Genomic DNA, 56,378 nt, shown 5'->3' with positions numbered 1-56,378 from the left:
TGGGCGACGCGCCGGATACCTGGAACGAGCGCCAGCAGTGGCTGGCCCGGCAGATCCTCGGCGGCTGGTACCTGGGCCAGATCGGCGATGACAGCGGTGCGACGGTGGTCACCTACGAGCAGGCGCTGATGTTCCGCGCCGTGGATGACGTCCTGGTGATCCGCAGCTATTGCCCGAACAAGCCCGGCTTCTGGGCGGCGCAACCGACCGAGCGGGGGGCCTGAGCATGGCCGATACGCAACGCGCGGATTTCGTGGTGGTGGGCTCCGGCGTCGCCGGCGCACTGGTCGCACACCAGTTGGCGCTGGCCGGCAAGGACGTGCTGATCCTCGAGGCAGGCCCGCGCATGGGTCGCTGGGAGATCGTCGAGCGCTTCCGCAACCAGGCGGACAAGTCCGACAACCAGGCACCCTACCCGTCCAGCCCGTACGCCCCCCACCCGCAGTTCAAGCCGGACAACCACTACCTGATCCAGAAGGGCGAACACCCCTACGACGTGCAGTACATCCGCGCCGTGGGCGGCACCACCTGGCACTGGGCGGCCTCGGCCTGGCGTTTCCTGCCCAACGATTTCAAGCTGCTCAGCCTCTACGGCGTAGGCCGCGATTGGCCCATCGAGTACGCCGAACTGGAGCCCTGGTACCAGCGCGCCGAGGAAGAACTGGGGGTCTGGGGCCCTGGCGACGAGGAACTCGACTCGCCGCGCAGCCAGTCTTACCCGATGCCGCCGTTGCCGCTGTCGTGGAACGAGCAGCGCATCAAGACCCTGCTCAACGCCAACGGCTATCGCGTGGTCACCGAGCCGGTGGCGCGCAACAGCCGCCCCTACGACGGCCGGCCGACCTGCTGCGGCAACAACAACTGCATGCCGATCTGCCCGATTGGCGCCATGTACAACGGCATCGTCCACGTCGACAAGGCAGAGGCCGCCGGCGCGCGGCTGATCGACAACGCCGTGGTGTTCAAACTGGAGAAGGGCGACGGCGGCAAGATAGTCGCAGCGCTGTACAAGGACCCGCAGGGCAACGAAGTGCGCGTCGAGGGCGACACCTTCATCCTCGCCGCCAATGGCATCGAGACGCCCAAGCTGATGCTGATGTCCGAGGTCGGCAACAGTTCGGACATGGTCGGCCGCAACCTCATGGACCACCCCGGCACCGCCGTGCAGTTCTATGCCGACGAGAAGCTCTGGCCGGGCCGCGGGCCGCAGGAAATGACCTCGATGGTGGGCTTCCGCGACGGCGCCTTCCGCAGCGAATACGCCTCGAAGAAGATCCACCTGTCCAACCTCTCGCGCACCGACCAGGTGGCCGCCGAGCTGATCCGCCACGGACCACTGCTGCTGGGCCACGACCTGGAGGCGAAGATCCGCGACCGCGCCGCGCGTTTCGTGCGCTTCGACAGCTTTCACGAAATCCTTCCGCACCCGGAGAACCGCATCGTACCCAGCGCCACCGAGCGCGACGCGGCGGGTATCCCCAAGCCCGAATTCACCTACGCGATGGACGACTACGTGCGCAAGAGCGCGGTCCACACCCGCGAGGTTTACGCCCATGCGGCGAAACTGCTGGGTGGCGAGGAGGTGAAGTTCGACGACAGCTTCGCCAACAACAACCACATCACCGGCACCGTGCTGATGGGCGCCGACCCGAAAGATTCGGTGGTGGACGCCCAATGCCGGGCGCACGACCACCCCAACCTGTTCATCGCCAGCAGCGGCGTGATGCCCACCGTCGGCTCGGTGAACTGCACCCTGACCATCGCCGCCCTGGCCTTGCGCCTGGCCGAGCACCTGAAGCGGGAGGCCAAGGCATGAAACGCCTTCTGCTCCTCGTCCTGCTGGCCACGCCATTGGCCACCTACGCTGCCAAGGCGCTCGACCCGGCCCCGGCGGAGCTGCTGCAACGTGGCGAATATCTGGCCCGCGCCGGCGACTGCGCAGCGTGCCACACCTCGCCGGGCGGCAAGCCCTTCGCTGGCGGCCTGCCACTGGCCACGCCGCTGGGCGCAGTGTATTCCACCAACATCACCCCCGATCCGAAGACCGGCATTGGCAGCTACAGCTACGACGACTTCGCCCGTGCCGTGCGCGAAGGCGTGGCCAAGGGCGGCACCCGGCTCTATCCGGCGATGCCCTACACCGCCTACGCAAAGATCACCGACGAAGACATGCAGGCGCTCTACGCCTGGTTCCTCGAAGGCGGCGTGCAGGCCGTGGCGCAGCCCAACCAGGATTCCGACATCGCCTGGCCGCTGGACATGCGCTGGCCGCTGGCGATCTGGAACCTGCTGTTCCACAACGACGCGGTCTACCAGAACAAGCCGAAGCAGAGCGCGACCTGGAACCGTGGCGCCTATCTGGTCCAGGGCCTGGCGCACTGCGGCACCTGCCACACCCCGCGCGGCATGGCGTTCCAGGAGAAGGCCATGGACGAACGCAGCACCGGCTTCCTCTCCGGCGCCGCGCTGGGCGGCTGGTACGCCTTCAACATCACTCCCGACACCCACAGCGGTATCGGCGGCTGGAGCGACGCGGAGATCGTCCAGTACCTCAAGACCGGCCGCGTGCCCGGCAAGGCACAGGCCGCCGGGCCGATGGCCGAAGCGGTGCAGCACAGCTTCCAGTACATGACCGATACCGACCTGCAGGCCATCGCCAGCTACCTGCGCAGCGTCCCGGCGGTCAGCGATGGCGAGCGCAAGGCACGCTTCGCCTGGGGTGAGCCGGCGGATGACGTGGTGACTCTGCGCGGCCAGGACTTCGCCGCGCAGAAGCACGACGACGGCGCCCGCCTCTACCTGGGCAACTGCGCCAGCTGCCACTCCTGGACCGGTGAGGGGGTGAAGGACGGCTACTACCCGATGCTGCTGAAGAACACTGCGGTCGGCGCGCTGCAGCCGGACAACCTGGTGCAGGTCGTACTCGGCGGCGTGCACCGCAAGGTGGGCGACGACGATGTGTTCATGCCCGGTTTCGCCGGGACGCTGAACGACGAACAGATCGCCACGCTGGTGAACTACCTCAGCGCACAGTTCGGCAACCCCGAGGTGAAGGTCGACAGCGCCCGGGTCGCCGAGATTCGCCAACCCTGAGGCGCATGCCGTGGCGGGCCGGTTCCCGAGGAAGGCCCCGGCCCACGTTGACAGTCCCAGCCCGCTCACGGAAGCTCCGTTACCCACGGAGTCGCCGCGGAACAATGGATGTCCATGCCCCACAAGACCAAGAAGCCCCGCCCCGCCGCCCCCGCCGCCGTGCAGCCCAACGGTTATCGTCGCGCCTGGCTCGCGGCCATCGCCGGGATATTGCTTCTGGCCACCATCGGGGCCTGGATCTGGGTCGAGCAGGACAGCGGCATCCAGCTGCCCAGCGGCCATCCACCGATCACCACCAGCGCACCCAAGGCTTCTGCAACGCCCCCGGCGGTGCAGCCCGCGCAACTGGTCGACGAATCCACCTGCGCCGGCTGCCACCCGGCGCAACTCAAGGACTGGCAGGGCTCCCATCACCAGCAGGCGATGAAGCCGGCGAGCGAAGGCAACGTGCTGGGCGACTTCGCCGATGTCACCTTCAAGGGCGACACCGAGACCACCCGCTTCTTCCGCAAGGGCGACGAGTACTGGGTCAATACCCCTGGTGCCGACGGCAAGCCGGCGGACTTCAAGGTCGCCTACACCTTCGGCTTCGAACCGCTGCAGCAATACCTGCTGGACTTTCCCGACGAACAAGGCCGGCCCGGCGGCCGCCTGCAGGCCCTCGGCGTCGCCTGGGATAGCCGCAAGCACCAGTGGTTCCAGCTGATGCCCGGGCAGCGCATCGACTTCAGGGACGAACTGCACTGGACCCGCCCCGCGCAGAACGCCAACTTCATGTGCATCGAGTGCCACACCACCGGCTTCAAGCGTAACTACGATGCGAAGAGCGACAGCTTCGCCAGCCACTGGAACAGCCTCGGCGTCGGCTGCCAGGCCTGTCACGGGCCCGCATCGAAGCACCTGGAGTGGGCGCAGAAACCCGATCGCAACACCGCCAAGGGCTTCGATGTGCCGCTGCAGAACGCCAGCCAGAGCACCATCGTCGAGACCTGCGCACGCTGCCACGCCCGTCGCGCGCCGCTGGGTGACGGCTACCAGAACCAGCACCGGTTCATGGACGACTACCTGCCCAGCACCCTGACCCGCGAACTCTACGAGATCGACGGCAAGATCAAGGACGAAGTCTTCGAGTGGGGTTCCTTCACCCAGAGCAAGATGTTCGCCAAGGGCGTGCAGTGCACCGATTGCCACAATCCGCACAGCGGCGAGCTGAAGGCACCGGGCAACGGTGTCTGCCTGCAATGCCACAACACCGCCGGCAAGCCGGTGCGCCCGCAGATCGACGGCAAGGGTTTGCAGGCGAAGAACTACGACTCCCCCGAGCACACCCATCACCAACCCGGCACGCCGGGTGCGCAATGCACGTCGTGCCACATGCCGGGGCGTTACTACATGGTCAACGACTACCGCCACGACCACGGCTTCACCCTGCCCAATCCGCAGCACGCCCGCCGCATCGGCGCCCCGGATGCCTGCCAGGCCTGTCACCGCGACATGCCGGCGAAGCAGCTCGGCTCGGCATTCCGCGAGTGGTTCGCCAGCGAAATACCAGCCAAACCGAATGCCTCCAGCAACCCGCCGCCACGCTACGACGACACCCTGTGGAAGGCGCGTAATGGCAAGCCAGGCGCCTCGCGCGCCCTGCACCTGCTGCTCGCCGACGCAAACCTGCCGTCGATCCGTCGCGCCACCCTGCTCGCCGAGCTGCCCAGCTACCCCAGCCCGCGTTCGGCGGAGCTGGTTGCACTGGGTCTGAAGGACACCGATCCGCAGGTCCGCCACAGCGCCATCCAGGCTCTGCCCGCGCTGGCTGCGCCGCAGCAGCAAGTGCTGCTGCTCGCGCCGCTGCTCGCCGATCCGATCCGCGCCGTGCGCAGCGCCGCTGCCTGGCAACTGGCGCAACTGCCACCGCAACTGCTGGCCGGTATCGGGCCCGAGCTGAACAACGGCCTGAAGGAATACGAAACGATCCAGAACGACCTCGCCGAGCGCGCCGAGGCCAACTTCAACCTCGCCATGCTTTACGAGCGCAGCGGTCGCTCGGAACAGGTCGAGCCAGCCCTGCGTGCCGCGCTGGCGCGCAACGAAGAATACCTGCCGGCGCGTGTCACGCTGTTCCAGTGGCTGGAGGCCAACGGCCGCGACGCCGAGGCCCGCCAGGTGCTCACTGACGGCCTGCGCCGGCAGCCCACGTCGGGCCTGCTGCACCACGTCAACGGCCTGGCCCTGGTGCGCCAGGGCCAGCACGCCCAGGCCCTGAAGGAGCTGCGCGAGGCTGTGCGGCTGGCCCCGGATGATGACCAGTTCCGCTTCGTGCTGGCAGTCGCCCTGCATGACGGCGGCGATGTCGACGGCGCCTGCCACGAGCTGGAAACCCTGCTGCAGAAGCACCCGGCCAACCGATCCGCGCGCCTGGTGCTGATCGACTACCTGCGCGAGGCCGGGCAGTTCCAGAAGGTGCAGCAGTTCACGGCAGAGCTGGAGCAACAGAATCCAGACGATCCAGCGCTCAAGCGGGAGTGACCTCTCCAACGACAGGCATTTCCGACGACAGACATTTCCGACGACAGGAAGGAACCGCGGAGTTTTCCGACGCTCTGAGAGGCGCAAAATCACTCAAGGAAACATCATGCGTCGCCGTTCTGCCTCTGTTGTCGTAGCCCTCACCCTGCTCCCCCTTGCCTCCGCCATGGCCGAAGATCGCAGTTTCTGGCGCGGAGTCCTGACCTCCGGCGCCACCACCGCCTCGAGCTACCTGACCAGCCGTGACGATCACAAGCTGATCGGTCCGGCCCAGGACGACGCTGCCAGTTTCATTGCCACCGATGGCGCCATCCGCGGCCCCTACCTGGAAGCCACGCTGCAGCAGATGCGCAGCGCCGACCCGGGCCTGGCGCAAGCCAGCGACGCCGAGCTGGCCTCGGCGATCCTTGCCGCCCAGCATTGAGCAAGGCCGATGTGCGCGACGACCGCTCGCGCACATCGCTGCCGGAAAGTTGGAACTCCAGCCAGCCGCCACGCCTCTCACCTGTACACGGACCTTCCGGAGGTGTAACCGATGCGTACCGCGAAACTGGCCACTGCCTTTGCCCTGATCGCCCTGCCCGTTGCCTCGGCCATGGCCGACGGCGACTTCTGGCGCGACGTGATCTCGTCCGGCGCCACCACCGCGTCGACCTATCTGACCTTCAAGCACGACAAGCTGATCGTCGCCGCCCAGGACGACGCGAGCGCCTTCGTAGCCAGCGACGGCGCCATTCGCGGCCCCTACCTGGAAGCCGCCCTCACCCGGCTGCGCAGCGACGACGCGACCCTGCAGAGTCGCAGCGACATGGAGCTGGCCAACGCCATCCTGACCCGCCCCGATGACGCACCCGCCCAGTGACACCCACCGGCGTGGCCCGTGGCGCGTGTCACGGGCCACACCGGCGGATGCCCCACGCAACCGCCCTTGTGATCTACTGACACTCCCGATTCGACACGGAGTGTCCCATGAACGATCCCATCCAGCCGTTGAAGATCACCCTGATCCTGCTGATCGTCAGTGAAGGCTTCTGGCTGCTCAGCCGCCTGCTCAGCGTGGTCGGCATAGAGGTCTATTCGCTGCTGCCCCAGTCGCTCTACAACCTGATCGGCATGCTCAGCAATGTGCTGATGATCCTGCTGTTCGTGTTCCTGATCCGCCTGATCGGCCGTTTGCAGCTCAAGCCCTGAAGCCCTCTGCCGCGCCAAGCCGATCGCGGACGGTGCCCGCTCCCACACCGGGCATTCCGCTCCTACGCCGGAATGAACCTGTAGGAGCGAGCTTGCTCGCGAACCCTCCCAGCTTCAGCGCCGCCAGGAAATCCGTTCGCGAGCCAACTCGCACCGGCGAAAAACAAAAAAGCCGCCCGAAGGCGGCTTTTTCAGTTCAACTTTCAGTTCAACGCACCGCTCACTCGCGGTAGTCGTCCACCGGCACGCAGGCGCAGAACAGGTTGCGGTCGCCGTAAACGTTGTCCACGCGGTTCACCGCCGGCCAGTACTTGAAGGCCCGGGTGTGCTCGGTCGGGGTCACTGCCTCGGCGATCTGGTAGGGGCGATCCCACAGTCCGGTGACATCGGCCAGGGTGTGCGGCGCGCGCTTGAGCGGGTTGTCCTCGGCGGGCCACTCACCGGTCTCGACCTTGGCGATTTCCGCACGGATCGACAGCATCGCCTCGATAAAGCGATCCAGCTCGTGCTTGGACTCGCTCTCGGTGGGCTCGACCATCAGCGTGCCGGGCACCGGGAAGGACATGGTCGGCGCGTGGAAACCGTAGTCCATCAGGCGCTTGGCCACGTCTTCCTCGCTGATCCCGGTCTGCGCCTTGAGCGGACGCAGGTCGAGGATGCACTCGTGGGCGACACGCTCGTTGCGCCCGCGGTAGAGCACCGGGAAGGCGCCATCGAGCTGCTGGGCCAGGTAGTTGGCGTTGAGGATCGCCACCTCGGTGGCGTCGGCCAGTTGCGGGCCCATCATGGCGATGTACATCCAGCTGATCGGCAGGATGCTCGCGCTACCCCAGGGCGCGGCGCTCACCGCGCCGTTCAGCGGGTTCGGGCCTTCGATGCGGATCACCGGGTGGTTGGCGACGAAGGGCGCCAGGTGCTTCTTCACGCCGATCGGGCCCATGCCCGGGCCGCCACCACCGTGGGGGATGCAGAAGGTCTTGTGCAGGTTCATGTGCGACACGTCGGCGCCGATGTCCGCCGGGCGCGCCAGGCCAACCTGGGCGTTGAGGTTGGCGCCGTCCATGTAGACCTGGCCGCCATGGCCGTGGATGACCTCGCAGATCTCGCGAATGCCTTCCTCATAGACGCCGTGGGTGGACGGGTAGGTAATCATCAGGCAGGACAGCTGCTCGCCGGCTTCCGCCGCCTTGCGCTTCAAGTCCTCCATGTCGACGTTGCCGCCCTTGTCGCACTCGACGATGACCACGCGCATGCTCGCCATGATCGCCGAAGCCGGGTTGGTGCCGTGGGCTGAGGACGGGATCAGGCAGATGTTGCGGTGCGCATCGCCACGGCTCTCGTGGTACTTGCGGATCGCCAGCAGGCCGGCGTACTCGCCCTGGGCGCCGGAGTTGGGCTGCATGCAGATGGCGTCAAAACCGGTGATCGCGCAGAGCCAGCTTTCCAGCTCCTCGATCATCAACCGGTAGCCTTCGGCCTGCTCGCGCGGGACAAAGGGGTGCAGGGTGGCGAATTCCGGCCAGGTGATCGGGATCATCTCGCTGGTGGCGTTGAGCTTCATGGTGCAGGAGCCCAGCGGGATCATCGACTGGTTCAGCGCCAGGTCCTTGCCTTCGAGCTGGCGCAGGTAGCGCAGCATCTCGGTTTCGCTGTGGTGGCGGTTGAACACCGGGTGGCTCAGGTAGCCGCTGCTGCGCTGCAGGGCGGCAGGGACGCCGTCGGCGATCTTGCCGGCATCGAGCTGGGCGACGTCCAGGCCGTGGCCGGCACCCAGCAGGATGTCGAACAGCGTGGCGAGGGTCTCGGCGCTGGTGGTTTCGTCCAGGCTCACGCCCAGGCGGTCTTCACCGACAATACGCAGGTTGACGCGGGCGGCACGGGCACGCTCGACGATGACCTGTTGCTGCGCGCCGACATCCAGGGTCAGGGTGTCGAAGAAATGCTGGTTGACCGGCTTGAGCCCCTTGGCGGTGAGGCCGGCGGCCAGCACGCAAGTCAGGCGGTGCACGCGCTGGGCGATGCGCTTGAGGCCCTGCGGGCCGTGATACACGGCGTACAGGCTGGCGATGTTGGCCAGCAGTACCTGCGAGGTGCAGACGTTGGAGTTGGCCTTCTCGCGGCGGATGTGCTGTTCGCGGGTCTGCAGCGCCATGCGCAGCGCGGTATTGCCACGGGCGTCCTTGGACACGCCGATGATGCGCCCTGGCATGGCGCGCTTGTAGTCGTCGCGGCAGGCGAAGAAGGCTGCGTGCGGGCCGCCGTAGCCCATCGGCACGCCGAAGCGCTGGGCGCTGCCCAGGACCACGTCGGCGCCCAGTTCGCCCGGCGGAGTGAGCAGCAGCAGCGCGAGCAGGTCGCTGGCGACGCAGGCAATGGCCTGCTGGGCGTGCAGCGCGTCGATCAGCGGGCGCAGATCACGCACCTCGCCACGGGTATCCGGGTATTGCAGCAGCGCGCCGAACACCTGGTGCTGGCCAAGGTTGTCCACCTCGTCGACCACCACGTCGAAGCCGAAGGCTTCGGCGCGGGTCTGCACCACGGAGATGGTCTGCGGATGGCAATGCGCATCGACGAAGAACAGGTTGCTCTTGGCCTTGGCCACGCGCTTGGCCAGGGCCATGGCTTCGGCAGCGGCGGTGGCTTCGTCGAGCAGCGAGGCGCTGGCGAGATCGAGTCCGGTGAGGTCGATGGTCATCTGCTGGAAGTTCAGCAGGGACTCGAGACGGCCCTGGGCGATCTCCGGCTGGTAGGGCGTGTAGGCGGTGTACCAGCCCGGGTTCTCCAGCACGTTGCGCAGGATGACGGTCGGCGTCAGGGTGCCGTAGTAGCCGGTGCCGATCAGGCTGGTCCATAGCTCGTTCTTCTGCGCGTAGCCCTTCAGCTTCGCCAGTGCGCCCTGCTCGTCGAGGGCGACGGGCAGGTCCAGCGGCCGGTTCAGGCGGATGGCCGGCGGCACCGTCTGCACGATCAGATCGTCGCGATTCTTGAGCCCCAGGGTGTCGAGCATCGCCTGTTGTTCGGCGGCGTCGGGGCCCAGGTGACGGGCGAGGAAGGCATCAGGCTGGTGCAGCTGGGAAAGCGAAGGGGTGTTCGACATGGCCACGGTCTCGAAAGGTCGCTCCGTAAAAAGAACAGGCCCCGACGAGTCGAGGCCTGTGTATACAGCGGTGTCTTACGCGTTGGCGTCGCAGGAAGCGCGATAGCCGGCGGCGTCGAGCAGCTTCTCCAGCTCCGCCGGGTTGCTCGGCTTGAGCTTGAAGAACCAGGAGCCGTAGGGGTCGTTGTTCACTTCCTCGGGGGTGTCGGCCAGCACGTCGTTGACGGCGATGACTTCACCGCCCACCGGGGCGTAGATGTCCGAGGCGGCCTTCACCGACTCGACCACACCGGCTTCCTGGCCGGCGGCGAGGGTCTTGCCCACTTCCGGCAGTTCGACGAAGACCACGTCACCCAGGGCTTCCTGGGCATGGTCGGAGATACCCACGGTGACGGTACCGTCGGCTTCCAGGCGCGCCCACTCATGGCTGGCGGCATAACGCAGGTCGGCGGGGATATTGCTCATCTTGTTTTCCTCGAGGACGTAGGCGACGGGCGGCGATGCCACACCATGCAAGTTAGTTCATGCAATTTAGATCAGGGCTTTGCCATGACGCACGAAATTCGGCTGAACGACGCGAACCGGGTACCACTTACCACGGATCTCCACCTCGGCGCGATCGCCGGTGCCCGCTGGCACGCGCGCCAGGGCGATGGACTTGCCAAGCGTCGGGGAGAAGCTGCCGCTGGTGATCTCGCCTTCGCCGACACCGGCGACGCGGACCACCTGGTGGGCGCGCAGCACGCCACGCTCTTCCAGCACCAGGCCGACCAGCTTCGGCGCATCGCCGGCGGCCTTCTGCGCTTCCAGGGCCTTGCGGCCGATGAAGTCGCGGCCTTCGGGCTCCCAGGCGATGGTCCAGGCCATGTTGGCGGCCAGCGGGGTGACGTCTTCGTCCATGTCCTGGCCGTAGAGGTTCATCCCGGCCTCCAGACGCAGGGTATCGCGCGCGCCCAGGCCTGCCGGGGAAATACCGGCGCCAACCAGGTCGTTGAGGAAGCCTTGCGCCTCGACGGCCGGCAGCATGATTTCCAGGCCGTCCTCACCGGTGTAGCCGGTACGGGCGATGAACCAGTCACCATCGGCCTTGCCCTGGAAGGGCTTGAGCTCGCGGATCAGCGCGGCACGCGAGGGGGTGACCAGTTCGGCGGTCTTCTCGCGGGCGTTCGGGCCCTGTACGGCGAGCATCGCGAGGTCCGCGCGCTCGTTCAGGGTGACGTCGAAACCTTCGGTGTGGGCCTGCATCCAGGCCATGTCCTTGTCGCGGGTCGAGGCGTTGACCACCACGCGGTAGCCGTACACGCCGAGATAGACGATCAGGTCGTCGACCACCCCGCCGCGCTCGTTGAGCATGCCGCTGTACAGCGCCTTGCCCGGAACCTGCAGTCGTTCGACATCGTTGGCCAGGAGTCGCTGCAGGTATTCCTTGGCCTGCGGACCGGTGACGTCGACCACGGTCATGTGGGAAACGTCGAACACGCCGCAATCGCGACGTACCTGGTGGTGCTCTTCGACTTGCGAACCGTAGTGCAACGGCATGTCCCAACCGCCGAAATCGACGATCTTGGCGCCGAGGGCGACGTGCAAATCATAGAGCGGCGTGCGCTGTCCCATGGGTGTTCTCCTTCCGGGCGAGGCGGGTGCGGAGCGCGAGTACGGCCCGCACGAAACGCGCGCATTGTAGTCGCATGACCGGACTCTGGACAGCTTGTCCGACGGCCGATTCTCAGGGCCGCACAGAACCGGTCGGTCGCGCCGAGCGACGGATCAGGCCGATCACCGGGAACAGTCCCACCAGCACCAGCGTCAGCGCCGGTAGCGCGGCGCGCGCCCACTCGCCCTCGCTGGTCATCTCGAAGACGCGCACGGCCAGGGTGTCCCAGCCGAACGGGCGCATCAGCAGAGTCGCGGGCATCTCCTTGAGCACGTCGACGAATACCAGCAGCGCGGCGCTCAAGGCTCCCGGCAGCAGCAGCGGCAGGTAGACGCGGAAGAACAGGCCGGCCCCGCCGACGCCAAGGCTGCGGGAGGCTTCCGGCAGCGAAGGTCGGATTCTCGCCAGCGCACCTTCCAACGGGTTGTAGGCCACTGCCATGAAGCGGATCAGGTAGGCCACCAGCAACGCCCCGAGGCTGCCCAGCAACAAGGGCTTGCCGGCGCCGCCGAGGGCGCTGGACAGCGGAATCACCGCCTGGTTATCCAGCCAGCTGAAGGCCAGCATGATCGCCACCGCCAGCACCGAGCCGGGCAGCGCGTAGCCAAGGTTGGAAATCCCTACCGCCGAGTGCACCGCGGGTGTTGGCGACAGCCGTCGGGCAAAGACCAGCAGCAGCGCCACGGCCACCGTGATCAGCGCCGCGAAGCCACCCAGGTACAGGCTGTGCAGGATCAGCCCCCAGTAGCGCTCATCGAGGTCGAAACGCCCCTTCTGCCAGACCCAGACCAGCAGTTGCAGCACCGGAATGACAAAGGCGCAGGCAAACACCAGCAGGCACCAGGCGCTGGCGGCGAAGGCCTTCCAGCCGTGCAGCCGGTACAACGCGGCGCCACGCGGACGTTCGTTGGGCACGCCGCTGCGGCCACGGCTGTAGCGCTCGCCCAGCAGCACCAGCATGACGAACAGCAACAGCAGGCTGGCCAGCTGGGTGGCGCTGGAGAGGCTGTAGAAGCCGTACCAGGTCTTGTAGACGGCGGTGGTAAAGGTATCGAAGTTGAACACCGAGACGGTGCCAAAGTCCGCCAGCGTCTCCATGATCGCCAGCGCCAGCCCGGCGCCGATGGCCGGCCGCGCCATGGGCAGGGCAACGCGCCAGAAGGCGTCCAGGGGCGAGAGGCCGAGCACCCGCGCCGCTTCGGTCAGGCCACGCCCCTGGGCAAGGAATGCGCTGCGCGCGAGCAGGTAGACGTAGGGGTAGAAGACCAGCACCAGCACCGTGATCACCCCACCGGTGGAGCGTACCCGCGGCAGCCGCAGGCCGCTGCCGAACCACTCGCGCAGCAGCGTCTGCACGGGGCCGGAGAAATCCAGCAGGCCGACGAAGACGAACGCCAGCACATAGGCCGGCACCGCGAAGGGCAGCATCAGCGCCCAGTCCAGCCAGCGTCGGCCGGGGAATTCGCAGAGGCTGGTGAGCCAGGCGAGGCTGACGCCCAGCACGGTGACGCCCACCCCTACGCCAGCCACCAGCACCAGGGTGTTGCCCAGCAGGCGCGTCATCTGGGTTTCCCACAGGTGCGACCAGATTTCGCGGTCGATTTCCGCCCAGCTCAGCAGCAGGACGCTGATGGGCAGCAACACCAGGGCGGCGACGGCGAAAGTGATGGGGTACCAGCGGTTGGCGCGCATGCGTCGGTGCATCCAGACTTCAAGTGGCGTTCACGGCGGAGGCGTCCGACTCGCAGACGGAATCTTCCAACGTTGAACTCGAATTCGCCTGATCCTCAGGAGACAGGGATAAAGCGCAAGGTACTGCGGTCGAATCCGCCACTTTGCCACTCCCCCAACAAAGGAAAAAGCCCATGCCAGCGCTCCGCGCCCTGCCTGCCCTGTTCCTCGCCGCCCTCTGCGGACCGGCTTTCGCTGACGACACGCCCACGCCGATCGAAGACTGCCTGGATCTCGCCTCGCGCACCTTCGCCGCGGATTCGACGATGCAGGAGCGCTGGCAGCAGTCCTGGCTGGACCATGACTCGCTGCGCGAGGAAGCCTACGACGGGGAAGTCGAGGGGCAGCATGCGAGCAAGGCGCTGAAGGCGCAGATGCGCGAGGGCGAAAGGGTCGCCGGGCAGTTCACCTGCTTGCTGACCGGGAGCGGCAAGCCGCTCTCGGTGCAGTACCAGGTGCAACCGTCAGAGGCGGGCGACGCTACCGAGCAACCGCAAGCGGAGCCGGCAGTACCGTCCACCTGATCAGTTCCAGCCGGCGCGGTCCATCAGCTTGATCGCTTCGGCCTGGCGCTTGCCGGCGATCTCCACCGGAATGCTGTCGGCCTTGAACTCACCCCAGGCCGCCACTTCCTGCGACGGTGCCACCTTCGGGTTGGCCGGGAATTCCTGGTTGATGCCGGCGAACAGCGCCTGGGCGTCCGCACCGGTCATCCACTCCACCAGCTTCTTGGCCTGTTCCGGGTGCGGCGCGTACCTGGTCAGGCCGATGCCCGACAGGTTGACGTGCACGCCCCGGTCGCCCTGGTTCGGCCAGAACAGCTTCACCGGCAGCTGCGGATTGTCCTTGTGCATGCGCCCGTAGTAGTAGGTGTTGACGATACCGACATCGCACTGCCCGGCGGCGATGGCCTGGAGCAGCGCGTTGTCGTCGGAGAACACGTCGGTGGCCAGGTTGTTCACCCAGCCCTGGAGGATCTGCTCGGTCTTCTCGGCGCCGTGGGTTTCGATCAGCGTGGCGGTCAGCGACTGGTTGTAGACCTTCTTCGCGGTGCGCAGGCACAGGCGGCCTTCCCATTTCGCATCGGCCAGATCCTCGTAGGTCGACAGCTCCTCGGGCTTCACCCGCTGGGTCGAATAGGCAATGGTACGCGCGCGCAGCGACAGGCCGGTCCAGCTGTCAGTGCCGGAGCGGTACTGCGGCGGGATGTTGGCGTCCAGGGTCGGCGAATCGAAGGGCTGCAGAATGCCCATCTTCTCGGCCTGCCAGAGGTTGCCGGCGTCGACGGTCAGCAGCAGGTCGGCCGGGGTATTGGCGCCCTCGGCCTTGATCCGCGCCATCAGCGGCGCTTCCTTGTCGGTGATGAACTTGATCTTCACCCCGGTGGCCTGGGTGTAGGCGTCGAACACCGGCTTGATCAGCTCGTCGATACGCGAGGAATAGACCACCACTTCGTCGGCGGCCTGGGCGGTGCTACCGAAGGCGGCCAGCAGGAGGGTGGCGAGAAGACCTTTGCGCACGAGCATGAGCGTGTCCTTTGCAGGGAAAATATCCCGCAAATGATAAGGAACCTCATTTGCTACTGAGCCGTGCGTTTGTGTCGGGGTGTTTCGGGAGGGTGTGGCCTGGAGTCACAGGTGGGTTCGGCGCTCGTGCAAAAGCACCTCACCCCAGCCCTCTCCCAAAGGGAGAGGGAGCCGCCCGACGTCTGCGGGTATCACGGAGTCCGCCGGCAATCTCTGAACGCCCAGCTCGCGCCGATCAGTCCCCTCTTCCGGGAGAGGGTTAGGGTGAGGGGGCCGCAGGCTGCCTTGGCTAGACCCGCGCCAGCCCCGGCAGATCCCCGGAAAGCCCCAGCGCCTGGCGCACGAACACGCCCTTGGCCTCATGGTGCTTGTCCACCAGCCGCAGCCCGGCATTACGCAGCCAGCGCACGGCCAAGGGGTCGGCCTGGAACAGGCGCTGGAAGCCTTCCATCGCCGCCATCATGGCCAGGTTGTGCGGCATGCGCCGACGTTCGAAGCGGCTCAGCACCCGCTCCTCGGCGATGTTCTCGCCACGGGCGTGGGCGTGCTCGATCACTTCGGCCAGCACCGCGGCATCCAGGAAGCCCAGGTTCACGCCCTGCCCGGCGAGCGGGTGAATGGTGTGTGCGGCATCGCCGATCAGCACCAGCCCCGGCTCCACGTAGCGCTTGGCGTGGCGCTGGCGCAGCGGGATGCACAGGCGACGGTCGGCATGCTCGATAGCACCCAGGCGATGTTCGAAGGCCAGGCCCAGGGCCTTGCGGAAGCCCTCGTCGTCCAGCGCCATGAGCTTTTCCGCCTGCTCCGGGGTGGTCGACCAGACGATCGAACACCAGTGCCCGTCGCCCTCCTTCGCCAGCGGCAGGAAGGCCAGCGGGCCGTCGTCGGTGAAGCGCTGCCAGGCAGTAGCCTGGTGCGGCTTCTCGCAGCGCACGCTGGTGACGATGGCGTGGTGCAGGTAATCCCATTCGCGGGTGGCGCAACCGGCCAGGCGGCGTACGGCGGAATTCGCGCCGTCGGCCGCGACGACCAGCGGCGTGCGGATTTCGCGGCCATCGGAGAGCGTCAGCAGCCAGTCGTCGCCGGAATGGCGCAACTGTTCCAGGCGCGCATTGGGCAACAGGCCGAGGGCGGAGTCGTGCAGGCGCTCCAGCAGGGCATCCTGCACCACGCGGTTCTCGACGATATGGCCGAGCATCTCGGCATGCACGCTGGCAGCGCTGAAGTGGATCTGCCCGGTGCCGGAACCATCCCACACCTGCATCTCGCGATACGGCTCGGCACGCCGTGCAGCGATGCCGTCCCAGGCGTGCAGGCGCTGGAGAATCCGCCGGCTGGCTTCGGACAGCGCGCTGACGCGCGGTTCGAAGGGCGCTTCGCGGTCGAACGGCTTGACGCTCAGCGGCGAGCCGTCCAGCAGCAGGATATCCAGCCCGCTGCCTTCCAGGGCCAGGGCCAGCGCACTGCCGACCATTCCCGCCCCGACGATTACCAGATCCGCGTGCATGTGCGTTCCTTCTTCAGCGGCCCGCACAGCGTCGGCGCGGGCATCGAAATTCAAGCGGCCTGCCGCGCGCGCGGCTTCAACCGGACGTACAGGGTCTTCTGCACCCGCGCCACCAGGGTGCCTTGAGCGTCACGCACTTCGGCGTGCAGGCGCGGCAGGTACTTCGCGCCGCCGGCGGTGTGCTCGCGGATTTCATCGAGCAGGTGCTGGTCGATACGGAACTCGGCGTACACCGGGCCCTTGCCGGGGCTGACGAATTCGATGTTGGCGGCCTTGTCCCAGACGATGTATTCGCGCCCCAGGTTCTCCATCAGCATCAGCATGAAGAACGGGTCGGTCATGCTGTACAGGCTGCCGCCGAACTGGGTACCGACGTAATTGCGGTTGAACAGGTTCAGGCCCATCTTCACGCGGACCTCGCGGAAGTCCGCGCTGATGTGGCGCACCCGTACCCCGGCGCCGAGATACGGCGGATAGAGGTTCAGGCCGAAACGCAGCAGGCGGGCGCGGCGGGAGCTTTTGCGCAGTTCCATCCTCTCACACCGGGCGTGCGCCCAGGCCCATGGCCTGGCGGGCGAACCAGCGCTTGGCCGGCGGCAGCAGATCGAGGCCGAGCAGGCCGATGTTGCGACCGGTGGCCAGCAGCGGCTGGGCATTGGAGAACAGCCGGGTAACCCGGTCGGAGAAGCCGACGGTCATCTGCTGGTCGAGGCGCTGGCCGTCGAGGTAGCGCTGCAACACGGAGAAATCGCCCGGCGCAGCGGCTTCCTGCAACAGGCGATCGCCCAGCGCCTTGGCATCGCGCAGCGACAGGTTGAAGCCCTGCCCGGCAATCGGGTGCAGGCTGTGGGCGGCATTGCCCAGCACCACCAGGTGCGGGCGAATCTGCTCGTCGGCCTCGGTGAGGCTCAGCGGGTAGCCGTGACGTGCACCGACCTGGCGCAGGGTACCCAGGCGATAGCCGAAAGCATCCTGCAGCTCGGCGAGGAAGGCCGCATCGGGCAGCTCACGCAGGCGCTCGGCGTCATGACCGTTGCGGGTCCAGACCAGCGCGCAGCGATTTTCCGGCAGCGGCAACAGGGCCAGCGGGCCGTTCTCGGTGAAGCGCTCGAAGGCCTGTCCGCGATGGGCTTCGGACGGGCTGATGTTGGCGATCAGCGCGGTCTGCCCGTAGGACGAGGAACGTACGTTGATCCCCAGTTGCTCGCGCAGGCCGGAGCGGCCGCCGTCAGCCAGCACGGCGAGGTCGCAGTCCAGCTGCGAGTCGTCGTCCAGGGTCAGGCGGTAGCCATCGCCGAGCGTGTCCATCCGCCGCACTTCGGCCGGGCAGCGCCAGCTCACCACGTCCGGGTCCAGCGCGCGCCACAGGCACTGGCCGAGCCAGGCGTTTTCCACCACGTAGCCGAGAGCGGGAACGCCCTCTTCCACCGCCGTCAGCCGCGCAGCGCCGAAGCGCCCGCGATCGGAAACGTGGATCTGCGTGATCGGTTCGGCGCGCTGCGCTATCTGCTGCCAGAGCCCGAGGCGCTCGTAGATCTGCCGGCTGCCGAAGGACAGCGCCGAGGAGCGCGCGTCATAGCTGGGCTGGTAGGCATCGCCGGGGGCGAAGGGCTCGACCAGCACGATCTGCCAGCCGCGCGCGCGGGCGCCGGCCTGGAGAATCAGCGCAAGGCTTGCGCCAACGAGTCCGCCACCGATGATGGCCAGTTGCGTACGTTGCATGTCAGGCGGCCTGGGCCCTGGCCTCGGCCATCAGCGCTTCGATCTCGGCGACGGTCTTCGGCACTCCATTGGTCAGCACTTCGCAGCCGGTCCTGGTCACCACCACGTCGTCTTCGATGCGCACGCCGATGCCGCGCCACTTCTTAGGCACGTCGGTGTTGTCCGGGGCAATGTAGATACCCGGCTCGACGGTCATCGCCATGCCCGGCTCGAGCACGCGCCATTCGCCGCCGACGCGGTACTCGCCGACGTCGTGCACGTCCATGCCCAGCCAGTGGCCGGCGCGGTGCATGTAGAAGGCCTTGTAGGCTTCGCGCTCGATCAGTTCGTCGACGTCGCCCTTGAGCAGACCCAGTTCTACCAGCCCGGCAGTGATGACCCGCACGGTGGCCTCGTGGGCTTCGTTCCAGTGGCGGCCCGGAGCGATGTAGTCGAAGGCCGCCATGTTGGCGTCCAGCACCAACTGGTAGATGGCCTTCTGCTCGGGGCTGAAGGTACCGCTGGCGGGGAAGGTGCGGGTGATATCGCTGGCGTAGCAGTCGATCTCGCAGCCGGCGTCGATCAGGATCAGGTCGCCGTCCTTGATCTGCGCGTCGTTCTCCCGATAGTGCAGGATGCAGGCGTTGCGGCCGGTGGCGACGATCGAGCCATAGGCCGGCATCTTTGCGCCGCCCAGGCGGAAGGCGTATTCCAGCTCGGCTTCCAGGTGGTACTCGTATAGGCCCGGACGGCAAGCCTGCATGGCGCGGATGTGGGCGCCGGCGGAAATTTCCGCGGCGTAGCGCATCACCTTCACCTCGCCGGCGCTCTTGTACAGGCGCTGGTCGTGCAGCAGGTGGTCGAGGGCGACGAACTCGTTCGGCGGCTGCGCACCCTGGCGCGCCTTGGAGCGAATGACGTTGATCCACTCCATCAGCCGGCGGTCGAACTCCTGGTTGGCGCCCAGCGCGTAGTACACGCGGTCGCGGCCTTCGATCAGGCCCGGGAGGATGTCGTCGATATCGCCGATGGGGAAGGCATCGTCGGCGCCGAAAGCGCTGATGGCACCGTCCTGGCCAGCGCGCAGGCCGTCCCAGAGTTCACGCTCCGGATCGCGCTCGCGACAGAAGAGTACGTACTCGCCGTGCTCGCGGCCGGGGATCAGCGCCATCACCGCTTCCGGCTCGGGGAAGCCGGTGAGGTACTGGAAGTCGCTGTCCTGGCGGTAGACGTGCTCGACGTCGCGATTGCGGATGTACATCGGCGCCGCCGGGAGAATGGCGATGCTGTTGGGTTCCATCTGCGCCATCAGCGCCTTGCGACGACGGGCGTATTCCGACTTGGCGATACGGATCATGCGCGACCTCAATGCAGGGAGGGTTTCTCGGCCGGTGCCGGGACCTTGCCGAACTCGGAAAACAGCAGCAGCGGGGCGACGCGCAGGTACTCCTGCACTTCCATGTAGTCGGCCTCGCCATCTTCGGATTCTTCCAGCTGGCCGCCGACCTGGGCGATGGCGGCGATGTCCTGCAGCACTTCGTCGGCTTCATCCGACAGGCTGGGGGCGCGCAGCGCCAGGCCGAAGCCGGCGAGGAAGCCCTGGCACCACTGGCCCAGGGCGGTGGCACGCTCCAGCAGCGGCTCGTCGTCGTTGGGCAGCATCAGCACCACGGCCATCTCGCCCTGGCTGAAGTCCTGCTGGACCATGCCCAGCAGGCCGCCCAGCGCTGCACCCAGGCGCTCGCCCGGCTCGCCGCCGAGCAGCTCACCGGCGGCCTGCAGCCACTCGCCCTGGTCAAAGCCGGACCCGGCGCAGACGCGGCCGAGCAGGTGGCCGTGCAGTTCGGCGGGGGAAATCGGCAGGGCAGCCTCGGCGAGCAGGGCGGCGAAAGCGGTGTAGGCGGAGCTGGAAGTGGACATGATCGAACCCGGATGACGGCTAGGCGCCATCAGGCGCCGCGCATAGAATATGGTCCGTTATCCTAGCACCGGCGCACACCGCAAGACCATGTGACGACGCGTCGGGCAGCCGTGCGTTGACCCACCCCCACGGCAGTCCTATATAGTTCTCGATTACTTAAGCAACTCCCAAGCGAGAGCCCATGGAAGACGCCGACCTGCACGCGCTGATCGCCAAGTTCGACCTGCTGCTCCAACGCCTGGAACAGCTCAAGGCCGAGAACCGGCTGCTGCGGGCGAACGAGAAAAGCTGGCGGGAAGAACGCGCCCATCTGATCGAGAAGAACGATTTGGCTCGGCAGAAGGTCGAAGCGATGATTTTGCGTCTTAAAGCCCTGGAGCAGGACTCATGAGCCAGTCGAACACCCTGAACGTCCAAATCCTCGACAAGGAGTACTGCATCGCCTGCCCTCCGGACGAGCGCGTCAACCTGGAAAGCGCCGCGCGCTACCTGGACAGCAAGATGCGCGAGATCCGTTCCAGCGGCAAGGTCATCGGTGCCGACCGTGTCGCCGTGATGGCCGCCCTGAACATTACCCACGACCTGCTGCACAAGCAGGAGCGCGTGGAGCAGGACAGCGGCTCGACCCGCGAGCGCGTGCGCGAACTGCTCGAGCGCGTGGACCGCGCCCTGACGACCGATCCCCTTACCACCGATAAGGAACAGGGTGAAGTCTGACCAGGGAAATTTCCTTGGGGTATAATCCGTCTCGCTCCCTGGTGTGTTTGCCAGTCGGTGATGTCCCTGAGCCGATAATTGCAACAACGGGGGTTGCCAGTTGGGCTGGTGTGCATGTCCGCACGACGGAAAGCCTTAAAGCCTACTGCAACCACCACCTTGAACTCTCGGGTTCAAGGGCTAACCCGACAGCGGCATGTCCGGGGAGCTTTACCCTTCCATGATCCACGCAGATTCTCTCTCCCGCCCTGCCCTGCGCCGCCAGCTGCGCCAGGCCAGACGCGCACTCAGCCCCCTCCAGCAACGCCGAGCCGCCCAGGCTCTGTATCGCCAGCTCGCACAGCATCCGCTGTTTCGCCGGGCGAAGCATATTGCGTTGTATTTGCCGGCTGACGGCGAAATCGACCCGCGCCCGTTGATGCAGGCGGCGCAGAAACGCGGCAAGGCAACCTACCTGCCGGTGCTCTCGGACTGGCCGCGCACGCACATGACCTTCCAGCAGGTAGGGATCGGCGAGCGCTGGGTGCGCAACCGTTTCAACATTGCCGAACCGCAGGCCGACCGTCGGCGCCAGCGCCCAGCCTGGGCACTGGACCTGCTGCTGCTGCCGCTGGTGGGCTTCGATCCACAGGGCGGGCGCCTGGGGATGGGCAAGGGGTTCTACGACCGGACCCTGGCATACCTGGGAATGCGCAAAAATTGGCAGAAACCGACGCTATTGGGCCTGGCGCATGAATGCCAGAAGGTCGATAGGCTGGAGCTGGCGAGCTGGGATGTGCCGCTGATGGGCATAGTGACGGACGGCGGCTGGTATGGCCGTCTCGCGACGGAATCGCGTTCCTTGCGATAGCCGTGGCGATGGCAGCGCGGATTCCAGGCGACTGGATCAGGGCTGCTGGGTGACCTGCACCGGGGCATTGCCCTGGCGTTGTTCCCACAGACTCTGGGTGTAACCGGTAGTGACGACACCCAGACCGAAAAGTATTACCAACACCCACAAAAGATCAGGCTTGCGTTTCATCGATTGCCTCCCCCTTCCAGGCAAACTGTCAACGATGGCCGGCGGTGGTTTTTTTATCCGTCCGGCAGGCCAAGCTAAAAACGGCGGCATTCTCCGACAATGAAAAGCTTCTCGCAATTCTGACGCCAACCGATCGTCGGAGGAGCAGCCGTCCCCAAAACTTCCGGCACTTTCAGGCAATCTTCATGCCGGCATTCCTACATCTTCTTCCTACAATTTGTTTCCAGCGAGCCGGCAGCTTGTCGCAGGGAACCGCCTACCCTTGGTAAAAACATCACGACCCGCCACGCACAAGGAGACCCTCGCGGATGGCACGCGCTTACTGGCTGATGAAATCCGAGCCCGATGAACTCTCGATCCACGACCTGCAGCGCCTGAAAACAGCGCGCTGGGATGGCGTGCGCAACTACCAGGCACGCAACTTCATGCGCAGCATGCAGCCGGGCGACCTGTTCTTCTTCTACCACTCCAGTTGCCCGGAGCCGGGCATTGCCGGCATTGCCGAGATTCAAGGCGAGGCCTACCCGGACCCGACCGCCCTTGACCCGAAAAGCCACTACCACGACCCCAAGGCCAGCGACCAGAAGAACCCCTGGACAGCCCGTGACGTCGGCTTCGTCGAAGCCTTCCGCTCGGTGCTGCCGCTGGGCACGCTCAAGGCACAGGCCGGACTGGAGGAAATGCCGCTGGTGCAGAAAGGCAGCCGTCTGTCGGTCATGCCGGTCACTGCCGAACAGTGGGCGATCGTCGTCGGCCTGGCGCACAAGTAGAGGCACTGTGCTATTAGGTTACTGAAGCCCCCGGAACTCGCCCCATGCACCGCCTTCAGTCCTCACTAGCTACCTACCTCGGGCTTGGCGGTCTGCTCTGCGTGCTGCTGCTTTCCAGCGCCTGGCTCGGCAGGGAGCTGGCGAGCAGCGAACGGCAGCGCGTCCAGGAGCGCCTGACCTACCAGGGTCGCAGCCTGGCGCACCAGCTCGAGGCCAACCTCCACGAGCAGGTGCAGGGCCTGGACCTGCTCGCCCAGTTGTGGACCCACCACGGCCGCATGCCCCGTGCCGAATGGGAGCTGGACGCGCGCTTCTATGTACGCAGCTTCCCCGGCTACCAGTCGATCCAGTGGTCCGATCCGGACTTGCGCATCCGCTGGCTGGAGCCGCTGCAGGGCAACGAGGCGGCGCTGAACTTCCACCTCACCGAGCAACACCCGAACTACGCCACCGCCATGGCCGCGCGCGACAGCGGCAAGTCACGCCTGAGCGATAGCGTGGAGCTGCTCCAGGGTGGACGTGGCTTCGTGCTCTACACCCCGGTGTTCATTCGCGATGCCAGTCATCAACTGCGCTTCGACGGCTTCATGCAGGGCGTCTTCCGCGTTGGCAACCTGATGGACCACCTGATCCAGCAGGCCGACAACCACCTGTTCAGCGTACGCCTGCTGGAGCATGGACAACCGATCTACGTGCGCGAGCAACCCGACAGCAATGCCGGGCAGACCTTGCGGGTGCCGCTGCGGCTGCTCAACAACCGCAGCTTCGAACTGGAGCTCAGCCCCACTTCGGCGCTCGTGCAGTCACTCTCCACCCCCTTGCCGATGGTGGTGTTCAGTGGCGGCGTGGCCATCAGCCTGCTGCTGGTGGCGGCGTTGTTCCTCGCCCGCGAGAACGCCCGCCGCGCCACCGCACTGAGCGCCAGCAACCAGTTGCTCAACCAGGAAGCGGAGCAACGCCAGTCGGTGGAGGCGCACCTGCGTGACAGCCGCGAACGCCTGCAACTGGCGCTCGACCTCACCGACTCCAGCCGCGACGCGCTGTTCATCTTCGACCTGCAGCAACGCGAGTTGCTGCACATGAACCGCGCCACCTACAGCGGCCTGGGCTACAGCGCCGAGGACTTCCGCCACCTGCTGCGCGACGATCCGGAGCGGCTGATCCCCGGCTTCCACGCCTGGATCCAGCTGGTGCAGCAGGCGCACCGGCTGAACCTGTCGATGATCTTCCAGCGCGAGATGCAGGGCCGCGACGGCAGCCTGCAACCGGCGGAAATCAACACCCAGCTGATCCACCAGGGCGACCGCGACTACCTGATCGCCGTGGCCCGCGACAACAGCGAACGCCTGCAACTGGAGGCGCAGTTGCACAAGCTCTCGCAGCAGGACGGCCTCACCGGCCTGTTCAACCGCCGCTACTTCGACCGCCAGCTGCAGAGCGAGTGGCGCCGCCTGCGCCGGGCCGACGCGCCGCTGGCGGTGCTGATGCTCGACGTCGACCACTTCAAGCGCTTCAACGACTGCCTCGGCCACCTGGCCGGCGACGACGCCTTGCGGCGGGTTGCCAGTTGCCTGCAGGACTGCTTGCAGCGCGAGGGCGACGTAGCCTGCCGCTATGGCGGCGAAGAGTTCGTGATCATCCTCACCGACACCGGCGCAGAGGGCGCCGGGCATGTCGCGGCCCGCATCCACCAGCATGTGGCGGAACTCGCCATCGCCCATCCGGCGGCAGAGCTCGGGCGACTGACCGTGAGTATCGGCCTGGCCATCGCCACGCCGGGCCAGGACGCCGAGCCGGACCAGTTGATCGCCCAGGCCGACCGGGCGCTCTACGCGGCCAAGCACAAGGGACGGAATCAGACCTGCGTGTGGCCGGTGGAGTGAATGACTTCGTAGTAGCGAGCAAGCTCGCTCCTACGAAGTGCAGCAGGAGTCAGGCCATCTGCCCGATGGTCCGACGGAAGCGCCACAGCGCGCCGCTGAAGAACGCCGCACCAATCCCGACAATGGCCAGCAGCTGCGGCCAGACGATGGACAGGTCGGCCCCACGATAAAGAATCGCCTGGGCCAGGCTGACGAAGTGCGTGGTCGGCGCCGCCAGCATGATGTACTGCACCAGCTCCGGCATGCTCTCGCGCGGCGTGGTACCACCGGAAAGAATCTGCAGCGGCATCAGTGTGAGGATCACCAGCAGGCCCAGCTGCGGCATCGAGCGCGCCACGGTGCCGAGGAAGATGCCCATCGAAGTGGTGGCGAACAGGTGTAATGCCGCGCCCAGCAGGAACAGCCCCACCGAGCCGCTGATCGGCACGTCCAGCCAGCCGCGTACCACCAGCTGCAACGAGATCGCCGCGGCCACCAGCACCACGGCGCCCATGGACCAGACCTTGGCCATCATGATCTCGAAGGCGGTCAGCGGCATTACCAGCAGGTGCTCCACCGTACCGTGCTCGCGCTCGCGGATCAGCGCGGCGCCGGTGAGGATGATCGACAGCATGGTGATCTGGTTGATCACCTCCATCACCGCGCCGAACCAGGCCTGGGTCAGGTTCGGGTTGAACTCCATGCGCACCGCCAGCTCCGCCGGCATCGCCGACTCGGCGCGGTAGCGGCTGACGAACTCGCGCACCTCGGTGCCGACGATGTTCTGGATGTAGCCGGCGCCGGAGAAGGCCTGGCCGGTCTGCGTCGCATCGACGTTGACCTGGATCGCCGGCTGCCGCCCGGCCAGCACGTCGCGCTGGAAGTCCGGCGGGATGTCCAGGGTAAAGGTGTACAGGCCGACATCCATGCCCCGGTCCATCTCCGCGTGGCCGATCATCTCCGGGGGGCGGAAATACGGCGGCTGGAAGGCGTTGACGATGCGCGAGGAGAGTTGCGACTGGTCCTCGTCGACAATCGCGATGGGCGCGTGGTGCAGGGTTTCCGGCACGCCGGTGGCGGAGCTGTAGACGCCCAGGGTGAAGGCCCAGGCGATCAGGATCAGCATCGCGTAGTCGCGGCCCAGGCTGCGGAATTCCTTGATGCCGAGGTTGAAGATGTTCGCCAGCTTGTTCATGGCTCAGTCCTCCTGCTTCTTCAGGCAGGCCACGCTGAGCAGCGTCAGCACCACGATCATCGCCGCCAGCGGCAGGTAGTAGATCCACAGGTCGGGGAAGCCCAGTGCCTTGGAGAAGGCGCCACGACTGATGACCAGGAAGTGCGAGGTCGGGTAGAGCTGGCCGATGAAGGCCGCCGCGCCTTCCAGCGACGACACCGGATGGATCAGCCCGGAGAACTGGATCGCCGGGATCATGGTGGCGATCGCGGTGCCGAAGACTGCCGCGATCTGGCTCTTCATGAAGGTCGAGAGCAGCAGGCCCAGCCCCGTGCTGGTCACCACGTAGAGGAAGGCGCCGACCAGCAGCGCGGGGAAGCTGCCCTTGAGCGGCACCTGGAACAGCAGCACGGCCATCGCCAGCATCAGCACGAAGTTGATCATGCCCATACCGATGTAGGGCAACTGCTTGCCCAGCAGGAACTCCAGGCGCGTGACCGGCGTGACGTAGAGGTTGGTGATCGAGCCCAGCTCTTTCTCGCGGACCACGCCCAGGGCGGTGAGCATCGCCGGGATCATGATCAGCAGCAGCGGGATCACCGCCGGCACCATGGCTTTCAGGCTCTCGACGTCCGGGTTGTAGCGGTAGCGCACCTCGGTGCTTGCGGCCGCGCTGGCGGCGGCGCTGCCATTCTGGCGCGCCAGGTCGGCGAGGTAGCTGGCGTGCAGCCCCTGCACGTAGCCGAGCACAGTATTGGCACGGGTCGGCATGGCGCCGTCGATCCACACGCCGATGGCCGGGTCGGCGCCACGCTTGAGGTCGCGACCGAAGTTCGGCGGGATCTCCACCGCCAGGCTGATGTCGCCGCTGCGCAGGCGTCTCTCCAGATCATCCGGGTCCTGGATCGCCTGCTTCTCGATGAAGTAGCGCGAGCCGGCGATATTCAGCGCATAGGCCTGGCTGGTGGTGGTCTGGTCGCGGTCGAGCACGGCGTAGGTGAGGTCCTCGACATCCATGTTGATGCCGTAGCCGATGATGAACATCAGCAGCGCGGTTCCCACCAGCGCCAGGGTCAGGCGGATCGGGTCGCGGCGCAGCTCCATGGCCTCGCGCCGGGCGTAACTGAACAGGCGCAGCCAGCTGAAGCGATCGGAGCCCTTGTAGCGCGTGGATTCAGTGGTCGGCTCCGGCGCAGGGACCGTTTCCGGCACTGGCGCGCTGCCAGCGGCTTCTTCCAGATACGCGATGAAGGTGGCTTCCAATGTGGGCAGGCCGCGCTTGTCGATCAGCCCCTGCGGTGTGTCGCTGTCGAGCACCTTGCCGGCGTGCATCAGCGAGATGCGGTCGCAGCGCTCGGCCTCGTTCATGAAGTGGGTGGAGATGAAGATGGTCACGCCATCGTTGCGCGACAGCTCCACCATCAGCTCCCAGAAGCCATCGCGGGCCACCGGGTCAACGCCCGAGGTGGGCTCGTCGAGGATCAGGATTTCCGGCTTGTGGATCACCGCCACGGCCAGCGACAGGCGCTGGCGAATGCCCAGCGGCAGGCTGTCGGGCAGTTCGTTGCGGACCTTGCCGAGGTCGAAGCGCTGGAGCATTTCCTCCACGCGCGGGCCGATCTGTTCAGGCGGCAGGTGGAAGAGTTTCGCATGCAGTTCGAGGTTCTGCAGCACCGTCAGCTCGGCGTACAGCGAGAACGCCTGGGACATGTAGCCCACGCGCCGGCGAGTCTCCATGTCGTTGGCGTTGACCGGCTGGCCGAACAGTGCGCAGGTGCCTTCGCTGGCCGGCAACAGGCCGGTGAGCATCTTCATGGTGGTGGACTTGCCGCAGCCGTTGGAACCGAGGAAGCCGAAGATTTCCCCGCGCTCGATGCGGAAGCTCACGTGATCCACCGCGACGAAGTCGCCGAAGCGGCAGGTCAGCCCCTCGGCTTCGATGGCTATCTGCGGTGCACCGTCATGCTGCTGGCGAGGCGGAATGACCAGCTTGTGGTGGCCGGCGCGCTTGCTCTCGGGCAGCAGCGCGATAAAGGCTTCCTCAAGGTTCTGCGTCGATGTCTGTTCGCGCAGCTCGGCGGGCGTCCCGGTGGCGAGCACCTTGCCCTCGTCCATCGCCACCAGCCAGTCGAAGCGCTCGGCCTCCTCCATGTAGGCGGTGGCCACCAGCACGCTCATGCCTTCGCGACCGGCGCGGATACGGCCGATCAGTTCCCAGAACTGGTTGCGCGACAGCGGATCGACGCCGGTGGTGGGCTCGTCGAGGATCAGCAGGTCAGGATCATGGATCAGCGCGCAGCACAGCCCGAGCTTCTGCTTCATGCCGCCGGACAGTTTGCCCGCCGGCCGCTCGGCAAAAGGCGCCAGCCCGGTGCTCTGCAGCAGGTCGGCGATGCGCCGCTCGCGCTCAGCCTTGTCGTGGCCGAACAGGCGACCGAAGAAATCGACGTTCTCGAACACCGAGAGCGTCGGGTAGAGGTTCTTGCCCAGGCCCTGGGGCATGTAGGCAATCCGCGGGCACACGGCGCGGCGGTGGCGTACATCGCGCATGTCGCCGCCGAGCACCTGGATTTCACCGTCCTGCATTTTCCGCGCACCGGCCAGCAGCGCCAGCAGGCTGGACTTGCCGACGCCGTCCGGGCCGATCAGGCCGACCATGCGATTGGCCGGGATCTCCAGGGTCACGTCGTCCACTGCGCGGGTCTCGCCATAGCGCAGCGAGACGCCAGCCAGACGGGCCACGCAGGCGGCGGCGTTCATTGCGGGACCTTGATCTGCAGGTCAGCCGGCCATTCCACCTGCGGGTCGAGGCGCATGTAGGCCATGCCCGGCACGCCGGTCTTCACGTAGGTGATGTACTTCTCCAGCAGGCCCGGATCGAGGCGCGCCTTGACCCGGAACATCAGCTTCTCGCGCTCGTTGGCGGTCTCCACGGTCTTGGGTGTGAACTGCGCGACGCTGGCGACATAGGACACTTTCGCCGGGATCACGTACTCCGGCACCGCATCGATCACCAGGTGCACTTCCTGGCCCAGCTCGACCTTGCCGGCCTGGCCCGAGGGCAGGAAGAAGGTCATGTAGACATCGGCCAGGTCGACCATATTGAGCAGCTTGCCGCCAGCCGGCAGGACTTCGCCCGGCTGCGCCACGCGGTACTGCACGCGGCCGTTGCGCGGGGCCTTGAGGTCGCTGTCGTCGATATCCGCCTGCAGGCGCACGGTGCTCGCGGTGGCGGCCTCGATGGCCGACTGCGCCTCGATCACCTGGGAGCTGGCGGCAGCGATACTGGCCTGCGCCGAAATGACCTGGGAGCGCGACGCGGCCAGCGCCGCCTGGGAACTCTGCAGGGCAGCGCGGTCATCGTCGAGTTGCTGTTGCGGCAGGGCGTTGCGCTTGACCAGTTGCTCGGTGCGGGTGAAGCGCTTCTGCGCGGCGGTCAGTTCGGCCTGGCGCTGGGCGACCATGGCTTCGGCGGTGGCCTTCTCGCTGTGCCGCTGGGCCACCAGCGATTGCGCGGTGAGCTTGGCGTTCTGCGCCCGCCGCACTTCGGCCTCGGCCTGCGCCAGCTGGGCCTTGAGTACCTGGGTATCCATGCGCGCGACGACCTGCCCGGCCGTCACGAAATCGCCTTCGTCCACCAGGATTTCGGCCACGCGACCGGGAAGCTTGGTGGCCACATCCACCTCGGTGGCCTCGATGCGCCCATTACCGCTGGCGAAACCTTCGGGGAGGCCCGTCGGCTTGAACGTCTGCCAGGCCAGCGCGGCGAGCACGGCCACCACCAGCACCGCGAGACCGCGGGTGCGCCAGCTTTTTGCGTTTCCTGTCATCCGATTTCCCCTTGCTCAAACGCTCGAATTCGAGCGGATCATGAGGGGATGTTCGGCGACCAGCAGCAAACGGGGTTTGATTCAGGTCAGGCACGCGCCGGAAATTTCCTACGCGCCTTGTGAGACGGGGCTTTCAGCCCGGCATTGCGGCGAGCAGCCGCAGCCGGAACAACAGAGCGCCTGCCGTATGCAGATGAGCCGCGCTCATGCAGGCGCCGTTTGGGCGATCAGGGCTGGACGATCAGGTTGTTGAACAGCAGGTCGTCCACCAGCGGCTTGCCCTCTTCCTGCTGGAGTACGCCCTGCACTTGCTTGAGGGCTTCCTGGCGCAGCTTCTCCTTGCCATCGACGCTACCGAGGGAGTCGTCGGTCTGCTGGGCGAAAAGCATCACCAGTTGGTTGCGAATCAGCGGCTCGTGGTGCTCGACCTTCTCCGAGGCCTCCTTGCCGGTGACCTTCAGCGCGATATCGGCCTTGAAGTACTTCAGGCGCGGGCCACTTCCGTAATTGCCCACCAGCGCGGGGGTGAGGTCAATGAACACGGGCTTGTTGGCGTCCTCCGGCTTGGCCTCTTCTTCGGCGGCAAGGAAAGGGCTGAAGGAAATGACCAGCAACAGGGCAAGGAAAGCTCTCAAGGCGATGTCTCCGGATTCGATGGGCAAAGGATAGCCACTGTCGCGCCGCCGCCCAAGCTATATCGGGGCATAAGCCCAGGCCATGGTGATTTGCCCCCTGTGCCTGCGCTCCTACACTGGCCCTCTACTCACAAAGAAGAACCTCCAACGGAGTACGTCCTCATGAAAGCCGTGCTGTGCAAAGCCTTCGGCCCCGCCGAAACCCTGGTGCTGGAAGACATCGCCAGCCCCGAGCCGAAGAAGAACGAAGTCCTGCTGCAGGTTCACGCCGCCGGGGTGAACTTCCCCGACACGCTGATCATCGAGGGCAAGTACCAGTTCAAGCCGCCCTTCCCGTTCTCTCCGGGTGGCGAGGCTGCCGGCGTGGTCGGCGCGGTCGGTGAGAAGGTCAGCCATGTGAAACCCGGCGACCGCGTGATGGCGCTGACCGGCTGGGGCAGCTTCGCCGAGGAAGTGGCGGTGCCCGGCTACAGCGTGATGCCGATCCCGGACGGTATGGACTTCGCCAGCGCCGCCGCCTTCGGCATGACCTACGGCACCTCCATGCACGCGCTCAAGCAGCGCGCCAACCTGCAGCCGGGCGAGACCCTGCTGGTGCTCGGCGCCTCCGGCGGCGTGGGCCTGGCCGCGGTAGAAATCGGCAAGGCCATGGGCGCCAAGGTGATCGCCGCCGCCAGCAGTGAGGCCAAGCTGGAAGTGGCCAAGGCCGCCGGCGCCGACGTGCTGATCAACTACAGCGAAGGCAGCCTGAAGGACAAGCTGAAGGAAATCACCGGCGGCCAGGGCGTGGACGTGATCTACGATCCGGTCGGCGGCGAGCTGTTCGAGGAAGCCTTCCGCTCCATCGCCTGGAATGGCCGCATGCTGGTCGTCGGCTTCGCCAGCGGCACCATCCCGGCGCTGCCGGCCAACCTCACCCTGCTCAAGGGCGCCTCCCTGGTCGGCGTGTTCTGGGGCTCCTTCGCCCAGCGCCAGCCGCAGGACAACGCCGCCAACTTCCAGCAGCTGTTCAAGTGGTTCGCCGAAGGCAAGATCAAGCCGCTGGTGTCGCAGACCTTCCCGCTGGAGAAAGCCGCCGACGCGATCAACCACCTGGGCCAGCGCAAGGCGGTGGGCAAGGTGGTGGTGACGGTTCGCTGATAGCTTCCCGGCGACATGAAAAAGCCCCGCTCAAGCGGGGCTTTTTTCATTCTGCCGCTCCTACAGGGGAATCCGGCGTTGAGCGATTCGCGAGCAAGCTCGCTCCTACGAAGAGCCCCATTTCACCGGCTTTGGCTTTGGCTTTGGCTTTGGCTTTGGCTTTGGCTTTGGAGAGATTTCCAGAGAAACATCCACGCACTCCGAAGGGCCCCGTTCAGGAGGCCTCGTTGAAGCGGAGTTTCAGGGGTTGAGCGGCATGGATGCCGCGAGAGCCGCGATGGGCCAGGGATGGCCCGTCGTGGGGGGACGCCTAGTTCGGGCCCCTGAAACTTCGCTTCAACGAGGGCATTTTTCGCCTAAGCGAAAAACCGGATGTCCGGGGCAAGACCTTTGCCTCCTTTGGGTGGGGCGGCCATCCGTCGTTTGCCAAAGGAGGTCGCCCGAGGGGGCGAAACAAGGAGCCCAAGCGCACGCCGGCGCGGCGCAGGAAACCTAGGCGCGAGGCAGGCACATCGCGGACGCAGTCCGCTCCTACGAAAGCGAAAGCCCCGCATCAGCGGGGCTTTTTCATTTCGGTATAGGCCTGGAGGCGCCCGGGTTCGCGAGCAAGCTCGCTCCTACAAGTGCGCCCGGCTCCGGTGCGCTTTTTGTAGGAGCGAGCTTGCTCGCGAACCACCGGCCACCAGCGAAACCTCAGGAATACAGCGCCTTGAACTGCTCACGCAGCACGTTCTTCTGCACCTTGCCCATCACATTGCGCGGCAGCGCATCGACCACCATCACCCGCTTGGGCTGCTTGAAGCGCGCCAGCTTGCCGTCCAGCGCGGCGAGCACCTGGGCCTCGCTCGGCGCCTGCCCTTGGCTGGCCACCAGCACGGCGGTAACGCCCTCGCCGAAGTCCGGGTGCGGCACGCCGATCACCGCCGACTCGACCACGCCCGGCAGGGCGTCGAGGATTTCTTCCAGCTCCTTGGGATACACGTTGAAGCCGCCGCTGATGATCATGTCCTTGTTGCGGCCGACGATCTGCACGTAGCCCTTGTCGTCGATGAAGCCGATATCGCCGGTCATGAAGTAGCCGTCCGCACGCAGTTCCTCGGCGGTCTTCTCCGGCATGCGCCAGTAGCCCTGGAACACGTTCGGCCCACGCACCTCGATCATCCCCGGCTCGCCCTGGGGCAGCGGGGTCGGCGCGGACTGCGAAGGATCGGTGATGCGCAGCTCGACGCCCGGCAGCGGGAAGCCGACAGTGCCGGCAATGCGCTCGCCATCCAGCGGATTGGAGGTGTTCATGCCGGTCTCGGTCATGCCGTAACGCTCGAGGATGGCCATGCCGGTACGCTCGGAAAACGCCTTGTGGGTCTCGGCGGTGAGCGGCGCGGAGCCGGAGATGAACAGGCGCATGTGCGCCACCGCCTCGCGGGTCAGGCCGGGTTGGTCGAGCAGGCGGGTGTAGAAGGTCGGCACGCCCATCAGCAGGTTCACCTGGGGCAGCAGGCGGAGCATCTGCGCGGCATCGAACTTGCCGAGGAAAAGCATCGAGCCGCCGGCCATCAGCAGGCTGTTGCAGGCCACGAACAGGCCGTGGATATGGAAGATCGGCAGCGCGTGGAGCAGCCAGTCGTCGCCGGTAATCTGCCAGGCATCCACCAGTGCGCAGGCGTTGGAGACGAGGTTGCCGTGGCTGATCATCGCCCCCTTGGAACGCCCGGTGGTGCCGGAGGTGTAGAGGATCGCGGCGAGGTCGGAGGCGGTACGCGGCACGTCGACGAAGCGCCCCGGCTTGCCATGCACGGCGTCCATCAGCGAGCCGTCGACCTGGTCGCCCAGGGTCGCCACACGAGCCACCCCGCTGGCTTCGGCCAGTTCGCGGGCCTGGGCTTCGAAGGCCGGCGCGCAGACGAATAGCGAAGGCTCGGCGTCGTCGAGGAAGTAGCGCAGCTCGTCACCGGTGTAGCCGCTGTTGAGCGGCAGGTAGACCGCACCGACGCGCAGCACGGCGAGGTAGAGCATCACCGTCTCGGGGCTCTTGTCGACCTGCACGGCGACGCGGTCGCCCGGCTGCACGCCGAGCTCCACCAGCGCATGGGCGAACTGCGAGGTACTGCGCAGCATGTCCGCATAGCTGTAGCCGCCGCCCAGGGGCGTGCGGATGAAGGGCTTGGACAGGTCGCTGGGCAGGTGTTTGCCGACTTCGGCGAAAAGACTCTGGTTCATGGTGAGGTCCTAGCGTTTTGTTTTCGCCGACAGCGTCGCGAGCTTGCGCACCTCGGGTGAGGCTGCGACCGCGCCCTGGTTGGCGTAGGCTTCGTGGTTCTTTTCGATCTGGCGCAGTTCATAGCGGTAATTGACCATCAGCCCGGCCGCCTGGCGCAGGCCGCTGGCGGAAAGGTCGCCACGCCAGTTCAGGCGCTCCAGGCGGGCGCCGTTGCCAAGGTGGAAACGCGCCACCGGGTCGAGCGGCAGGCCGGTGCCATTCTTGGCGTGCAGGAAGTACTCGGCGGCCAGCGCCAGCAGCGGCTGCTCGGTGCGCGGCGGGGGCGGCGTGTCGGGCTTGAGCGTCTTGAGCAGATCGGCGGCGGCCGCGCCCAGTTGCGGGTCGTCGCCCAGCCCGTCGAGCCAGCGACGGAAGCCGGGTACCGGCGACAGGGTGACGTACTGGCGCAGGCCGGGAATCTCCCGCGCCAGCTCTTCCACCACCTGCTTGATCAGGAAGTTGCCGAAGGAAATGCCGCGCAGGCCGTCCTGGCAGTTGCTGATGGAATAGAAGACGGCGGTGTCGGGCTCTTCCAACGGCTGCGCGGGCGAACCAGGCTCCAGAATATCGGCGATCGCACCGGGCATCGCACGGGTCAGCGCCACCTCGACGAAGATCAGCGGCTCGTCGGCCAGCGCCGGGTGGAAGAAGGCAAAGCAGCGGCGGTCGGCCGGTTGCAGGCGGCTGCGCAGGTCGTCCCAGTCCTTGATGGCGTGGACGGCCTCGTACTTGATGATCTTTTCCAGGATCGACGCCGGCGTCGACCAGTCGATGCGCCGCAGCACCAGGAAGCCACGGTTGAACCAGGACGCCAGCAGGTGCTGCAGGTCATGGTCCACCGCCGCCAGCTCGGGCTTACCCTTGAGTTCGCCGAGCAAGCGACGGCGCATGGCGATCAGCTCGGCAGTGCCGCCGGGTGCCTGGTTGAGGCGGCGGAACAGTTCCTGGCGCGGCGGTTCGCTGGCCTCGAACAGCTTCGTGGTGTTGGCCGACGAAGGATCGTCGAGATAGCGCTGGCAAGCAGCGGCCAGCACATCATGGGGCGGTGCGAAGTCCTTGAGCAGCGTGTCGAAGAAGGCCTTCTGCTGCTCCTCCGGGCAGTCGCGGTAGGCGCACAGCACCTGCCGCGCCAGCGCCACGCCGGAGGCCTCGCCGTGGCCGGAGATCAGTTTGCGGCAGGCCTGCGCCAGCGCCTGGGCATTGCCCGGCGCCGGTTCGCGCGACTCCAGCAATTGCCGGCCGCGCTCGCTGATGCTCTGCAGCAGTTCCTGGAAGAAGCTGATATTCATGCGTCCCCCTCAGCTTGTGGATAAATCAGTCGTCCTTCAGCATCGGCGGCGGGCAGCGCTGGTACCAGCGCGAAGCCTGCTCGTAGGCGTGGGCCAGTTGCAGCACGGCCATGTCGGCCTGGTGCTTGCCGATGATCTGGATGCCCATGGGCAGGCCCTGTTCATTGAAGCCTACCGGCACGTTGGCCACCGGGCATCCGGACAGGGTGGCCGGGATCACCACTTCCATCCAGCGGTGGTAGGTGTCCATGGCCTTGCCGGCGACTTCCTTCGGCCAGTCCCAGTTCTTGTCGAACGGGAACACCTGCGCGCTGGGCAGCAACAGGTAGTCGTAGCGCTCGAACAGCCGGCTGATGGCGCGGTACCAGTCGCTGCGCGCGGCGGAGGCGCGGAACACGTCCATGGCGGAGAGCTTCAGGCCGTTCTCCACTTCCCAGATCGCCTCGGGCTTGAGCAGCTCGCGCTTGGCCGGATCGCTGTAGGCCGCGCCGAGAGAGCCGGCGACCATCCAGTGGCGCAGGGTGCGCCAGGTGTCCCAGAGGCGCTCGGCGGAGAAGCCCATGGCGGTGTCTTCTATGTGGCAACCAACGGCTTCGAAGTCGGCGAAGGATTTGCGGCACAGCTCCAGCACACCGCGCTCCATCGGCAGGTGGCCGCCCAGATCGCCCAGCCAGCCCAGGCGCGCGCCCTTGAAGTCGCGCTCCAGCCTGCCGGCGAACTGCTCGCCACTCTCGGCAATCGACAGCGGGGCACGGGCATCGCCGCCGGCCTGTACCGACAGCAGCAGCGCCACATCACGCACGCTGCGGCCCATCGGGCCTTCATAGCCGAGCTGGTCGATGAACAGGTCGGCGCTGTCGTCGAAGGGCACGCGGCCCTGGGACGGACGGAAGCCGACGATGTTGTTGAACGCCGCCGGGTTGCGCAGCGAGCCCATCATGTCGCTGCCGTCGGCCACCGGGACCATCTGCAGCGCCAGCGCGGCCGCCGCGCCACCGCTGCTGCCGCCAGCAGTGCGTTCGGGCGCGTAGGCGCAGCCAGTGGCGCCGAAGATCGGGTTGTAGCTGTGGGAGCCGAGGCCGAATTCCGGGGTATTGGTCTTGCCGATCAGCACCGCACCGGCCGCGCGGATGCGCTCGACCATGATGCCGTCGCGCTCGGGCAGGTAGTCGCGGAACAGCGGCGAACCGAGGGTGGTGCGGATGCCCTGGGTCAGCGACAGGTCCTTCACCGCATGGGGCAGGCCATGCATCCAGCCACGGTATTCGCCGCGCGCCAGCTCGGCGTCGCGCTGGTCGGCCGCGGCGAGCAGCTGCTCTTCGGGCTGCAGGCTGATAATGGCGTTGACCGCCGGGTTGTAGCGCTCGATCTGCGCCAGGTGCGCCTGCATGACTTCGCGGCAGGACACCTGGCGCAGGCGGATGCGCTGGGCCAGTTCATGGGCCTGGAGCTGGACGAGTTCGTTGTTGTGCTTGTACTGGCTCATGGAGCGCGGCCTTCTTTCATCGGGAGCTTCCGGCAGATGGGAAGCCTATGTCGGGTTCAGCAACCCCGCTGGCAGGCGAGGCTTGTTGCGTTCTTCAGGCCGAGCGACGCCGCTGCGCCAAGCTGGCGCACGCGAGCATCGCTGTGCCGTGTTCCCGTCTGGCGGGGATCAGCGCATCAGGTTGGTCCAGATGCGGTCGGCCAGGCGGATCGCGCCTTCGCCGCAGGTCTTGCTGAACACCACCTTGGTGCCCTCGGGGATGTGCAGTTCCGGCGCATCCTTGAGGCTGGCATCGAGGAAGGGTTCCACGCCCTTGATCGGGCTCTGGTGCTTGAGGAAGTTCTGGGTCATCGCCGAGTTTTCCGGCTGGCTGAGGAAGGCGATGAACTTCTTCGCGTTCTCCGGGTGCTTGGCGCCCGCCGGGATCACCAGGTTGTCCACCCAGGCCATCACGCCCTCTTTCGGGTAGAGGTACTTCAGGCTGGATTTCATCTCACGCGCACGCATCGACGAGCCGCCCCAGAACATCGACATGTCGACCTCGCCCGAGGCCAGGTTCTCGCGGATCGAGCCGGCCTTGGAGCTGTAGGTCTTGACGAAGGGCTTCTGGGTCTTCAACAGGGTCAGCACCTGCTGCATCTGCTTGGGGTCCTCGCTGCACAGCGGGATGCCCAGGTAGAGGCTGGCGGTGTCGATCACCTCACTGGCCGAGTCGAACATGTTGATCTTGCCCTGCAGCTCCTTCGGCGGAGTGAACAGCACCGAGTAGCTGTCGGCCGGGCCGCTGTACTTGGCGCTGTCCAGCACCACGCTGGTGGTGCCCCAGATGAAGGGCACGGCGTAGGCGCCTTCCGGGTCCCAGGCGGGTTTCTTCAGGTTGTCCTCGACGTTGGCGTAGTACGGCTGGCCGGCCGGATCGAAGCGCTCCAGCAGCTTCTCCTGGATCAGGATCGGCACGAACTGGTGCGAGGGAATGGCCACGTCGTAACCGGTGCCGCCCTGCTTGAGCTTGGCCAGCAGGGTCTCGTTGGAGTCGTAGGAATCCACGGTGACCTTGATGCCGGTTTCCTTCTCGAACTTCTCGAGGATCTGCGGGGTGAAATAGCCACTCCAGCTCACCACGTTGAGTTGCTCGGCGGCCTGTGCGTTGGCCATGGCCAGGCCCAGCGTCAGCGAGGCCCCTACAGCAGCGATCAGTTTGCTCATCTTCTACTCCGGTATGTGGGCGGAGAGTCCGTTCAAGGGCTGGTCGAGCGCTGCCCAGACGAGGCGGAAACAGGTGAGAAAGCGCAGTTTACGGCTGTAAATGAGCATTTCGAGGCTGTTTCCAACGACGTATGGGCAAGCTCGGACAGGCATTGGGCGGGCTCTCAGGCTTTCTTCTTGCCAAGCAGGAAGGACAGGGTTACGAACAGCACGGAAACGCCGAGGATCAGGGTCGACACCGCGTTCACATCGGGCGTCACGCCCATGCGCAGCAAACCGAAGATGAAGATCGGCAAGGTGGTGGTACCGGCCTGGGAGACCATCATCGAGATCACGAAGTTATCCAGCGAGACGATGAAGGCGAGCATCACCCCGGAGAAAATCCCCGGCATCAGCAGCGGCAGGGTGACCTTGCGGAAGGTCCGCCAGGGCCCGGCGTAGAGGTCGGCGGCAGCCTGCTCCAGGGACAGGTCCATGTCGTTCAGGCGGGCGCGGATCGGCAGGTAGGCGAACGGGATGCAGAACACCGTGTGGGCGATGATCAGGTTGCCGTAGCCCAGCGACAGGCCGAGGGTGGAGAACAGCGCCAGGGTGGCCACGCCGACGACGATCTCGGGCAGCACCAATGGCAGCATGATCGCTCCCATGGACAGGCGCAGGCCCTTGAACTTGGCCCCGCGCGAGGTGCCCAGCGCGGCCAGGGTGGCGATCGCCGTGGCGATCACGCTGGCGCACACGGCGATCAGCAGGCTGTTGCCGGCGGCCTGGCGCAACGCCTGGTTGGCGAAGGCGCTGCGGTACCAGTCGAGGCTGAAGCCGGTCCACACGGTGGCGGACTGGTTGGCGTTGAACGACAGCACCACCAGCACCACGATGGGCGCGTAGAGGTAGAGATAGAACAGGAAACTCAGGACGCCGAAGCCACGGAAGTCCTGTACGCCCAGACGGCGCTTGGTCAGCAGCGAAAGCATCATTCACCTCCCCGGGCGATGCGCAGGCGCTCGGCGCGCATCGCGTAGAACATCAGCACCAGCATCACGGCGCCCATCAGCACCAGCGACAGCGCCGCGCCGAAGGGCCAGTTCCGCGAGTCGCTGAACTGCCGGAAGATCAGGTTGCCAAGCATCATCTTGGTGCCGCCGCCGAGCAGTTCGGGGGCGATCATCGCGCCCAGGCACGGCACGAAGGTGAGGATGGCACCGGCGAGAATCCCCGGCCGGGCGATCGGCAGGACCACCTTGCGCAGGGTGCGGATGCGCCCGGCGTAGAGGTCCTGGGCCGCTTCGAGCAGGCGCATGTCCATCTTCTCGAGGGTCGCGTAGATCGGCAGCACGACGAAGGGCGCGTAGGTGTAGACCAGGCCCAGCAGCACGGCGCCGTCGGTGTAGAGCAGGTTCAGCGGCTGGTGGATGATGCCGAGGCTCATCAGCGTGCCGTTGACCACCCCGGTGCCGCGCAGCAGCAGGATCCAGGCGTAGGTGCGGATCAGCAGGTTGGCCCAGAATGGCACGGTGATCAGGAAGATCAGCAGGCCGCGACGGTGCGCGGGCTGCATGGCCAGCCAGACCGCCACCGGGAAGCCCACCAGCAGGGTGATCGCGGTGGTCGCCGCGGCGATGCCGATGGAGCGCAACGCGATCATCACGTAGGAGTCGGCGAAGGCCAGGCTGTCGTCGAGCTGGCGCTCGAACAGCAGCGAGACGTAGGCATCGACGCTGAAGTGCGGGTTCACCCCGCCGTAGGGGTTGGCCTGCATCAGCGAGTAACCGATGACGATGAAGATCGGCACGATCAGGAACAGGCCGATGGAGACCAGCGCGGGCGACACACCGAGGAAGCTGCGCAGCGCCTGACGCCGCTCCAGCGCATTGCCGGAGGTTGTGGATAACCGGTTCATGCTCACCTCCGCTCAGTCCACCAGGACGCTGGCGCTGCCTTTCTCGAACAGCAGGCCGGCACGCTGCCCGGCCACCAGACGCTGGCGCTGGCCGGCGCTGTTGGGCGCGCGGACAGTCAGCTTGCTGCCGTCCTGAAGCTCGACCTGATACTGCAGGTCGGTGCCCAGGTAGATCTGCTGGACGACGGTGCAGGGCGCGGCGGACGACGTGTCCTCGGCCACCAGTTGCAGGCGCTCGGGGCGGATCGACAGGGTGACTTCGGCGCCGACCTTCAGGCCCTCGCGGGAGCCGGCCTCGATCAACTGCTCACCGCCGATGCGGTAGTAAGCGCGGTCGCCGTCGAAGTTCTCGACGCGGGCCGGGAGGAAGTTGGTCTCGCCGATGAAGTCGGCGACAAAGCGGTTGCGCGGATGCTCGTAGATGTCGTCCGGGCGGCCGACCTGCTGCACCTCACCCTCGGAGAGCACGGCGATGCGGTCGGACATGGTCAGCGCCTCTTCCTGGTCATGGGTGACGAAGATGAAGGTGATGCCGGTCTTGGCCTGGATCGCCTTGAGCTCTTCACGCATGGCCTGGCGCAGCTTGAGATCGAGGGCGGAAAGCGGCTCGTCGAGCAGCAGCACCTTCGGATGCGGCGCCAGCGCACGGGCCAGGGCGACGCGTTGCTGCTGGCCGCCGGAAAGCTGGGTCGGCTTGCGCTGGGCGAAGCGCTCCATCTGCACCAGGGCGAGCATCTCGCGGACGCGCTCGGCGACCTGCGCCTTGCTCATGCGCTGGCCCATCGGGTGGGACTCCAGGCCGAAGGCCAGGTTCTCGGCGATGGTCATGTGCGGGAACAGCGCGTAGTGCTGGAACACCGTGTTGACCGGGCGCTCGAACGGCGGGCGGTCGGCGATGTTCTCGCCGTACAGCTGGATTTCCCCGGCGGTGGGGAATTCGAAGCCGGCGATCATCCGCAGCAGGGTGGTCTTGCCGCAGCCCGAGGGGCCGAGCAGGGTGAAGAATTCGTTGTCGCGGATGTCCAGGTCGACGCATTTGAGCGCGACGGGACCGCTGGCCGGGTCGCCGTAGACCTTGCGCACGGAGCGGATCGAAACCGCCGCCGTCTGCAGGCTGTGCAGGGCATTCATGGTGAAACCTCCGCATCCTTCCCGTCCGCCGCACGCTGGCGTTCGGGGGATCTTGTAGTTGTTCTGGCAGGGCTGGAGTAGACGCTGGATGCAGCGCTGGCCGTGGGTTCGGCTCGATATTGTGGTGATGCTGCTGGAGCGGATATTCGAAGAAAGGTGGTTGAGCGAAAAGCTCAATTTTCTTACATTCGATATTAAATAATTTAACAGCTGAAATTTAACAGCTCAGCCCGCCTTCGAGGTCAGCCATGTCCATCCAGCGTCTTCCGCCGCTCAATGCCGTCCGCGCCTTCGAGGCCGCCGCACGCCTGGGCAGCTACGTCGCCGCCTCGAAAGACCTGCATGTGACGCAGCCGGCCATCGGCCGTCACGTCAAGCTGCTGGAGGACTGGCTGGGCGTGCAGCTGTTCGAGCGCACGCCGCGTGGGGTCAGCCTGACGCCTGCCGGGCAGCGCTACTACGCGAAGATATCCACAGCCCTGCAGCAGATCGCCGACGCCGGCCACGAACTGGCCCCGGGCGGCACCGCGCGCTGGCTGAAGATCATGGTGGTGCCGGCCTTCGCCAAGCGCTGGCTGATGCCGCGCCTGGAAACCCTGCGCCAGCAGCGCCCCGGCCTGAAGGTGGCGGTGGAACCCAACCCGACTTTCAGTGAAGTGGACGGTAAAAGCGCCGATCTGGGCATAGTCTACGGGCTTCCCGGCATCTATCCGCAGTGCCACAGCACCCTGGTGCGGCCGCTGGTTTTCCCGGTGTGTTCGCCCGCCTACCTCGAAGAGCACGGGCCATTGACCAGCGTGCACGACCTGGCGCGGCACAAGCTGATCCACGTCGACGACGGCGAGTGGTGGAACCTCTGGCTATCCACCATCGGCCTCGACCTGCGGGTGAATTCCGACGTGCTCTACGTCAGCAACGACCACGCGCTGTCCATGGCCGAGGCCGGCCACGGTATCGCCCTGGCCAACCTGGTGCTGGTGAAGCACCAGCTGGCCGCTGGCACGCTGGTGCGGCCATTGCCCGAGGAGGTACCGCTGGAGAGCTATCAGTTGCTGCTGCCCACCGGCGCGGTAAGCGCCGACGTGGCCTGGTTCGAGGACTGGATTCGCGCGGCGCTGCAGGAGGAGTTCTCGCCACATGCCAACCACGAGACTGAGTCGACTGAATAGCTAGGCGGAGTGCCGAAGACAGTGCGACTAGCACGGCGAGGCGCTCCAACGACGCTAAGCAGTTGAATCAGCCTCGTGGGGCGTAGGCGAAGACATCCGCGCGCATTTGATGCGGGTCCATCCCCGCCGCCACCAGCGCATCCAGGGTGCCATAGACCATCGCCGGCGAACCGCTGGCATAGACGCGCAAGCCGGACAGCTCGGCGAAGTCCTCGCACACCGCCTCATGCAACAGGCCGCAGCGCCCCTGCCAGCCGCACAGATCGCTGACGATCTTGTGCAGGTGCAGGTTGGGCACGCCCTGCCACTCATCCCAGTGCGCCAGCTCGTAGAAATCCTCCGGACGACGCACGCCCCAGTACAGGTGCACCGGATGGGCGAAGCCACTGGCGCGACAGAATTCGATCAGGCTGTGCATCTGCGCCATGCCGGTGCCGGCGGCGATCAGCACCAGCGGGCCGTCCGGCAGGTCGGACAGGTGCGCGTCGCCGAAGGGCATCTGTACGCGGGCGAAACGGTCGCGCTGGAGTTGCGCCAGCAGGTCGATGGCGCTGTTCTCGCGGGCCAGGATGTGCAGTTCCAGGTCACGCCCTTCCTGCGGCGCGGAAGCGAGGGAGAAGGCCGCCGGGTCGCTGCCTTCGCGCTCGATCAACACGTACTGCCCGGCGTGGTAGCGCGGCGGCTTGCCGGCTGGAGCACGCAGACGCACGCGCCAGACGTCACCACCGACCGGCTCGCAGAGCGTCAGTTGGCAGGACAGCGCACGCACTGGCAGCTCGCCGGGGGCCAGAACGCCGTCCCAGTGCAGCACACAGTCTTCCAGCGGTTCGGCCAGGCAGGTGAAGAGCTCGCCGTGGTCGCGCACCTCGCCATCCTGGCGCACACGGCCTTCCACCAGCAGCGCCGCGCAGATATGGCAGTTGCCGTTGCGGCAGCTCTGCGGGCACTCGTAGCCCAGGCGCCGCGCACCGTCGAGGATACGTTCCCCGGGGCGCAGCTCGAGCTGGGCGCCGGAGGGTTGCAAGGTCACTTTCAAGCGTCGTTCTCGTTCTTCTGATTTCGTCGGGGTAACCGATTCACTCTGGATACTCCGCACCAGCACTTCCTCCCTCACCCCAACCCTCTCCCTCAGGGAGAGGGGGCAGACCGTGCCGGCTGACACCATCACGTCATCCTGCAGACCGGTCCCCTCTCCTGCTTGCGGGAGAGGGTTAGGGTGAGGGGTTCTTGATCTCGCCTGTTCGCGAGCAAGCACGCTCCTGCAAGGCCGCGCTCGGCATCAATCGATGCCCAGGCTCGCCCAGATTTCATCGACCCGACGGGTTACCGCCGGATCCTTCTCGATCACCCGGCCCCACTCGCGGCTGGTCTCGCCCGGCCACTTATGGGTGGCGTCCAGGCCCATCTTCGAGCCGAGGCCGGAGATCGGCGAGGCGAAGTCCAGGTAGTCGATCGGCGTGTTATCGATCATCACCGTGTCGCGCTTGGGGTCCATGCGCGTGGTGATGGCCCAGATCACGTCGTTCCAGTCGCGGGCATTGATGTCGTCATCGGTGACGATAACGAACTTGGTGTACATGAACTGTCGCAGGAACGACCAGACACCCAGCATCACGCGCTTGGCGTGGCCGGGATACTGCTTCTTCATGGTCACCACCGCCATGCGGTAGGAGCAGCCTTCGGGCGGCAGGTAGAAGTCGGTGATCTCGGGGAACTGCTTCTGCAGGATCGGCACGAAGACTTCATTCAGCGCCACGCCGAGGATCGCCGGCTCATCCGGCGGGCGGCCGGTGTAGGTGCTGTGGTAGATCGGTTTCTGCCGGCGGGTGATGCGCTCGACGGTGAACACCGGGAAGCGGTCCACCTCGTTGTAGTAGCCGGTGTGGTCGCCATACGGGCCTTCATCGGCCATCTCGCCGGGGTGAATCACCCCTTCGAGGACGATCTCGGCGCTGGCCGGCACCTGCAGGTCATTGCCGATGCACTTGACCAGCTCGGTCTTGTGCCCGCGCAGCAGGCCGGCGAAGGCGTATTCGGAGAGATTGTCCGGCACCGGGGTCACGGCGCCGAGGATGGTCGCCGGGTCCGCGCCGAGGGCCACGGCCACCGGATAAGGCTGGCCGGGATGCTTCTGGCACCACTCGCGGAAGTCCAGAGCGCCGCCACGGTGGCTGAGCCAGCGCATGATGACCTTGTTGCGGCCGATCACCTGCTGGCGGTAGATGCCCAGGTTCTGCCGCTCCTTGTTCGGCCCGCGGGTAACCGTCAGGCCCCAGGTGATCAGCGGCGCGACGTCGCCGGGCCAGCAGGTCTGCACCGGCAGCTTCGACAGGTCGACATCGTCGCCCTCCTCGATCACTTCCTGGCAGGGCGCGTCCTTGAGGACCTTGGGCGCCATGTTGATGACCTTCTTGAAGATCGGCAGCTTGGACCAGGCGTCCTTCAGCCCCTTGGGCGGCTCCGGCTCCTTGAGGAATGCCAGCAGCTTGCCGATTTCGCGCAGCTCGGAGACGTCCTCGGCGCCCATGCCCAGGGCCACGCGCTCGGGCGTGCCGAACAGGTTGCCGAGCACGGGCATGTCGTAGCCGGTGGGCTTTTCGAACAGCAGGGCCGGGCCCTTGGCGCGCAGGGTGCGGTCGCACACCTCGGTCATTTCCAGCACCGGGGATACCGGCGCCTGGATGCGCTTGAGCTGTCCGCGCTGCTCCAGGGCAGCGATGAACTCGCGCAGGTCGCGATACTGCATGAGGGTCTCGATGGCGGCAGGATGATACGACAGTCTACCGCCTATCAGCGCCCGGCAGAAACACGAAGGCCGGGTTTCCCCGGCCTTGTGGCACTACTGATGCGCGTAGAGTCGCTGACAAATCCGAGCGAAGCGGTTCTGGCTAGACGCCTGGCCTCAGACAGTACTTCGCGTACGGCAGAGGGCAGGCAACGACGCCAGAACAGATTTGCCGGCGACTCTTACTTGCTGCGCTTCATCGAATCGAAGAACTCGTCGTTGGTCTTGGTCTGGCGCAGCTTGTCCAGCAGGAACTCGACCGCGGCGATCTCGTCCATCGGGTGCAGGATCTTGCGCAGGATCCACATGCGCTGCAGCTCTTCCTCACCGGTGAGCAGCTCTTCGCGACGGGTACCCGAACGGTTGATGTTGATCGCCGGGAACACGCGTTTTTCCGAGATGCGACGGTCGAGGATCAGCTCCGAGTTACCGGTGCCCTTGAATTCCTCGTAGATCACTTCGTCCATCTTCGAGCCGGTTTCGATCAGCGCGGTGGCGAGGATGGTCAGCGAACCGCCTTCCTCGATGTTACGCGCGGCGCCGAAGAAGCGCTTGGGCTTCTCCAGGGCGTGGGCATCGACACCACCGGTGAGCACCTTGCCGGAGCTGGGGATCACGGTGTTGTAGGCACGGGCCAGACGGGTGATGGAATCGAGCAGGATGATCACGTCCTTCTTGTGCTCGACCAGGCGCTTGGCCTTCTCGATCACCATCTCGGCAACCTGCACGTGGCGGGTCGGCGGCTCGTCGAAGGTGGAAGCGACCACTTCGCCGCGCACGGTGCGCTGCATCTCGGTCACTTCTTCCGGGCGCTCGTCGATCAGCAGGACGATCAGGTGGCACTCGGGGTTGTTGCGGGTGATGTTCGAGGCAATGTTCTGCAGCATGATGGTCTTGCCCGCTTTCGGCGGGGCGACGATCAGGCCGCGCTGGCCCTTGCCGATCGGCGAGCAGAGGTCGATCACACGGCCGGTGAGGTCCTCGGTGGAGCCGTTGCCGGCTTCCATGGTCAGGCGCTTGGTCGGGAACAGCGGCGTCAGGTTCTCGAAGAGAATCTTGTTCTTCGCGTTCTCCGGACGATCGAAGTTGATCGAGTCGACTTTCAGCAGGGCGAAGTAACGCTCGCCTTCCTTCGGCGGACGAATCTTGCCGATGATGGTGTCGCCCGTGCGCAGGTTGAAGCGCCGGATCTGGCTGGGCGAGACGTAGATGTCGTCAGGGCCGGCCAGGTACGAGGAATCGGCGGAGCGCAGGAAGCCGAAGCCATCCTGGAGAATCTCCAGCACGCCGTCACCGGAGATTTCCTCGCCGCTTTTCGCGTGCTTCTTCAGCAGCGCGAAGATGATGTCCTGCTTGCGCGAACGGGCCATGTTTTCCAGCCCCATGGCATCGGACATTTCCAGCAATTCGGCAATCGGCTTTTGCTTGAGTTCGGTCAGATTCATAGAAGGGACGTAAATACGCTGAAAGGGGAAAAGGGAACAAGCGTGATGCTTGAAGAGCCGCGCCGTAGATGACGGACAGGATCGCTTGGAATTCGAATGGGAAGTGCGTCGGCGACGGCTTGCAGGGGACAACGAAAAACTCGTTGTGGCCCGAATTTAACACCCGAGTTTCAGAGCGTCTAGGGGCAGAAAGAAAAAAGCCCCGCAAATCTGCGGGGCTTTTCGGACTTCATCGACTCAGATGTTGCTGTCGAGGAAGGCAGCCAGCTGCGACTTGGACAGTGCGCCGACCTTGGTAGCTTCGACGTTGCCGCCCTTGAACAGCATCAGGGTCGGAATGCCGCGCACGCCATACTTCGGCGGGGTGTCCTGGTTCTCGTCGATATTCAGCTTGCAGACTTTCAGCTTGCCCTGATAGTCCTTGGCGATCTCGTCGAGTACCGGGGCGATCATCTTGCACGGACCGCACCATTCGGCCCAGTAGTCGACCAGCACGGGACCGTCGGACTTCAGTACGTCCTGCTCGAAGCTGGCATCGGTAACATTGACGATATGTTCGCTCATGTATTCTCTCCGTCAATCGGATGCGAAAAAGTGTCCGCCATCATATCCCGCCTCGGCCCACACCGAAAGGCGCAGCCGATTGAGTGTATCTATCGCTGCCGCGGTGACTTCTGATCGGTGACAACCCCTTCATTGGCACTACCTGCCTAAAATGGCAGGATGTCTTCCGTATTTACCCGGACCTCTCCCTATGCCCCATACCCCTGCCAAGACCTTCCCGATGATCGCAGCCATTGACCTTGGCTCGAACAGTTTCCACATGGTTTTGGCGAAGGCCGATCACGGCGAGATCCGCATCCTCGAGCGATTGGGCGAGAAGGTCCAGCTGGCGGCGGGCATCGGCGAAGACCGCATGCTCACCGAAGAGGCGATGCAGCGCGGCTACGACTGCCTGAAGCAATTCGCCCAGTTCATCAACGGCATGCCGCCGGGTTCGGTTCGCGTGGTGGGCACCAACGCCCTGCGCGAAGCGCGCAACCGCGGCGAGTTCATCCGCGTCGCCGACCAGATTCTCGGCCACCCGGTGGAAGTCATCTCCGGCCGCGAAGAAGCGCGCCTGATCTACCTGGGCGTCTCCCACACGCTGCCGGACAATCCGGGCAAGCGCCTGGTGGTCGATATCGGCGGCGGCAGCACCGAGTTCATCATCGGCCAGCAGTTCGAATCGCAGCTGCGCGAGAGCCTGCAAATGGGCTGCGTGAGCTTCACCCAGCGCTATTTCAAGGACGGCAAGATCACCCCGGCGCGCTACGCCCAGGCCTACACCTCGGCGCGCCTGGAGCTGATGAGCATCGAAAACAGCCTGCGCCGCCTGGGCTGGGACGAGGCGGTCGGCGCCTCGGGCACCATCCGCGCGATCTGCCTGGCAATCCAGGCCGGTGGTCATGGCAACGGCGAGATCAACCCCGATGGCCTGGCCTGGCTCAAGCGCAAGATGTTCAAGCTGGGCGAGGTCGAGAAGCTCGACATCGACGGCATCAAGCCGGACCGCCGGCCGATCTTCCCGGCCGGCATGGCGATCCTCGAGGCACTGTTCGACGCCCTCGAACTGACCCGCATGACCCACTCCGAGGGCGCCCTGCGCGAAGGCGTGCTCTACGACCTGCTGGGCCGCCACCACCACGAGGACGTCCGCGAGCGCACTATCGGCGCGCTCATGGAGCGCTACCACGTCGACCCGGAACAAGCCGCGCGCGTCGAAGCCAAGGCACTGGAGTCGCTGGATCAGGTCGCCAAGGCCTGGGAACTGACCGACGAAGGCCACCGCGAACTGCTGATGTGGGCCGCGCGGGTGCACGAACTGGGCCTGGACATCGCCCACTATCACTACCACAAGCACGGCGCCTACCTGCTGGAGCACTCGGACCTGGCCGGCTTCTCGCGCCTGGACCAGTTGACCCTGGCACTGCTGGTGCGTGGCCACCGCCGCAATATCCCGGTGGACAAGTTCAACGAACTGGGCGATGAGGGCGACAAGCTGATCCGCCTGTGCGTCGTGCTGCGCTTCGCTATCCTCTTCCACCACATCCGTGGCACCCAGGAAATGCCGGCGGTGGCCCTGAAGGCTTCCGGCAAATCGCTGGACGTGCGCTTCCCGGACGGCTGGCTGGCGGCCAACCCGCTGACCCAGGCGGACTTCGAGCAGGAAGCGGAATGGCTCAAGCGCGTGGGTTATTCGCTCAGTGTAAGCTGATCGCACCTGCAAAAGACAAAGGCCCCGGCGCGCAAACGCCGGGGCCTTTTCATTTCCAGCCCACGCCAGTGCTTTCACACCGCCTAGGAGCGGACTCCGTCCGCGATCGCCCACTGCCGGCACCACAATGTCCGGACGCGCAAAAAAAGCCCTGCCGAGGCAGGGCTTTCGATGTCGCCAGCCGGATCAGCGTACGTTGATCACCGGCGTGCACAGGCGTTCCAGCAGGGTCGCCTGGGCGTTGCGTGGGTTCTGGTTGCCGCTGGGGCTCTGGCGCACGTAGCTGCCATCGGACTGCAGCACCCAGGCCTGGGTGTTGTCGGTCAGGTACGACTCCAGCTCCTTCTTGACGCGCAGCACGAGCTTCTTGCCTTCCACCGGGAAGCAGGTCTCCACGCGCATGTCGAGGTTGCGCTCCATCCAGTCGGCGCTGGAGAGATAGAGCTTCTCCTCGCCGCCGTTGAGGAAGTAGTAGATTCGGCTGTGCTCGAGGAAGCGGCCGATGATCGAGCGCACCTGGATGTTGTGCGACACGCCCGGCACGCCCGGACGCAGGCAGCACATGCCCCGCACTACCAGGTCGATCTTCACGCCGGCCTGGCTGGCCTTGTACAGCGCGCGGATGACCTTGGCGTCGGTCAGCGAGTTGACCTTGGCCATGATGTGCGCCGGCTTGCCCTCGGCGGCCTGGGCAGCCTCGCGGTTGATCATCTCCAGCAGGTTCTTCTTCAGGGTGAAGGGCGCGTGCAGGAGCTTCTTCATGCGCAGGGTCTTGCCCATGCCGATCAGTTGGTTGAACAGCTTGTGCAGGTCCTCGCAGAGCGCCACGTCGGCGGTCAGCAGGCTGTAGTCGGTGTACAGGCGGGCGTTGCCGGCGTGGTAGTTGCCGGTGCCCAGGTGCGCGTAACGGCGCAGCTCGCCGTCCTCGCGGCGGAGGATCAGCATCATCTTGGCGTGGGTCTTGAAGCCGACCACACCGTAGATCACCACTGCGCCGGCCTGCTGCAGGCGGCTGGCCAGCTGCAGGTTGGATTCCTCGTCGAAGCGCGCCCGCAGTTCGATCACCACGGTGACTTCCTTGCCGTTGCGCGCGGCTTCCACCAGCGCGTCGACGATCTCGGAGTTGGCGCCGGAGCGGTACAGCGTCTGCTTGATCGCCAGCACGCTGGGGTCCTTGGCGGCCTGGCGGAGCAGGTCGACCACCGGGGTGAAGGATTCGAACGGGTGCATCAGCAACACGTCGAGCTTGCCCAGGACGTTGAACAGGTTTTCCTTCTTCTGCAGCAGCTTGGGGATAGTCGGAGTGAACGGCGGCGACTGCAATTCCGGATGGCTGGCAAGGCCGGTGACGCTGAACAGGCGGGTCAGGTTGACCGGTCCGCTGACGCGGTACAGCTCGGTCTCGGACAGGCCGAACTGCTTGAGCAGGTAATTGGACAGGGGCACCGGGCAGGTATCCACCACCTCCAGGCGCACGGCGTCGCCGTAGCGTCGCGAGAACAGCTCGCCACGCAGCGCGCGCGCCAGGTCTTCGACGTCCTCGGCGTCCACCGAGAGGTCGGCGTTACGGGTCAGACGGAACTGGTAGCAGCCTTTCACCTTCATGCCGTGGAACAGATCATCGGCGTGGGCGTGGATCATCGACGAGAGGAACACGTAGTTGTCGCCGGGGCCGGCAACTTCCTCCGGCAGGCGGATGATCCGCGGCAGCGAGCGCGGTGCCGGAATGATCGCCAGACCGGAGTCGCGACCGAAGGCGTCCAGGCCTTCGAGCTCGACCATGAAGTTCAGGCTCTTGTTCACCAGCAACGGGAACGGGTGCGTCGGGTCGAGGCCGATGGGGGTGACGATGGGCGCGATCTCGTCGCGGAAGAAGCGACGGACCCAGGCCTTGATCTTCGGCGTCCAGTAGCGACGGCGGATGAAGCGGATGTCGTGCTTGGCCAGTTCCGGCAACAGGATGTCGTTGAGGATGCTGTACTGGCGGGCAACCTGCTCGTGTACCTGCTCGCTGATGCGCGCCAGCGCCTGGTGCGGCAGCAGGCCGTCGGCGCCGGCCTGTTCGCGGGCGAAGGTGATCTGCTTCTTCAGGCCGGCGACGCGAATCTCGAAGAATTCGTCGAGGTTGCTGGAGAAGATCAGCAGGAACTTCAGGCGCTCCAGCAGCGGATAGGACTCATCCAGCGCCTGCTCGAGCACGCGGATGTTGAACTGCAGCTGCGAGAGCTCGCGATGAATGTAGAGGGCACTGTCGTCGACGTTGATCGCCGGCACCGCAGGTTCGACAGGCGGTGGCGTCGTCTCGACAGCCTCCGCCACGACGACTTCGGTGATTTCAGCAGTGGTGTCAGCTTCGATAACTTCGGTTTCGCTAATGCCTTCGGTATTCATCGCTCGTCTCATCGACGGGGTCAGCCCCCGCTTTTCATTTTCAATTGTTGTGCCGCGCGCTTGGCGAAGTAGGTCAGGATGCCATCTGCGCCCGCGCGTTTGAAGGCCAGCAGCGATTCGAGGATCACCGCTTCGCTGAGCCAGCCATTGTTGATCGCGGCCATGTGCATCGCGTACTCGCCGCTGACCTGGTAGACAAAGGTCGGGGCGCGGAATTCGTCCTTGGCCCGGCGCACGATGTCGAGATAGGGCATGCCCGGCTTGACCATGATCATGTCGGCGCCTTCGGCGAGGTCAGCGTAGATCTCGTGCAGCGCTTCGTCGCTGTTGGCCGGGTCCATCTGGTAGGTGGCCTTGTTGCCCTTGCCCAGGTTGGCGGCGGAGCCGACGGCGTCGCGGAACGGGCCGTAGTAGGCGCTGGCGTACTTGGCCGAATAGGCCATGATGCGGGTGTTGATGTGGCCGGTGGACTCCAGGGCCTCGCGGATCGCACCGATGCGACCGTCCATCATGTCCGAGGGAGCCACGACCTGGGCGCCGGCTTCGGCGTGGGAAAGCGCCTGCTTGACCAGCACATCCACGGAAATGTCGTTCAGCACGTAGCCGTCTTCGTCGAGGATGCCGTCCTGGCCATGGCTGGTGAACGGGTCCAGCGCCACGTCGGTGATGATGCCCAGCTCCGGGAAGCGCTCGCGCAGGGCGCGGGTGGCGCGCTGGGCAATGCCGTCGGGGTTGAAGGCTTCGGCGCCATCGAGGGATTTCTTCTCCAGCGGGGTCACCGGGAACAGCGCCAGCGCCGGGATGCCCAGCTCCACCAGTTCCTCGGCTTCCTTGAGCAGCAGGTCGATGGACATGCGCTCCACGCCCGGCATCGAGGGCACCGCTTCACGCTGGTTGTTGCCGTCGAGGACGAACACCGGAAGGATCAGGTCGTTGGCGGTCAGGACGTTTTCGCGCACCAGGCGGCGGGAAAATTCGTCACGACGGTTGCGACGCAGTCGGGTGAAGGGGAAGGCGCGATCGGCGGGGATGAAGCTCACGGCGTACTCCAGGGCCTGATGCAGCAGGCACAGTCTGACAGTTATAGCCCTGAATTATGACCGATTGGTAACAACCGGTAACAGTGACCCTTGGTCGCGGCATCCTGCCGCAGCGGCAAGCCGCCGCTCTGCACCGGTACAGACTTGTTCCAGGTCAGTTGCGCAGACCGAGGTGCCTTCCCTGCGGGCGACAACCGGGTTAGGCTTCGCGTTCATTTCGCTGCGTTGCCTCGATAATGCTCCAACAATTCCTGCAGGATTTCGGCTACTTCGCGCTGTTTCTCGGCACGTTCTTCGAGGGTGAGACCATTCTGGTCCTGGCCGGCTTCCTGGCATTCCGCGGCTACATGCAGCTGGAGTACGTCATCGCGGTGGCGTTCTTCGGCAGTTATGCGGGCGACCAGCTCTGGTATTTCCTCGGTCGTCGCCACGGCCGCAAGCTGCTGGCGCGCAAGCCGCGCTGGCAGAAGATGGGCGACAAGGCGCTGGAGCACGTGCGCAAGCATCCCGACCTGTGGGTGCTGAGCTTCCGCTTCGTCTACGGCCTGCGCACCGTGATGCCGGTAGCCATCGGCCTGTCCGGCTACCCGCCGGCGCGCTACCTGCTGCTCAACGGTATCGGCGCCATCGTCTGGGCCACGGTGCTGGGCAGCGCCGCCTTCTACTTCGGCAGCGTGCTCGAAGGTGTACTGGGCAATATCAAGAAGTACGAACTCATGGTTCTTGGCGGTCTCGTGGTGATCGGCTTGCTGTTCTGGCTGCGCCGCCGCTACAAGGCCAGCAAGTCCGAGTAATCCCGCCGACTGATCAGGCCGCCTGTGGCAGGCGCTCCGCGCGCCGCAGGCCCAGCAGGCCGATCAGACTGAGCAGCGAATAGACCGCCAGCGCCCAGGGCGCCCACTGCGGCAGCTCAATCCCTCCCCAGAGAGCCAGCGCCGCGACCGCCGGTACGTTCAGCGCCAAGCGCGCCAGCTCCAGGCGCAGCGCCCACGCGCGGTTCTCCAGCCAGCAACCGATGGCGTAGAGCCCGAAGGCCATCCAGCTCCAGCCGATCACCAGCGACAGTACTTGCCAGCCCTCCCCCACGCCCAGCAACCAGGTGCCGACCACCACGTAGGTGGCGAACTGCAGGCCGGCGTACCACTGCCGACCACGGCTGAGCGGCACCTCGAACTTGCGGAAGGACGCCAGGTCCGGCTTGCTCATGGGATAGCGCTGGGCGACGTCCTCGGGGCGCCAGCCGGTGCGCATGAACCAGATGCGCAGCTTGTCCCACAGGCTGCCGGCGCGCCGCGCATCGTGCCACAGGTGTGCGTAGACCTGCAGGTTCGCCCACAGCGGGTTCCAGCTGGCCAGCGGCACGGTCACGCCGAACACCACCGGCTCCTCGTCCAGTTCCTCCTGGAAGGTACCGAACAGGCGATCCCAGACAATGAACACGCCACCGTAGTTGCGATCCATATAGACAGGGTTCTGCGCATGATGCACGCGGTGGTTGGAGGGGGTGATGAAGACCCACTCGAACCAGCCGAGCTTGGGAATGTGCCGGGTATGCACCCAGAACTGGTACAGCAGGTTCAGCGCACCGACGGTGAGGAACACCAGCGGCGGCACGCCGGCAAGGGCCATCGGCAGGTAGAAGATCCAGCCGAAGATGAATCCGGTGCTGGTCTGCCGCAGCGCGGTGGAGAGGTTGTAGTCCTCGCTCTGGTGGTGCACCGAATGCGCGGCCCAGAGCACGTTGCGCTCGTGGCCCAGGCGATGGTTCCAGTAGTAGCAGAAGTCGTAGAAGACGAAGGCGAACACCCAGACCCAGAGGCTTTTGGTCGACAGTTCGAACAGCGCGAGATGCTGCCAGGCGACGGTATAGGTCACCAGCGCCAGCCCCTTGGTCAGCAAGCCGCTGGTGGTCGACAGGACACCCGCACTGAGGCTGTTCAACGCATCGCTCAGGCGATAGGTGCGCAGGCCGCGCCAGCGGTCGGCGAGCAGTTCGATCGCAATCAGCAGGAAAAAGAAAGGCACGGCGAAGAGGATGTAGTTCATGGCGCGACCGAATCGTTATGCTTATGAGGAAGGATCCTAGTCCCTTGCCCGCGGCCAGCCACGGCCGCCGGCGACAGCCCGGGCGGCATATCGCGACAGCCCCGGCCCCCTCGAACAGGAGCAGTCCATGAAGAAAGTTGCGGTTATCCTTTCCGGTTGCGGCGTTTACGACGGTGCGGAAATCCATGAAAGCGTGATCACCCTGCTACGCCTCTCCCAGCGCGGCGCCAAGGTGCAGTGCTTCGCCCCGGACATCGCCCAGCACCACGTGCTGAACCACCTCACCGGCGAGGAGATGGCCGAGAGCCGCAACGTGCTGGTCGAGTCCGCCCGCATCGCCCGCGGCGATGTGAAGGACGTGCGCGAAGCCAAGGTCGAAGACTTCGACGCCCTGATCGTGCCTGGCGGCTTCGGCGCGGCGAAGAATCTCAGTGACTTCGCCTTCAAGGGCGACCAGTGCGAGGTGCAAGCGGACGTACTGGCCCTGGCCAAGGCCTTTGCCGCGGCGAAGAAGCCTGTCGGCCTGATCTGCATTGCCCCGGCCATGGCCGCACGGATCTATGGTGAAGGCGTGGAATGCACCATCGGCACCGACGCTGGCACCGCCCAGGCGCTCACCAGCATGGGCGCCAAGCACATCGATTGCGCCGTGGAAGACATAGTCGAGGACAAGGACCACAAGCTGGTCACCACCCCGGCCTACATGCTCGCGCAGTCCATTGCCGAAGCCGCCAGCGGCATCAACAAGGCGGTCGACCGGGTGCTGGAGCTGGCCTGAAGCCGTAGGAGCGGACTCTGTCCGCGATGGTTTCCGGCGCGCTGCGAACCTATCGCGGACGGAGTCCGCTCCTACGCCCGTTCCACCATCGGTGAATATGAAAACGCCCGGCAATGCCGGGCGTTTTCGTTTCAGGGCTTGCGGCTTTCCGCCTCGCGCATCAGCCGCGTCAGCAGCCGGTCCAGGCTGTTGGCGAAAGCCTGGCGGTCCTTGTCGCCATAGGGCGCCTGCCCGCCTCCGACCTGGCCCTGCTCGCGCAGGTCGGTGAACAGGTTGCGCACGGCCAGGCGCTCGCCCATGTTCTTCTCATCGAACTCGCGGCCGCGCGGGTCCAGCGCATCGACGCCCTTCTTCACCAGGCGGTCGGCGAGCGGCACGTCGCTGCAGATCACCAGGTCGCCCGGCTCGGCCTGCTCCACCAGGTAGTCATCGGCGGCGTCCATCCCGCTGGGGACGACAATCAGGCTGACGCAGGCAAACGGCGGCTTGGCCACGGGCTGGCCGGCAACCATCACCACTTCCAGCTTGCGCTTGAGGGCAAACTTCGCCACCAGGTCCTTGGCCGCGCGCGGGCAGGCGTCGGCATCGATCCAGATACGCATCGGAAAACCATTCTCCAGAAAGCACGACGGCCAGTATCGCACTGGCCGTCGTGTATCGCTCAGCTATCGCCTCAGGACGAAGCCACCTCGGCCGCCTTGCGGCGCTCGGAGAAGTAGCTGCGTCCGTAAAGCACCGCCACTGCCACCAGCGCCACGGCCTGGGCCGACAGCGAGTAGGCATCGGCCTTGATGCCGAGCCAGTCGAAGTCGAAGAAGGGCACCGGGCGGGTGCCGATCACGCCGGCTTCCTGCAGGGCGACCACGCCGTGGCCAGCGAAGACCACCGACAGGGCGCAGAGCAGCGCGGCGTTGACGGTGAAGAACAGCTTTAGCGGCAGCTTCGCCGAACCACGCAGGATCACGAAGGCGATGCCGATCAGGATCACCACGGCGGTACCCGCACCGGCGATCACCGCGTTGTGGCCGGCCGGGCCGGCCTGCAGCCAGAGGGTCTCGTAGAACAGGATGACCTCGAACAGCTCGCGGTAGACCGAGAAGAACGCCAGCACGGCGAAGCCGAAGCGTCCGCCACCGCCCACCAGGCTGCTGCGGATGTAGTCCTGCCAGGCGGCGGCATGGCGGCGGTCGTGCATCCACACGCCGAGCCAGAGCACCATCACGCAGGCGAACAGCGAGGTGAAGCCTTCCATCAGCTCGCGCTGGGCGCCGCCGATGTCGATGACGTAGGCCGCGACCGCCCAGGTGGCGAAGCCGGCGACGAAGGCCAGGCCCCAGCCGATGTGCACCCCGCGCACGGCCTTCTCCTGCCCGGTGTTGCGCAGGAAGGCGAGGATGGCGGCGAGTACCAGGATCGCTTCCACGCCTTCGCGCAGGAGGATCAGCAGGGCCGAGACGAAGCTGATGGAGAAGCTCAGCGAGTCGCCGCTCAGGGCCTTGGCAGCGTCCGCCAGCTTGGCCTTGGCCAGTTCCAGCTGTTGCGCCACCTCGGCTTCGGGCAGGCCGTCACGCAGTGCCTGACGGTAAGCCATCAGTTGCTTCTCGGTGGCCTTGCGCAGATCGGCGTCGACGTTGTCCAGCGAGCTTTCCACCAGCTCGAAGCCTTCCAGGTAGGCCGCCACGGACAGGTCGTAGGCCTGGTCGTGGTCGCCGGAGCGATACACGGCGAAGCTCTTGTCCAGGGTCACGGTGGTGTAGTCGATCTGCTGCGCCGGACCACGGTGCTCCAGCGGCGGGTGGGCGCGCAGGGCACGGAAGCTTTCGGCAGCAGCTTCGCCATCGCGCTCGGCGACATCCGCCGGGGTCTGGGTCGAGAGGGTCGCCAGCGGGTAGGCATGGGCCGGGTCGGCCTTGGCCTGGGCGGCGCTCAGACCGGCGATATACGCCGCCAGGTCCCAGCGCTGACGCTCATCGAGCTGGTCGGCAAAGGCCGGCATGTCGGTGCCGGAAATACCCAGGCCGATAACGTTGCGCAGGTCGTAAAGGCTCAGTTGGTCGAGACGCGCGCGGTCGGTCAGGTTGGCCGGCGGCGGCTCCAGGCCGATACCC

The 56,378-nt window shown here is 65.9% G+C and carries 49 protein-coding genes and 1 other RNA gene (1 of these 50 running past the window's edge); 19 read left to right on the top strand and 31 right to left on the bottom strand.

Features of this window, described 5'->3' with window-relative positions; all coding sequences use genetic code 11:
- The 7 genes from N5C91_RS29770 to N5C91_RS29740 form a co-directional block, all read left to right on the top strand.
- Positions 1-224, top strand: the 3' portion of a protein-coding gene (locus N5C91_RS29770; protein WP_236172786.1) for a sorbitol dehydrogenase family protein. It extends 283 nt beyond the left edge of the window; only the last 224 of its 507 coding nucleotides appear in the window; its start codon lies beyond the left edge, outside the window; its stop codon occupies positions 222-224.
- A gap of 2 nt (positions 225-226) precedes the next feature.
- Positions 227-1,816, top strand: coding sequence for a GMC family oxidoreductase (locus N5C91_RS29765; protein WP_279833983.1), 1,590 nt, complete (start codon positions 227-229; stop codon positions 1,814-1,816).
- Positions 1,813-3,093, top strand: coding sequence for a cytochrome c (locus N5C91_RS29760; protein ID WP_279833981.1), 1,281 nt, complete (start codon positions 1,813-1,815; stop codon positions 3,091-3,093). The genes N5C91_RS29765 and N5C91_RS29760 overlap by 4 nt, the downstream gene beginning before the upstream one ends.
- Positions 3,094-3,201: 108 nt before the next feature.
- Complete coding sequence (locus tag N5C91_RS29755) at positions 3,202-5,616, top strand: tetratricopeptide repeat protein (RefSeq protein ID WP_279833979.1); 2,415 nt, start codon at positions 3,202-3,204, stop codon at positions 5,614-5,616.
- Positions 5,617-5,722: 106 nt separating this feature from the next.
- Entirely contained in the window at positions 5,723-6,040 is a 318-nt protein-coding gene (locus N5C91_RS29750) for a DUF2388 domain-containing protein (RefSeq protein WP_236202261.1), read from the top strand.
- 111 nt (positions 6,041-6,151) lie between these two features.
- The gene (locus N5C91_RS29745; protein WP_236172001.1) at positions 6,152-6,478 is read left to right on the top strand and encodes a DUF2388 domain-containing protein; all 327 of its coding nucleotides are present in this window, start codon (positions 6,152-6,154) and stop codon (positions 6,476-6,478) included.
- A gap of 107 nt (positions 6,479-6,585) precedes the next feature.
- A complete protein-coding gene (locus N5C91_RS29740; protein ID WP_236172002.1) occupies positions 6,586-6,807 on the top strand; it encodes a hypothetical protein in 222 nt (73 codons plus the stop codon).
- Between the two features lie 220 nt (positions 6,808-7,027).
- Here the strand turns inward: N5C91_RS29740 and gcvP are convergent, their stop codons facing one another.
- The 4 genes from gcvP to N5C91_RS29720 all read right to left on the bottom strand — a co-directional run bounded on the left by gcvP (position 7,028) and on the right by N5C91_RS29720 (position 13,250).
- Positions 7,028-9,904, bottom strand: coding sequence for an aminomethyl-transferring glycine dehydrogenase (gene gcvP / locus N5C91_RS29735; RefSeq protein WP_279833976.1), 2,877 nt, complete (start codon positions 9,902-9,904; stop codon positions 7,028-7,030).
- Positions 9,905-9,979: 75 nt separating this feature from the next.
- Positions 9,980-10,369 (bottom strand): glycine cleavage system protein GcvH, encoded by a 390-nt coding sequence (gcvH, locus tag N5C91_RS29730; RefSeq protein ID WP_236172006.1) that lies wholly within the window; start codon positions 10,367-10,369, stop codon positions 9,980-9,982.
- 66 nt (positions 10,370-10,435) lie between these two features.
- Complete coding sequence (gene gcvT / locus N5C91_RS29725) at positions 10,436-11,518, bottom strand: glycine cleavage system aminomethyltransferase GcvT (RefSeq protein WP_236172008.1); 1,083 nt, start codon at positions 11,516-11,518, stop codon at positions 10,436-10,438.
- A gap of 112 nt (positions 11,519-11,630) precedes the next feature.
- Positions 11,631-13,250, bottom strand: a complete 1,620-nt coding sequence (locus N5C91_RS29720) for an iron ABC transporter permease (RefSeq protein ID WP_279833991.1) — start codon at positions 13,248-13,250, stop codon at positions 11,631-11,633.
- Between the two features lie 173 nt (positions 13,251-13,423).
- Here N5C91_RS29720 and N5C91_RS29715 point away from each other — a divergent pair, with 173 nt between their 5' ends.
- Complete coding sequence (locus N5C91_RS29715) at positions 13,424-13,813, top strand: hypothetical protein (RefSeq protein WP_236172009.1); 390 nt, start codon at positions 13,424-13,426, stop codon at positions 13,811-13,813.
- Here the strand turns inward: N5C91_RS29715 and N5C91_RS29710 are convergent, their stop codons facing one another.
- The 6 genes from N5C91_RS29710 to N5C91_RS29685 all read right to left on the bottom strand — a co-directional run bounded on the left by N5C91_RS29710 (position 13,814) and on the right by N5C91_RS29685 (position 19,943).
- The gene (locus N5C91_RS29710) at positions 13,814-14,815 is read right to left on the bottom strand and encodes an extracellular solute-binding protein (protein ID WP_279833975.1); all 1,002 of its coding nucleotides are present in this window, start codon (positions 14,813-14,815) and stop codon (positions 13,814-13,816) included.
- 289 nt (positions 14,816-15,104) lie between these two features.
- Positions 15,105-16,322 carry a 2-octaprenyl-3-methyl-6-methoxy-1,4-benzoquinol hydroxylase gene (locus N5C91_RS29705; RefSeq protein ID WP_279833973.1) on the bottom strand — a complete coding sequence of 406 codons (1,218 nt, stop codon included), beginning with the start codon at positions 16,320-16,322 and terminating at the stop codon, positions 15,105-15,107.
- A gap of 50 nt (positions 16,323-16,372) precedes the next feature.
- Positions 16,373-16,855: a DUF4442 domain-containing protein gene (locus tag N5C91_RS29700; RefSeq protein WP_236172014.1), complete on the bottom strand. Its 483-nt coding sequence runs from the start codon at positions 16,853-16,855 to the stop codon at positions 16,373-16,375.
- Between the two features lie 4 nt (positions 16,856-16,859).
- The gene (ubiH, locus tag N5C91_RS29695) at positions 16,860-18,044 is read right to left on the bottom strand and encodes a 2-octaprenyl-6-methoxyphenyl hydroxylase (RefSeq protein WP_279833972.1); all 1,185 of its coding nucleotides are present in this window, start codon (positions 18,042-18,044) and stop codon (positions 16,860-16,862) included.
- Position 18,045: 1 nt separating this feature from the next.
- The gene (gene pepP, locus N5C91_RS29690; RefSeq protein ID WP_236172017.1) at positions 18,046-19,380 is read right to left on the bottom strand and encodes a Xaa-Pro aminopeptidase; all 1,335 of its coding nucleotides are present in this window, start codon (positions 19,378-19,380) and stop codon (positions 18,046-18,048) included.
- 8 nt (positions 19,381-19,388) lie between these two features.
- Positions 19,389-19,943 (bottom strand): UPF0149 family protein, encoded by a 555-nt coding sequence (locus N5C91_RS29685; RefSeq protein WP_045213132.1) that lies wholly within the window; start codon positions 19,941-19,943, stop codon positions 19,389-19,391.
- A gap of 182 nt (positions 19,944-20,125) precedes the next feature.
- Here N5C91_RS29685 and N5C91_RS29680 point away from each other — a divergent pair, with 182 nt between their 5' ends.
- The 4 genes from N5C91_RS29680 (at position 20,126) to N5C91_RS29665 (ending at position 21,511) form a co-directional block, all read left to right on the top strand.
- Positions 20,126-20,335, top strand: a complete 210-nt coding sequence (locus N5C91_RS29680) for a TIGR02449 family protein (RefSeq protein WP_017521390.1) — start codon at positions 20,126-20,128, stop codon at positions 20,333-20,335.
- On the top strand, positions 20,332-20,661 hold the full coding sequence (locus N5C91_RS29675) for a cell division protein ZapA (protein ID WP_226045820.1): 330 nt from the start codon (positions 20,332-20,334) through the stop codon (positions 20,659-20,661). The genes N5C91_RS29680 and N5C91_RS29675 overlap by 4 nt, the downstream gene beginning before the upstream one ends.
- A 32-nt stretch (positions 20,662-20,693) precedes the next feature.
- Positions 20,694-20,872, top strand: a non-coding RNA gene (gene ssrS, locus N5C91_RS29670) — 6S RNA.
- A 9-nt stretch (positions 20,873-20,881) separates the two neighbouring features.
- The gene (locus tag N5C91_RS29665) at positions 20,882-21,511 is read left to right on the top strand and encodes a 5-formyltetrahydrofolate cyclo-ligase (protein WP_236172357.1); all 630 of its coding nucleotides are present in this window, start codon (positions 20,882-20,884) and stop codon (positions 21,509-21,511) included.
- Between the two features lie 36 nt (positions 21,512-21,547).
- Here the strand turns inward: N5C91_RS29665 and N5C91_RS29660 are convergent, their stop codons facing one another.
- A complete protein-coding gene (locus N5C91_RS29660) occupies positions 21,548-21,682 on the bottom strand; it encodes a hypothetical protein (protein ID WP_128082560.1) in 135 nt (44 codons plus the stop codon).
- A gap of 308 nt (positions 21,683-21,990) precedes the next feature.
- Between N5C91_RS29660 and N5C91_RS29655 the strand changes: the two genes are divergently transcribed.
- Both N5C91_RS29655 and N5C91_RS29650 read left to right on the top strand, forming a co-directional pair.
- Positions 21,991-22,452: an EVE domain-containing protein gene (locus tag N5C91_RS29655; protein ID WP_236172019.1), complete on the top strand. Its 462-nt coding sequence runs from the start codon at positions 21,991-21,993 to the stop codon at positions 22,450-22,452.
- 44 nt (positions 22,453-22,496) lie between these two features.
- Positions 22,497-24,335 (top strand): diguanylate cyclase, encoded by a 1,839-nt coding sequence (locus N5C91_RS29650; RefSeq protein WP_279833971.1) that lies wholly within the window; start codon positions 22,497-22,499, stop codon positions 24,333-24,335.
- 49 nt (positions 24,336-24,384) lie between these two features.
- Here N5C91_RS29650 and N5C91_RS29645 read toward each other — a convergent pair whose 3' ends face one another.
- The 4 genes from N5C91_RS29645 to N5C91_RS29630 all read right to left on the bottom strand — a co-directional run bounded on the left by N5C91_RS29645 (position 24,385) and on the right by N5C91_RS29630 (position 29,953).
- The gene (locus tag N5C91_RS29645) at positions 24,385-25,509 is read right to left on the bottom strand and encodes an ABC transporter permease (RefSeq protein ID WP_236202254.1); all 1,125 of its coding nucleotides are present in this window, start codon (positions 25,507-25,509) and stop codon (positions 24,385-24,387) included.
- Between the two features lie 3 nt (positions 25,510-25,512).
- Positions 25,513-28,248 carry a ribosome-associated ATPase/putative transporter RbbA gene (rbbA, locus tag N5C91_RS29640; protein ID WP_279833970.1) on the bottom strand — a complete coding sequence of 912 codons (2,736 nt, stop codon included), beginning with the start codon at positions 28,246-28,248 and terminating at the stop codon, positions 25,513-25,515.
- Positions 28,245-29,318 carry an HlyD family efflux transporter periplasmic adaptor subunit gene (locus N5C91_RS29635; protein WP_279833968.1) on the bottom strand — a complete coding sequence of 358 codons (1,074 nt, stop codon included), beginning with the start codon at positions 29,316-29,318 and terminating at the stop codon, positions 28,245-28,247. The genes rbbA and N5C91_RS29635 overlap by 4 nt, the downstream gene beginning before the upstream one ends.
- 227 nt (positions 29,319-29,545) lie before the next feature.
- The gene (locus tag N5C91_RS29630) at positions 29,546-29,953 is read right to left on the bottom strand and encodes a flagellar basal body-associated protein FliL (RefSeq protein WP_236172033.1); all 408 of its coding nucleotides are present in this window, start codon (positions 29,951-29,953) and stop codon (positions 29,546-29,548) included.
- A 162-nt stretch (positions 29,954-30,115) separates the two neighbouring features.
- Between N5C91_RS29630 and N5C91_RS29625 the strand changes: the two genes are divergently transcribed.
- Entirely contained in the window at positions 30,116-31,093 is a 978-nt protein-coding gene (locus N5C91_RS29625) for an NADPH:quinone oxidoreductase family protein (protein WP_279833966.1), read from the top strand.
- 693 nt (positions 31,094-31,786) lie between these two features.
- Here N5C91_RS29625 and N5C91_RS29620 read toward each other — a convergent pair.
- From N5C91_RS29620 to N5C91_RS29590, 7 genes are all read right to left on the bottom strand, one after another.
- Positions 31,787-33,310, bottom strand: a complete 1,524-nt coding sequence (locus N5C91_RS29620; RefSeq protein WP_279833965.1) for a malonyl-CoA synthase — start codon at positions 33,308-33,310, stop codon at positions 31,787-31,789.
- 9 nt (positions 33,311-33,319) lie between these two features.
- A complete protein-coding gene (locus tag N5C91_RS29615; protein WP_279833964.1) occupies positions 33,320-34,639 on the bottom strand; it encodes a malonyl-CoA decarboxylase in 1,320 nt (439 codons plus the stop codon).
- Between the two features lie 25 nt (positions 34,640-34,664).
- Positions 34,665-36,125 carry an amidase gene (locus tag N5C91_RS29610; protein WP_279833961.1) on the bottom strand — a complete coding sequence of 487 codons (1,461 nt, stop codon included), beginning with the start codon at positions 36,123-36,125 and terminating at the stop codon, positions 34,665-34,667.
- A gap of 168 nt (positions 36,126-36,293) precedes the next feature.
- Positions 36,294-37,331, bottom strand: coding sequence for an extracellular solute-binding protein (locus N5C91_RS29605; protein WP_279833959.1), 1,038 nt, complete (start codon positions 37,329-37,331; stop codon positions 36,294-36,296).
- Positions 37,332-37,495: 164 nt separating this feature from the next.
- Positions 37,496-38,302, bottom strand: a complete 807-nt coding sequence (locus N5C91_RS29600; RefSeq protein ID WP_054910226.1) for an ABC transporter permease — start codon at positions 38,300-38,302, stop codon at positions 37,496-37,498.
- Positions 38,302-39,228, bottom strand: a complete 927-nt coding sequence (locus tag N5C91_RS29595) for an ABC transporter permease (RefSeq protein ID WP_236172042.1) — start codon at positions 39,226-39,228, stop codon at positions 38,302-38,304. The genes N5C91_RS29600 and N5C91_RS29595 overlap by 1 nt, the downstream gene beginning before the upstream one ends.
- Positions 39,229-39,240: 12 nt before the next feature.
- The gene (locus N5C91_RS29590) at positions 39,241-40,359 is read right to left on the bottom strand and encodes an ABC transporter ATP-binding protein (RefSeq protein ID WP_279833958.1); all 1,119 of its coding nucleotides are present in this window, start codon (positions 40,357-40,359) and stop codon (positions 39,241-39,243) included.
- Positions 40,360-40,607: 248 nt separating this feature from the next.
- Here N5C91_RS29590 and N5C91_RS29585 point away from each other — a divergent pair, with 248 nt between their 5' ends.
- Positions 40,608-41,528, top strand: coding sequence for a LysR substrate-binding domain-containing protein (locus N5C91_RS29585; protein WP_236172045.1), 921 nt, complete (start codon positions 40,608-40,610; stop codon positions 41,526-41,528).
- A 67-nt stretch (positions 41,529-41,595) separates the two neighbouring features.
- Here the strand turns inward: N5C91_RS29585 and N5C91_RS29580 are convergent, their stop codons facing one another.
- The 4 genes from N5C91_RS29580 to trxA form a co-directional block, all read right to left on the bottom strand.
- On the bottom strand, positions 41,596-42,564 hold the full coding sequence (locus N5C91_RS29580; protein ID WP_279833957.1) for a CDP-6-deoxy-delta-3,4-glucoseen reductase: 969 nt from the start codon (positions 42,562-42,564) through the stop codon (positions 41,596-41,598).
- 243 nt (positions 42,565-42,807) lie between these two features.
- The gene (gene ubiD, locus N5C91_RS29575) at positions 42,808-44,274 is read right to left on the bottom strand and encodes a 4-hydroxy-3-polyprenylbenzoate decarboxylase (protein WP_279833954.1); all 1,467 of its coding nucleotides are present in this window, start codon (positions 44,272-44,274) and stop codon (positions 42,808-42,810) included.
- Between the two features lie 221 nt (positions 44,275-44,495).
- A complete protein-coding gene (gene rho / locus N5C91_RS29570; protein ID WP_015475046.1) occupies positions 44,496-45,758 on the bottom strand; it encodes a transcription termination factor Rho in 1,263 nt (420 codons plus the stop codon).
- A 237-nt stretch (positions 45,759-45,995) separates the two neighbouring features.
- Complete coding sequence (gene trxA, locus N5C91_RS29565; protein ID WP_015475045.1) at positions 45,996-46,322, bottom strand: thioredoxin TrxA; 327 nt, start codon at positions 46,320-46,322, stop codon at positions 45,996-45,998.
- 190 nt (positions 46,323-46,512) lie between these two features.
- On the opposite strand from trxA, the gene ppx reads away from it, so the two are divergent.
- Entirely contained in the window at positions 46,513-48,015 is a 1,503-nt protein-coding gene (ppx, locus tag N5C91_RS29560) for an exopolyphosphatase (RefSeq protein ID WP_236172051.1), read from the top strand.
- 186 nt (positions 48,016-48,201) lie between these two features.
- Here the strand turns inward: ppx and ppk1 are convergent, their stop codons facing one another.
- Together ppk1 and hemB are read right to left on the bottom strand one after the other, a co-directional pair.
- The gene (ppk1, locus tag N5C91_RS29555; RefSeq protein ID WP_236172052.1) at positions 48,202-50,406 is read right to left on the bottom strand and encodes a polyphosphate kinase 1; all 2,205 of its coding nucleotides are present in this window, start codon (positions 50,404-50,406) and stop codon (positions 48,202-48,204) included.
- Positions 50,407-50,426: 20 nt separating this feature from the next.
- Positions 50,427-51,446, bottom strand: coding sequence for a porphobilinogen synthase (hemB, locus tag N5C91_RS29550; RefSeq protein ID WP_236172054.1), 1,020 nt, complete (start codon positions 51,444-51,446; stop codon positions 50,427-50,429).
- A gap of 233 nt (positions 51,447-51,679) precedes the next feature.
- Here hemB and N5C91_RS29545 point away from each other — a divergent pair, with 233 nt between their 5' ends.
- On the top strand, positions 51,680-52,240 hold the full coding sequence (locus tag N5C91_RS29545; RefSeq protein WP_054910216.1) for a DedA family protein: 561 nt from the start codon (positions 51,680-51,682) through the stop codon (positions 52,238-52,240).
- 13 nt (positions 52,241-52,253) lie between these two features.
- On the opposite strand, the gene N5C91_RS29540 is transcribed toward N5C91_RS29545, so the two are convergent.
- Positions 52,254-53,492 carry a sterol desaturase family protein gene (locus N5C91_RS29540; protein ID WP_279833951.1) on the bottom strand — a complete coding sequence of 413 codons (1,239 nt, stop codon included), beginning with the start codon at positions 53,490-53,492 and terminating at the stop codon, positions 52,254-52,256.
- A 127-nt stretch (positions 53,493-53,619) separates the two neighbouring features.
- On the opposite strand from N5C91_RS29540, the gene elbB reads away from it, so the two are divergent.
- Positions 53,620-54,270, top strand: a complete 651-nt coding sequence (elbB, locus tag N5C91_RS29535) for an isoprenoid biosynthesis glyoxalase ElbB (protein WP_279833950.1) — start codon at positions 53,620-53,622, stop codon at positions 54,268-54,270.
- A gap of 131 nt (positions 54,271-54,401) precedes the next feature.
- Here the strand turns inward: elbB and N5C91_RS29530 are convergent, their stop codons facing one another.
- Together N5C91_RS29530 and N5C91_RS29525 are read right to left on the bottom strand one after the other, a co-directional pair.
- Complete coding sequence (locus tag N5C91_RS29530; RefSeq protein ID WP_279833949.1) at positions 54,402-54,872, bottom strand: YaiI/YqxD family protein; 471 nt, start codon at positions 54,870-54,872, stop codon at positions 54,402-54,404.
- Between the two features lie 71 nt (positions 54,873-54,943).
- Positions 54,944-56,378, bottom strand: a 1,435-nt coding sequence (locus N5C91_RS29525) for an FTR1 family protein (RefSeq protein ID WP_279833947.1), incomplete at its 5' end; no start/stop codon positions are given.

Source organism: Pseudomonas sp. GD03903 (assembly GCF_029840045.1).
Classification (GTDB): domain Bacteria; phylum Pseudomonadota; class Gammaproteobacteria; order Pseudomonadales; family Pseudomonadaceae; genus Pseudomonas; species Pseudomonas pseudonitroreducens.
This window is presented reverse-complemented; position numbering and strand designations above follow the sequence as displayed.

Excerpts from the sequence above, each read along its gene's own strand:
- ubiD (WP_279833954.1), bottom strand. The coding sequence starts at position 44,274 with ATGCAGTATCGCGACCTGCGCGAGTTCATCGCTGCCCTGGAGCAGCGC.
- N5C91_RS29705 (WP_279833973.1), bottom strand. The coding sequence starts at position 16,322 with ATGCACGCGGATCTGGTAATCGTCGGGGCGGGAATGGTCGGCAGTGCG.
- N5C91_RS29585 (WP_236172045.1), top strand. The coding sequence starts at position 40,608 with ATGTCCATCCAGCGTCTTCCGCCGCTCAATGCCGTCCGCGCCTTCGAG.
- N5C91_RS29595 (WP_236172042.1), bottom strand. The coding sequence starts at position 39,228 with ATGAACCGGTTATCCACAACCTCCGGCAATGCGCTGGAGCGGCGTCAG.
- pepP (WP_236172017.1), bottom strand. The coding sequence starts at position 19,380 with ATGATCCGTATCGCCAAGTCGGAATACGCCCGTCGTCGCAAGGCGCTG.
- N5C91_RS29615 (WP_279833964.1), bottom strand. The coding sequence starts at position 34,639 with ATGAATATCAGCTTCTTCCAGGAACTGCTGCAGAGCATCAGCGAGCGC.
- N5C91_RS29680 (WP_017521390.1), top strand. The coding sequence starts at position 20,126 with ATGGAAGACGCCGACCTGCACGCGCTGATCGCCAAGTTCGACCTGCTG.
- gcvH (WP_236172006.1), bottom strand. The coding sequence starts at position 10,369 with ATGAGCAATATCCCCGCCGACCTGCGTTATGCCGCCAGCCATGAGTGG.
- N5C91_RS29745 (WP_236172001.1), top strand. The coding sequence starts at position 6,152 with ATGCGTACCGCGAAACTGGCCACTGCCTTTGCCCTGATCGCCCTGCCC.
- N5C91_RS29590 (WP_279833958.1), bottom strand. The coding sequence starts at position 40,359 with ATGAATGCCCTGCACAGCCTGCAGACGGCGGCGGTTTCGATCCGCTCC.
- gcvP (WP_279833976.1), bottom strand. The coding sequence starts at position 9,904 with ATGTCGAACACCCCTTCGCTTTCCCAGCTGCACCAGCCTGATGCCTTC.
- N5C91_RS29760 (WP_279833981.1), top strand. The coding sequence starts at position 1,813 with ATGAAACGCCTTCTGCTCCTCGTCCTGCTGGCCACGCCATTGGCCACC.
- N5C91_RS29530 (WP_279833949.1), bottom strand. The coding sequence starts at position 54,872 with ATGCGTATCTGGATCGATGCCGACGCCTGCCCGCGCGCGGCCAAGGAC.
- ppx (WP_236172051.1), top strand. The coding sequence starts at position 46,513 with ATGCCCCATACCCCTGCCAAGACCTTCCCGATGATCGCAGCCATTGAC.
- N5C91_RS29610 (WP_279833961.1), bottom strand. The coding sequence starts at position 36,125 with ATGAGCCAGTACAAGCACAACAACGAACTCGTCCAGCTCCAGGCCCAT.
- N5C91_RS29620 (WP_279833965.1), bottom strand. The coding sequence starts at position 33,310 with ATGAACCAGAGTCTTTTCGCCGAAGTCGGCAAACACCTGCCCAGCGAC.
- N5C91_RS29635 (WP_279833968.1), bottom strand. The coding sequence starts at position 29,318 with ATGACAGGAAACGCAAAAAGCTGGCGCACCCGCGGTCTCGCGGTGCTG.
- N5C91_RS29540 (WP_279833951.1), bottom strand. The coding sequence starts at position 53,492 with ATGAACTACATCCTCTTCGCCGTGCCTTTCTTTTTCCTGCTGATTGCG.
- ubiH (WP_279833972.1), bottom strand. The coding sequence starts at position 18,044 with ATGCAACGTACGCAACTGGCCATCATCGGTGGCGGACTCGTTGGCGCA.
- rho (WP_015475046.1), bottom strand. The coding sequence starts at position 45,758 with ATGAATCTGACCGAACTCAAGCAAAAGCCGATTGCCGAATTGCTGGAA.
- N5C91_RS29710 (WP_279833975.1), bottom strand. The coding sequence starts at position 14,815 with ATGCTCGTGCGCAAAGGTCTTCTCGCCACCCTCCTGCTGGCCGCCTTC.
- N5C91_RS29720 (WP_279833991.1), bottom strand. The coding sequence starts at position 13,250 with ATGCGCGCCAACCGCTGGTACCCCATCACTTTCGCCGTCGCCGCCCTG.
- N5C91_RS29675 (WP_226045820.1), top strand. The coding sequence starts at position 20,332 with ATGAGCCAGTCGAACACCCTGAACGTCCAAATCCTCGACAAGGAGTAC.
- trxA (WP_015475045.1), bottom strand. The coding sequence starts at position 46,322 with ATGAGCGAACATATCGTCAATGTTACCGATGCCAGCTTCGAGCAGGAC.
- N5C91_RS29605 (WP_279833959.1), bottom strand. The coding sequence starts at position 37,331 with ATGAGCAAACTGATCGCTGCTGTAGGGGCCTCGCTGACGCTGGGCCTG.
- N5C91_RS29715 (WP_236172009.1), top strand. The coding sequence starts at position 13,424 with ATGCCAGCGCTCCGCGCCCTGCCTGCCCTGTTCCTCGCCGCCCTCTGC.
- N5C91_RS29665 (WP_236172357.1), top strand. The coding sequence starts at position 20,882 with ATGATCCACGCAGATTCTCTCTCCCGCCCTGCCCTGCGCCGCCAGCTG.
- N5C91_RS29600 (WP_054910226.1), bottom strand. The coding sequence starts at position 38,302 with ATGCTTTCGCTGCTGACCAAGCGCCGTCTGGGCGTACAGGACTTCCGT.
- ppk1 (WP_236172052.1), bottom strand. The coding sequence starts at position 50,406 with ATGAATACCGAAGGCATTAGCGAAACCGAAGTTATCGAAGCTGACACC.
- N5C91_RS29660 (WP_128082560.1), bottom strand. The coding sequence starts at position 21,682 with ATGAAACGCAAGCCTGATCTTTTGTGGGTGTTGGTAATACTTTTCGGT.
- N5C91_RS29765 (WP_279833983.1), top strand. The coding sequence starts at position 227 with ATGGCCGATACGCAACGCGCGGATTTCGTGGTGGTGGGCTCCGGCGTC.
- N5C91_RS29650 (WP_279833971.1), top strand. The coding sequence starts at position 22,497 with ATGCACCGCCTTCAGTCCTCACTAGCTACCTACCTCGGGCTTGGCGGT.
- N5C91_RS29645 (WP_236202254.1), bottom strand. The coding sequence starts at position 25,509 with ATGAACAAGCTGGCGAACATCTTCAACCTCGGCATCAAGGAATTCCGC.
- N5C91_RS29625 (WP_279833966.1), top strand. The coding sequence starts at position 30,116 with ATGAAAGCCGTGCTGTGCAAAGCCTTCGGCCCCGCCGAAACCCTGGTG.
- N5C91_RS29700 (WP_236172014.1), bottom strand. The coding sequence starts at position 16,855 with ATGGAACTGCGCAAAAGCTCCCGCCGCGCCCGCCTGCTGCGTTTCGGC.
- N5C91_RS29755 (WP_279833979.1), top strand. The coding sequence starts at position 3,202 with ATGTCCATGCCCCACAAGACCAAGAAGCCCCGCCCCGCCGCCCCCGCC.
- elbB (WP_279833950.1), top strand. The coding sequence starts at position 53,620 with ATGAAGAAAGTTGCGGTTATCCTTTCCGGTTGCGGCGTTTACGACGGT.
- rbbA (WP_279833970.1), bottom strand. The coding sequence starts at position 28,248 with ATGAACGCCGCCGCCTGCGTGGCCCGTCTGGCTGGCGTCTCGCTGCGC.
- N5C91_RS29740 (WP_236172002.1), top strand. The coding sequence starts at position 6,586 with ATGAACGATCCCATCCAGCCGTTGAAGATCACCCTGATCCTGCTGATC.
- N5C91_RS29685 (WP_045213132.1), bottom strand. The coding sequence starts at position 19,943 with ATGTCCACTTCCAGCTCCGCCTACACCGCTTTCGCCGCCCTGCTCGCC.
- N5C91_RS29750 (WP_236202261.1), top strand. The coding sequence starts at position 5,723 with ATGCGTCGCCGTTCTGCCTCTGTTGTCGTAGCCCTCACCCTGCTCCCC.
- gcvT (WP_236172008.1), bottom strand. The coding sequence starts at position 11,518 with ATGGGACAGCGCACGCCGCTCTATGATTTGCACGTCGCCCTCGGCGCC.
- N5C91_RS29655 (WP_236172019.1), top strand. The coding sequence starts at position 21,991 with ATGGCACGCGCTTACTGGCTGATGAAATCCGAGCCCGATGAACTCTCG.